Annotated in this window: 48 protein-coding genes and 1 pseudogene (1 of these 49 cut by a window edge); 47 read left to right on the top strand and 2 right to left on the bottom strand. The window is 61.8% G+C overall.

The window, feature by feature from the left end; genetic code table 11:
• Positions 1 to 394: 394 nt before the first annotated feature.
• The 6 genes and pseudogenes from QMZ30_RS25850 to QMZ30_RS25950 form a co-directional block, all read left to right on the top strand.
• Positions 395 to 646 (top strand): annotated as a pseudogene (locus tag QMZ30_RS25850) (DUF905 family protein); the annotation flags it as partial.
• 372 nt (positions 647 to 1,018) lie between these two features.
• A complete protein-coding gene (locus QMZ30_RS22565) occupies positions 1,019 to 1,168 on the top strand; it encodes a succinate dehydrogenase flavoprotein subunit (protein ID WP_283228981.1) in 150 nt (49 codons plus the stop codon).
• A complete protein-coding gene (locus tag QMZ30_RS22560) occupies positions 1,165 to 1,737 on the top strand; it encodes a hypothetical protein (protein ID WP_283228980.1) in 573 nt (190 codons plus the stop codon). Before QMZ30_RS22565 ends, QMZ30_RS22560 begins: the two co-directional genes overlap by 4 nt.
• A gap of 87 nt (positions 1,738 to 1,824) precedes the next feature.
• Complete coding sequence (locus QMZ30_RS22555) at positions 1,825 to 2,181, top strand: hypothetical protein (protein ID WP_283228979.1); 357 nt, start codon at positions 1,825 to 1,827, stop codon at positions 2,179 to 2,181.
• A gap of 2 nt (positions 2,182 to 2,183) precedes the next feature.
• Positions 2,184 to 2,594 carry a hypothetical protein gene (locus QMZ30_RS22550; protein WP_283225704.1) on the top strand — a complete coding sequence of 137 codons (411 nt, stop codon included), beginning with the start codon at positions 2,184 to 2,186 and terminating at the stop codon, positions 2,592 to 2,594.
• Between the two features lie 109 nt (positions 2,595 to 2,703).
• On the top strand, positions 2,704 to 3,051 hold the full coding sequence (locus QMZ30_RS25950) for a DUF5983 family protein (protein ID WP_502921494.1): 348 nt from the start codon (positions 2,704 to 2,706) through the stop codon (positions 3,049 to 3,051).
• Between the two features lie 40 nt (positions 3,052 to 3,091).
• On the opposite strand, the gene QMZ30_RS22545 is transcribed toward QMZ30_RS25950, so the two are convergent.
• Positions 3,092 to 3,415 (bottom strand): hypothetical protein, encoded by a 324-nt coding sequence (locus QMZ30_RS22545; protein WP_283225703.1) that lies wholly within the window; start codon positions 3,413 to 3,415, stop codon positions 3,092 to 3,094.
• Between the two features lie 243 nt (positions 3,416 to 3,658).
• Here QMZ30_RS22545 and mobA point away from each other — a divergent pair, with 243 nt between their 5' ends.
• The 37 genes from mobA (at position 3,659) to QMZ30_RS22360 (ending at position 37,778) form a co-directional block, all read left to right on the top strand.
• A complete protein-coding gene (gene mobA, locus QMZ30_RS22540) occupies positions 3,659 to 4,000 on the top strand; it encodes a plasmid mobilization protein MobA (protein ID WP_283225702.1) in 342 nt (113 codons plus the stop codon).
• Positions 4,000 to 5,961 carry a TraI/MobA(P) family conjugative relaxase gene (gene traI / locus QMZ30_RS22535; protein ID WP_283228978.1) on the top strand — a complete coding sequence of 654 codons (1,962 nt, stop codon included), beginning with the start codon at positions 4,000 to 4,002 and terminating at the stop codon, positions 5,959 to 5,961. Before mobA ends, traI begins: the two co-directional genes overlap by 1 nt.
• 110 nt (positions 5,962 to 6,071) lie before the next feature.
• Positions 6,072 to 6,608, top strand: a complete 537-nt coding sequence (locus tag QMZ30_RS22530; RefSeq protein ID WP_283225700.1) for a helix-turn-helix transcriptional regulator — start codon at positions 6,072 to 6,074, stop codon at positions 6,606 to 6,608.
• 245 nt (positions 6,609 to 6,853) lie between these two features.
• Complete coding sequence (locus QMZ30_RS22525; RefSeq protein ID WP_024082722.1) at positions 6,854 to 7,060, top strand: TraY domain-containing protein; 207 nt, start codon at positions 6,854 to 6,856, stop codon at positions 7,058 to 7,060.
• A 737-nt stretch (positions 7,061 to 7,797) separates the two neighbouring features.
• Positions 7,798 to 8,181 carry an HNH endonuclease gene (locus QMZ30_RS22520; protein ID WP_283225699.1) on the top strand — a complete coding sequence of 128 codons (384 nt, stop codon included), beginning with the start codon at positions 7,798 to 7,800 and terminating at the stop codon, positions 8,179 to 8,181.
• A gap of 40 nt (positions 8,182 to 8,221) precedes the next feature.
• Positions 8,222 to 8,842, top strand: a complete 621-nt coding sequence (locus QMZ30_RS22515) for a hypothetical protein (protein WP_283225698.1) — start codon at positions 8,222 to 8,224, stop codon at positions 8,840 to 8,842.
• Between the two features lie 333 nt (positions 8,843 to 9,175).
• Positions 9,176 to 10,234 carry a TcpQ domain-containing protein gene (locus QMZ30_RS22510; protein WP_282996919.1) on the top strand — a complete coding sequence of 353 codons (1,059 nt, stop codon included), beginning with the start codon at positions 9,176 to 9,178 and terminating at the stop codon, positions 10,232 to 10,234.
• Positions 10,234 to 10,689 carry a hypothetical protein gene (locus tag QMZ30_RS22505; protein ID WP_282996918.1) on the top strand — a complete coding sequence of 152 codons (456 nt, stop codon included), beginning with the start codon at positions 10,234 to 10,236 and terminating at the stop codon, positions 10,687 to 10,689. Before QMZ30_RS22510 ends, QMZ30_RS22505 begins: the two co-directional genes overlap by 1 nt.
• A 124-nt stretch (positions 10,690 to 10,813) precedes the next feature.
• On the top strand, positions 10,814 to 12,523 hold the full coding sequence (pilN, locus tag QMZ30_RS22500) for a PilN family type IVB pilus formation outer membrane protein (protein ID WP_282996917.1): 1,710 nt from the start codon (positions 10,814 to 10,816) through the stop codon (positions 12,521 to 12,523).
• 5 nt (positions 12,524 to 12,528) lie between these two features.
• Positions 12,529 to 13,884, top strand: a complete 1,356-nt coding sequence (gene pilO2, locus QMZ30_RS22495) for a type 4b pilus protein PilO2 (RefSeq protein WP_282996916.1) — start codon at positions 12,529 to 12,531, stop codon at positions 13,882 to 13,884.
• On the top strand, positions 13,871 to 14,296 hold the full coding sequence (gene pilP, locus QMZ30_RS22490; RefSeq protein ID WP_283225696.1) for a type IV pilus biogenesis protein PilP: 426 nt from the start codon (positions 13,871 to 13,873) through the stop codon (positions 14,294 to 14,296). Before pilO2 ends, pilP begins: the two co-directional genes overlap by 14 nt.
• 10 nt (positions 14,297 to 14,306) lie before the next feature.
• Positions 14,307 to 15,827: a GspE/PulE family protein gene (locus QMZ30_RS22485; protein WP_283225695.1), complete on the top strand. Its 1,521-nt coding sequence runs from the start codon at positions 14,307 to 14,309 to the stop codon at positions 15,825 to 15,827.
• Positions 15,824 to 16,891 (top strand): type II secretion system F family protein, encoded by a 1,068-nt coding sequence (locus tag QMZ30_RS22480; RefSeq protein ID WP_283216913.1) that lies wholly within the window; start codon positions 15,824 to 15,826, stop codon positions 16,889 to 16,891. The genes QMZ30_RS22485 and QMZ30_RS22480 overlap by 4 nt, the downstream gene beginning before the upstream one ends.
• A 101-nt stretch (positions 16,892 to 16,992) precedes the next feature.
• A complete protein-coding gene (locus QMZ30_RS22475) occupies positions 16,993 to 17,496 on the top strand; it encodes a type 4 pilus major pilin (protein WP_282997040.1) in 504 nt (167 codons plus the stop codon).
• Positions 17,497 to 17,538: 42 nt separating this feature from the next.
• Complete coding sequence (locus QMZ30_RS22470) at positions 17,539 to 18,477, top strand: ATPase, T2SS/T4P/T4SS family (protein WP_282997041.1); 939 nt, start codon at positions 17,539 to 17,541, stop codon at positions 18,475 to 18,477.
• Between the two features lie 12 nt (positions 18,478 to 18,489).
• Positions 18,490 to 19,719: a shufflon system plasmid conjugative transfer pilus tip adhesin PilV gene (gene pilV, locus QMZ30_RS22465; RefSeq protein WP_283228983.1), complete on the top strand. Its 1,230-nt coding sequence runs from the start codon at positions 18,490 to 18,492 to the stop codon at positions 19,717 to 19,719.
• Positions 19,720 to 20,331: 612 nt separating this feature from the next.
• Complete coding sequence (locus QMZ30_RS22460) at positions 20,332 to 21,453, top strand: site-specific integrase (protein WP_282996719.1); 1,122 nt, start codon at positions 20,332 to 20,334, stop codon at positions 21,451 to 21,453.
• Between the two features lie 110 nt (positions 21,454 to 21,563).
• Positions 21,564 to 21,992: a type IV pilus biogenesis protein PilM gene (pilM, locus tag QMZ30_RS22455; protein WP_282996718.1), complete on the top strand. Its 429-nt coding sequence runs from the start codon at positions 21,564 to 21,566 to the stop codon at positions 21,990 to 21,992.
• A 4-nt stretch (positions 21,993 to 21,996) separates the two neighbouring features.
• Positions 21,997 to 22,608 carry a prepilin peptidase gene (locus QMZ30_RS22450; RefSeq protein WP_282996717.1) on the top strand — a complete coding sequence of 204 codons (612 nt, stop codon included), beginning with the start codon at positions 21,997 to 21,999 and terminating at the stop codon, positions 22,606 to 22,608.
• On the top strand, positions 22,593 to 23,066 hold the full coding sequence (locus tag QMZ30_RS22445; RefSeq protein WP_282996716.1) for a lytic transglycosylase domain-containing protein: 474 nt from the start codon (positions 22,593 to 22,595) through the stop codon (positions 23,064 to 23,066). Before QMZ30_RS22450 ends, QMZ30_RS22445 begins: the two co-directional genes overlap by 16 nt.
• Positions 23,067 to 23,069: 3 nt before the next feature.
• Positions 23,070 to 23,501 carry a hypothetical protein gene (locus QMZ30_RS22440; RefSeq protein ID WP_282996715.1) on the top strand — a complete coding sequence of 144 codons (432 nt, stop codon included), beginning with the start codon at positions 23,070 to 23,072 and terminating at the stop codon, positions 23,499 to 23,501.
• Positions 23,502 to 23,559: 58 nt separating this feature from the next.
• Positions 23,560 to 24,030, top strand: coding sequence for a lytic transglycosylase domain-containing protein (locus QMZ30_RS22435; RefSeq protein WP_282996714.1), 471 nt, complete (start codon positions 23,560 to 23,562; stop codon positions 24,028 to 24,030).
• A gap of 50 nt (positions 24,031 to 24,080) precedes the next feature.
• On the top strand, positions 24,081 to 24,557 hold the full coding sequence (locus QMZ30_RS22430) for a DotD/TraH family lipoprotein (protein ID WP_282996713.1): 477 nt from the start codon (positions 24,081 to 24,083) through the stop codon (positions 24,555 to 24,557).
• Positions 24,554 to 25,378, top strand: a complete 825-nt coding sequence (locus QMZ30_RS22425; protein WP_282996712.1) for a type IV secretory system conjugative DNA transfer family protein — start codon at positions 24,554 to 24,556, stop codon at positions 25,376 to 25,378. Before QMZ30_RS22430 ends, QMZ30_RS22425 begins: the two co-directional genes overlap by 4 nt.
• Positions 25,378 to 26,544 carry a plasmid transfer ATPase TraJ gene (gene traJ / locus QMZ30_RS22420; RefSeq protein ID WP_282996711.1) on the top strand — a complete coding sequence of 389 codons (1,167 nt, stop codon included), beginning with the start codon at positions 25,378 to 25,380 and terminating at the stop codon, positions 26,542 to 26,544. The genes QMZ30_RS22425 and traJ overlap by 1 nt, the downstream gene beginning before the upstream one ends.
• Complete coding sequence (locus QMZ30_RS22415) at positions 26,541 to 26,831, top strand: conjugal transfer protein (RefSeq protein WP_282996710.1); 291 nt, start codon at positions 26,541 to 26,543, stop codon at positions 26,829 to 26,831. Before traJ ends, QMZ30_RS22415 begins: the two co-directional genes overlap by 4 nt.
• A gap of 29 nt (positions 26,832 to 26,860) precedes the next feature.
• Positions 26,861 to 31,387 carry an LPD7 domain-containing protein gene (locus tag QMZ30_RS22410; protein WP_283228977.1) on the top strand — a complete coding sequence of 1,509 codons (4,527 nt, stop codon included), beginning with the start codon at positions 26,861 to 26,863 and terminating at the stop codon, positions 31,385 to 31,387.
• A 22-nt stretch (positions 31,388 to 31,409) separates the two neighbouring features.
• Positions 31,410 to 31,760 (top strand): conjugal transfer protein, encoded by a 351-nt coding sequence (locus QMZ30_RS22405; protein ID WP_283225748.1) that lies wholly within the window; start codon positions 31,410 to 31,412, stop codon positions 31,758 to 31,760.
• Positions 31,761 to 31,770: 10 nt separating this feature from the next.
• Positions 31,771 to 32,463: a DotI/IcmL/TraM family protein gene (locus QMZ30_RS22400; protein ID WP_283225747.1), complete on the top strand. Its 693-nt coding sequence runs from the start codon at positions 31,771 to 31,773 to the stop codon at positions 32,461 to 32,463.
• A 4-nt stretch (positions 32,464 to 32,467) separates the two neighbouring features.
• Positions 32,468 to 33,472 (top strand): DotH/IcmK family type IV secretion protein, encoded by a 1,005-nt coding sequence (locus QMZ30_RS22395; protein ID WP_283228976.1) that lies wholly within the window; start codon positions 32,468 to 32,470, stop codon positions 33,470 to 33,472.
• Between the two features lie 2 nt (positions 33,473 to 33,474).
• Positions 33,475 to 34,782: a conjugal transfer protein TraO gene (gene traO, locus QMZ30_RS22390; RefSeq protein WP_283225745.1), complete on the top strand. Its 1,308-nt coding sequence runs from the start codon at positions 33,475 to 33,477 to the stop codon at positions 34,780 to 34,782.
• The gene (traP, locus tag QMZ30_RS22385) at positions 34,775 to 35,548 is read left to right on the top strand and encodes a conjugal transfer protein TraP (protein WP_283225744.1); all 774 of its coding nucleotides are present in this window, start codon (positions 34,775 to 34,777) and stop codon (positions 35,546 to 35,548) included. The genes traO and traP overlap by 8 nt, the downstream gene beginning before the upstream one ends.
• A 9-nt stretch (positions 35,549 to 35,557) precedes the next feature.
• Positions 35,558 to 36,097 carry a conjugal transfer protein TraQ gene (gene traQ, locus QMZ30_RS22380; protein WP_283225743.1) on the top strand — a complete coding sequence of 180 codons (540 nt, stop codon included), beginning with the start codon at positions 35,558 to 35,560 and terminating at the stop codon, positions 36,095 to 36,097.
• A gap of 81 nt (positions 36,098 to 36,178) precedes the next feature.
• The gene (locus QMZ30_RS22375) at positions 36,179 to 36,562 is read left to right on the top strand and encodes a DUF6750 family protein (protein ID WP_283228975.1); all 384 of its coding nucleotides are present in this window, start codon (positions 36,179 to 36,181) and stop codon (positions 36,560 to 36,562) included.
• Positions 36,563 to 36,627: 65 nt separating this feature from the next.
• The gene (locus tag QMZ30_RS22370) at positions 36,628 to 36,969 is read left to right on the top strand and encodes a hypothetical protein (RefSeq protein ID WP_283225742.1); all 342 of its coding nucleotides are present in this window, start codon (positions 36,628 to 36,630) and stop codon (positions 36,967 to 36,969) included.
• Between the two features lie 61 nt (positions 36,970 to 37,030).
• Complete coding sequence (locus tag QMZ30_RS22365) at positions 37,031 to 37,402, top strand: hypothetical protein (protein ID WP_283225741.1); 372 nt, start codon at positions 37,031 to 37,033, stop codon at positions 37,400 to 37,402.
• Positions 37,403 to 37,412: 10 nt separating this feature from the next.
• Positions 37,413 to 37,778 (top strand): hypothetical protein, encoded by a 366-nt coding sequence (locus QMZ30_RS22360; RefSeq protein WP_283225740.1) that lies wholly within the window; start codon positions 37,413 to 37,415, stop codon positions 37,776 to 37,778.
• Here QMZ30_RS22360 and QMZ30_RS22355 read toward each other — a convergent pair.
• Positions 37,773 to 38,309, bottom strand: a complete 537-nt coding sequence (locus QMZ30_RS22355; protein ID WP_283225739.1) for a hypothetical protein — start codon at positions 38,307 to 38,309, stop codon at positions 37,773 to 37,775. The genes QMZ30_RS22360 and QMZ30_RS22355 overlap by 6 nt on opposite strands.
• 286 nt (positions 38,310 to 38,595) lie before the next feature.
• Here QMZ30_RS22355 and QMZ30_RS22350 point away from each other — a divergent pair, with 286 nt between their 5' ends.
• The 4 genes in view from QMZ30_RS22350 to QMZ30_RS22335 are tightly spaced (at most 18 nt apart) and all read left to right on the top strand, a layout consistent with a single transcriptional unit that may run on beyond the window.
• Entirely contained in the window at positions 38,596 to 39,216 is a 621-nt protein-coding gene (locus QMZ30_RS22350) for a conjugal transfer protein (RefSeq protein ID WP_283228974.1), read from the top strand.
• Complete coding sequence (locus tag QMZ30_RS22345) at positions 39,188 to 42,238, top strand: ATP-binding protein (protein ID WP_283228973.1); 3,051 nt, start codon at positions 39,188 to 39,190, stop codon at positions 42,236 to 42,238. The genes QMZ30_RS22350 and QMZ30_RS22345 overlap by 29 nt, the downstream gene beginning before the upstream one ends.
• Before the next feature lie 18 nt (positions 42,239 to 42,256).
• Entirely contained in the window at positions 42,257 to 43,480 is a 1,224-nt protein-coding gene (traW, locus tag QMZ30_RS22340; protein ID WP_283225736.1) for a conjugal transfer protein TraW, read from the top strand.
• A 17-nt stretch (positions 43,481 to 43,497) separates the two neighbouring features.
• Positions 43,498 to 43,603, top strand: partial view of a prepilin peptidase-dependent protein gene (locus QMZ30_RS22335; RefSeq protein ID WP_283225735.1) — the 5' end (the start) only. The gene runs 656 nt beyond the window's last position; 106 of the gene's 762 nt are visible here — the first part of the coding sequence; the start codon lies at positions 43,498 to 43,500; its stop codon lies off the right edge, out of view.

The following is a 43,603-nucleotide window of genomic DNA, read 5'->3' as shown; positions in this document are numbered from 1 at the left end:
GGGTCTGATGGCTGAGGTCAACGGCTGCTGCCGGCTTCGCCGACGCTTTCACCGTCCCGGCAAAACCCCCGCCGGGCTTTTAAGGCCAGCCCGCGTAGCGGTCTGAAACTTCCCTTCTGACGCTCCTCTGCATTCCGGCCAGCCCTTGCGCGGAGGGCTGGTCGTAGCACCGCCGGTTCAGGCAGAAAGGGGTGAAGTGCACGCCGCCAAAAACTTTTCGCCAGGGGCCGCAAAAACTTTTTGTCGTCGCCCCTTTATGCCCTCACTTCGTCGTTGCTCCTTTGCCCTTTGCCGCGAAAGGCCAGACCGGAAAGAAGAAACCCGCGTCAGAGAAGGGCTTTTCAGGCACCGCGCGGCGGTCAGCCGGATCATTAATTTCAGACAGGAGCACATCATGACTTCAACCCAGACGGGCACCACCACCGAAATGCGCTGCGTAGCGGCGCTGGGCGACGGCGCATTTTCGCGCGAGCAGGCCACTCACGTCACGGCCGCTTTCAGCAATGTTTTCATTGAGGACGATCAGGGCAGCCACTTTCGCCTGGTCGTGCGCGAGCCGTCAGGCGCGCTTATCTGGCGCTCGTTTGATTTTGAACATGATGCGGGCTACTGGCTGCGCAGGTACATCAACAGCCAGGGCGTGCGCCAGTCCCTGCGTGGCCAGCTGACGGCGCTGACCGACCTGAATGACGTCGCGATCACGCTCACCCAGCGCCGGGAGTTTATGGCCCATATCCTGAACAACCTGGCCGGGGCCGTGGCGCAGCGGGTGCCGGAAAATCAGGTGATGCTTCCGGCTGACGAGTCAGAAGTGTGGAAAGAAGCAGGGCGCATCGCGCTGGCGCACTTCGGGCTTCAGGGGGAAAAAGCATTCCTGAAGGCGAGCCAGTGGCTGACCGCTGAGCTGGAGCAGGGCAGTAACGTACAGGCGTAAAAAAAGCAGGGTAGCCCCTGCTTCTCTCACGGCGGCCAGTCCCACCTGGCTGCCTTATCAAAACCAAATCCTCAGGAGAGTTTTATGATTTTTGACCCGCAAATCGTCGCACACGCACTGCGTTTTGTAAATGCTCTGCGCAATGGCCAGCTGGCGCACGTGCCCGCTATGCCCTTTGCCCTGTGGCAGCAGTTTATGACCACCGTCAACAACCTGATGGAGGCGCAGCCATGAGCATCGCAACGCCCCTGAATTTACCTTTCGCGCTGGCACCCGTGACGCAGAACGACATCATCCGCGTGCTGGGCGAATACACATTTATCCGCCTGGATAACGGCGACGAAGCGTTTTATCACCACGGCAACTGGATCACCGGCGCGGACGCGAGCTGCGGTGAGCCTTCCGTATTAGGGCTGGCGCAGAGCATGGCGCGCGCGGGGTGCAAGTCCCTGCGCTCCGTCGAACTGCCTGTCCCGGATGATAAGGAGTGGAGCTGGGACGACGTGGTGACGCAGCTGGTACGCGCGTCATTTACGCGTCAGGTGCGCGGCGAACTGACCGTAACAGTAACTGAAAATACCCGACACGGTCGCGGCGTTCACGTGTGCTCCGATCCGCTGCTGAGCGGGATAGACAATAACCTCTGGTTTCCGCTGAACGAGGAGGAAGACTGGCACGCAGGCATCGAGCGCGTGCTGACCATGAACGGCGTGGCGGAGAACGTGGTGCGGCTGGAGCCACTGCGTGAGGGTTCCGAATACACCGATTTAAAGGTGATTTATAACCGGAAAATCTGCGCCTGATGCGCAGAGGGGCCGGAGAGAAACCGGCCTCATGACGTTGTTTTTCCGTCCCGTTTTGAGCGTCACAGCATTACAGAGGTCTTCACAATGAAATCCGAATCCATCAACTCACTGACCGCTTCACCTTCATACGAAACGTTCACCATCCTTGACTTACAGGCGCTGTCACAGCGGGCAGAAGCTTCTGAAGAGGTGAACGACAACGCCCGCCGGGTCAGCCTGGCGGCATCCGCCCTGCTAAATTTCGCGGAGCAGACGGGGATCGAAGACAGCAACGAACCCGCAGAAACGGCCGTCACCGATCTTCTGACGGACATTATGCACTTGTGCGCGCACATCTGGCCGGTTGATGGTGCCATCACATTTGTGAGCGTGCTCAATACCGCACGGATGCACTTCGCTGCGGAATCCGATGAACATGCACAGTGGGACGAAATGAAATGAATATGACCATCACAGATATTACGGAAGGCATGAACAGTTCGCACGAAGGCTATGCGGATCTGGTTGCAGACTCTGTTTCCTTCAGCCTCGGCCGCCCGCTGACAAATGAGGAATACACGCAAATCTACAACATCACAGAACGCGCAATTTATGATGCGGTTCAGAAGCTGGAAAACAGCGAAAGTGTGGATGACAAACCGCTCACGCAAGAGCAGTTCAACGACCTTGCTGACTACATCTGTCGCTGGGGCGTATTCACCGGACCGGGAGGCATTCAGGGGCATGAGTTTCAGGCACTGACCGTCATTGATGAGCCAACCGAGGAACCGGAAGGGCGTAAAATTTACGTCGGTGTTCGCTACCCGTTAGCGGTGTATGACTTTGACATTGGCTTCACGGTTCTGCGCTCCTGAAAAGAAAAATAACATTCCGTGAGCGGGCAATAAATCGAGCCTGTTCACGGAACCAAGCGAAATCAAAATCACACAATATCGGGAGCCGTCATTAAGACGGTCTGCACAAATGACTTCATTAAATGCTGTTCAAAGTAAGCCAAATGAACCGGAAATCTGTCGCTGCGCGGTTATCAGTAATGCGCACATGATGCAGAGTGATTCTGAGATTCTGGACTCACTGTCACCCAGGGTGAGCGGTGAAGAGGGTGCCTGTCACTGGATACATCCCACGCGATACGGTTTTCTGATCCGCCTTTCAGCAAGTTCGGACGCGATTGGGATACTCAGGGGGGCAGGGCTGTCGGATGACTTCTGTCACGTTGTCACCTTTCTGTCTGAAAAGCGAAAGGCTTCGATGATTCACTTTGACGCTGATGCTGACCTACTTGATGGATTTAGCGTCCACAACTGGTAAAAAAAATCCGGCAGGCGCGAATCAAACCCGCCGGACATTTTCATGATGCAGGCTGGTTGCCCTGCGGCATGGTTTTCTGCTGTACTGCTTCCGCCTTACGCGGAGCACGCTTTTTCTTACCACTTCCCTCGTTTACCACAGCGGAAATTGCCTTTTCACTGAAACGGAATTCCATGGCATCCAGCGCCGACTTGATATCCGAAACCGTGTAACCCTTCTCTTTCGCCAGCACCAGAATGGTGTCCTTAAGATTTTCCAGCGCTGCCTCTCTCGTGATGCGCTGCGGCGTCAAATCCGGGAGATTTTCCAGATTCCTTCGCGCCTCATCCAGCTGCTCCTGTGTGAAAACATTACGTACCGCCATCTCATATCTCCCTTCGCAATGGTAAAGACCCGATTTTGCTGGATTTTTACCACCATTTCCACCCCCATCACCTCACATGACGCTGGTTTACTTCTGAGCAGCTAAGTGGCAAAATACGCACAGTAAATTAAAAGACGGGACAGGAAATGTTTTGTGACCACCGCCAGCACGCTGGCAGTGATTCCCAAAACGACCTGCTCAGGGCTCCGCCCCGAGACCCGGGTAATGTGCCAAGGTTGAGTTATGTCGAAAAGCGAAAAGCGTCAGAGGGAAAAACTGGTCAAGTGCCGCTGCACAGAGGCGGAGTACGAGGCCATCAACAAGAAAGCCGTCGCCGCCGGACTGACGACTTCTGAGTACCTGCGCCGTACGGCACTGAATCGCCGCATTACCGTGCGCACCGACATTCGCATGATGAACGAGCTGCTGCGTCTGGGTGGCCTGCAGAAACACCTGTACACCCAGATGCAGGCAAACATGACCACCGAACTGAGCCACCAGTTTTCCGAGGTGCTGACCAGCATCAAGCACGCCATTAACGCGCTGGACATGACGCCAGTACCGGTCGAGGACATGAAAGACTGATGAACGTGATCATCCCGCCAAAGCGTCGCGATAAGAAGACCAGCTTTAAGAAGCTGGTCAGCTACGTGAGCACGCGCGAGGAAAAGAAACCGGTTGAAGCCGTCACGCACGAAGCGGGACATACTGCCGGTAATGAGCACGTCGCCACGCCGGGATTTGGTCAGCTGGTTGATTACGTCGGACGTAAGCGCGCCGCACCTGTAACAGAAATCGTCAGCATTTCACCCGAGGGCATTCAGCGCGTGCTCTCCGGTGAAGTGCTGTGTGAAACCAATTGCTTCTCACTGGATACCGCCGCGTCAGAAATGAACCTGACGGCCTCGGAAAACCGCCACTGCAAAGATGCGGTGTATCACTTTATTCTGTCCTGGCAGGACGATGAAGACCCGTCACCCGATGCTGTATTCCGCTCCGTGCGCTACAGCCTCAAGCAGCTGGGTATGGAAGAACATCAGTACGTGGCCGCCATCCACCGCGATACGGATAATATCCACTGTCACGTGTCGGCTAACCGCGTTCACCCGACCACGTTCCGAGCGCAGAACATGTGGAACGACGCCGACGAGCTGCAGAAGTGCTGCCGCGTGCTGGAGCGCGAGTTCGGCTTTAAAGTCGATAACGGCAGCTGGCATATGGATGCGTATGGTGATCTTCACCGTACCCGTCGTGATATGCCTTCTGCTCCGCGCGGCGCAGCTAAGCGTGAAATCTTCTCTGATAAAGAAAGCCTGCATGGCTATGCGGTTCGCGAAACCCGCCAGATGCTGAATGACTTTGCAGAACAGGATTGTCTGGACTGGCCGCTGGTCCACAACGTGCTGTACACGCGCGGACTTGGCCTGCGCGAGCAGCAGGGTGGGCTCGCTGTCTACGATCTTCTGAACCCGGAAGGCGTCAGCGTGAAAGCGTCTGACGTACATCCTGCTATCAGCCATGCGTCCATGGTTAAGCGCTGGGGTAATTATCAAGCGGCACCTCCTGCATCCGATCCTGACAATCATGAAGCCGGGATACTGGTCGTTGATAAATTCTATATGCCGCAGCTCCACGTTCGCGATCAGGAGGCACGTCGTGAACGCAGAGAAGCCCGTGCTATTGCGCGCGATATCCTGCGTGCTCGCTATGACGCGTATCGCAGTGGCTGGGAAAAACCAGACCTGCGCGCAGGTGAGCGGTTCCGGCAGATTGCCTCGCACTGCGTGGTGGCCAAAGCCCACGTCCGCGAAAGCGTGAGGGATCCGCTGATGCGCAAGCTGATGTACCGCGTGGCTGAATTTGAAAAGATGAAGGCCATGGCCGAACTGCGCCTGCAGCTGCGTGAGGAGCGTCAGGCTCTCAAAGAGACCGGGGAAGGTCGTCCGCTGAGCTGGAAGTCATGGGTAGAACGTGAAGCGGTGAAAGGTGATGCGGCTGCACTCAGTCAGATGCGTGGCTGGGCTTACCGTGAGAAACGTGCTGCCCGTCAGCAGAGAAATGCGTGGCCGGAACCTAACGCCGTTATTCATTATGGCCCGGGTGATGATGTGCCAACGTTTAAATCGAGCGAACATGAGACGCGACTGCTGCGTGACGGAACGGTCAGCTACCTGCGCGACGGTAAACCCGCCGTCACCGACTTTGGTGACAGAGTTGAAGTCTACCCTGCACCTGACAGCAAATCGGATCGTTTCAATAATGACCTTGCGGCTGAGCTGACTGCCTGGCGCAGTGGAGACAATACGATTCTGAGCGGCGAACAAAAGGCCGTTAACCGCGTCCTGTACTCGGGCGTGGTGAGAAACATCAATAAAGATAACGGGCGTGTATTTAAGGTGAGCGATCCTAAGCTGATGGCCAGCGTACATGCGACGGAAGAAAGTCTGCGCAATCGTGATGTTCAGCCGGAACTGAAACAGGCTGAACCTCACCACCGGTACGATGAAAATGTGCGTCCTGTTTACAGAGATTTACCACGACCATGAGGAGATTAACAGAAGAGACATAAGCCAAACGTGAGTATTTAGTCGCTGATTGCACAGGGTTCGAGGCCTGTACAACCAGCTAACCATAACAACCTATCAGGGAGGCTGCCATGGCTGCCGTGGATCCTATTGTATATGCACAATTGTGCAAGCTTTTTCCAGAGCTAACTCTGTTACAAGTCACCGATACTTGTTTGTATTCTGCCGGCGCGACATATAAAGAGACCGGTGAGCTACGAGGGGTGTCTGCTGAAACCATAAAAAAATCGCTTGAAGCTGCACGTAAGCGTTTAGAAATAAGCAATCTACAATCACTAAGGTTGATTTTCCTAAGCAGGGTTTTTTTGAGTTTTAAGTTATCCCTTCCTCATCTCGCAAAAGACAACTCCAGGCTATCTAATGCCCATCTCTCCGAGGTAGATAATTTCATTTCTCTTCTACCTGAGCTTTCACTGAAACAGGCTAAGTGTGTCTATCAATTTGCTAAAGGCATTCCAGCTGATATAGCTGCTGAAAGACTCGACTCGACTCCTGATGAAATAATGAAAATGATGGAAACTGTTCTCAGCCGACTGCAGATTTGCTCCTTGAATGCCCTTAGAGTATTTATCTTCAGCAAGCTCCTTATTAATTTGGCTTTAGAGTAGTTTCATTCATTCGTACCAAAAATATTAGAGTTAATTACGAATTTTTTTCAATCAGTAGCACCCCTCACAAGGGGTGCTTACCTAAAAAACTTATATTTATATTGTTGATATATATGAGTTTTACATTTTTTTTATTTTCACTCCCGATGTCTACTACCTGTCACAGGTAGTTTCCATTCCAGGACAAATCCTATTTAATGGCGGTCACTTACTTAATGCTTACATAACGCATACACGGAGTTGACATGGCAGCCCCCAAAAACCACAAAGGCATCGCAATCATGCTGTACATGTCTACGGAACTTAACGAGAAGCTTTCCGCTTCGGCCAAGAAATCCGGCCGAGCGAAAGTGACAGAAGCGCTGTTTCGTCTTGAAGACCATCTTAATTTGTTCGAATCGATTGCCACACCAGGGCAACGTTTTCCTGCCGGAACCGGCAGCAAAGACTAATAGATAATCTGAGCCGGCACATTAATTGTCGGCACTCATTTCTGATGAATTATGCGCATCCGCGCAGGGCTTCTTTTTGCCCGAAAACCGCCTCCGCTCTTTAACAATGTGCCCGAAACCCTGATCTCAAGGTCCTCTCTTGCCGGCATGCAGCGTTGGTGCGCGGAAGACGTCCGGAGGCTATGTCATGGCCAGAATCACATCAGGGGAACCCACAGAATTATGGGGCAGGTTATAAACGACTGAGGCAGGCATTTCAGGTCGCTTATTTCACTGACGGGCACAACTCAAAGTCGGAATGTCGGGTAGTACGTCCATATCCCAACGAATCAGTTCGATACACCTTTTCTGGATTCACCTGCGGGATTCGCGGTGCCGGTTTCCGGAAATTCAGTTTCCGGAGTGTATTAGCGTTGCGCACACGCGCAGCAGCGAACGGGTTGTTAACCAGTTTCATATTTATTCTCCCTGCGAATCAGTTCGACGTAGCCACTGCAGGCCCCGGGGCGATCCGTCGGGCCCCCTGCAACTGGTGATGATTAGCCCTTCAGTCAACTGAAGGCGCGAACGGGTTTCCCTGCCGTAATACGCCACATACGCAAAGATGACGCAGAGCAGTCTGTGCGGGCTCACTCCTTCGGGAGTGGGTCAGCCCGGTGCGGTTCTGGCCGAGCTGATATTACATAACAGGCATCTGTGAGATGCGGGACGTATTCAGAGGACAATCAGGGGATAACATGAACCTTACAAAACGAAAACGGGAAGCGCTGCGTGAGCAGTTCAGAGGGCGCTGCGCCTTCTGTGGCAGCAAGTTGCCTGCCCGCGAGTGGCATGCAGAATTTATTGGCGAGGACTATGTGCAGGGTGGCATTGCGCCAGTGTGCAAGGAATGCCGCGCCGCCAAGGGCAATGCCTCGCCGGAAGCGTTTCGTGCGCTGCTGGCCGAACAGGTGGAGCGAGCACGGCGTCACAGCGCTAATTTTCGCACAGCGGAACGGTTCGGACTCTGCCGCGTCAAAGCCGAACCCGTAGTGTTCTGGTTTGAGCACTGCGCGTCATCTCCTGCCGTTTCATCCGCTCCGACTCTGATCACATCGCAGAACACCGCATCCGCCGCCTGACGGCGGGTTTTATTCTCCCGACTTTGCATGGATACCCATTATGAACCGTTCCTTTCTGGGGCGCGCCGCGCTGACGCTTGCTCTGATAACGGGCGTGGCCGGCTCAGCCCTGTCTTCCGATGCCGGTGGTGACTTCGGCGCCGCCTATGAACAGGTACTCGGCCGTTATGAAATCACCGCGCTGATATACAAGCCCACGCATCCTGACGCCATGAGCACCATTATCAGCGACATGCACTTAACGCCCCGGGGGGATGGTGAAGGTGGGAGCGCTCAGTACGTTCTGGATGCCACAGGGAAAGCGGATGTCATGAACGTTCTGCAGAAATATGGTGAGGTTCGACAACAGCTGCGAGCACGAGGGCCTCTGGGCGAAGACGACAGAGCGGGAGCGTTTTCTGCGTCGCCCGGGAAACAGTTCAGCGCCAGTCTTAAGGTTCGTTTTATTCCTTCCATCAGGCAACTTCCACCCGCGCTGATCGTTGATTACTCGATTAAAGCCGGCCTTGAGCGCCCTCTGCTCGGTGGTGGGGTAGCCGATGAGCGTGGCCTGCTGCGTTATGCCAGCGGGGGGAGTGTGCTCCTGCCTGACAAAGGCGCTCTTATGACCGTCAATGAGACGACGAACGGATTCCTTATCTGGATTATCAGCGCTAACTGACCCTGAGCGCGTCCCCGTCGGGCATCTTTAATCCGAACTGTCTCAACGCAAAGCGCACTCACCCTGACCGATCAGTGCGCTTTTCGTTGTGGCGGACCTGCGGCCAGCGCACGCGGTCAGACTGACATCGTCTTATTACTCATTAATGCGATGCGACAAGTCTAAGTCATGCCGCTCTGGCGTCTGTCAGTCTGGCCAGAGCACCGCGAAGCACCCGGCGCCACGACACCCCTTCTGACCGGCAGGTTCGCCTGCCTTCCCGCACGGTTTTTGCCGGTCCGGCTCCGGCCGCCGCAGAGACGGTGCAGCCCTGAGTTATCCGGAGTTCTCTCTATGTCATTTACCGAACGGGCAGGGCTGATACCGGTCCTGCTGCTGACCGGCTGCGCGCAGCCAGCGGTTTACACCGGGCCGCCTTCCGGGAGCGTGATCGACAGCATGCTCTCGCGCAGCGCGGCCGACATCAGCGCCATGCAGTACCGGGTGCATCAGGCCGGGCCCTCGGCGCAGCGTCCGGTTGCGCCCGCCGCTAAACCCGTCCAACCCCTTACGGCGGGCACCACCGGCGCTTCCGCGCTGACGGTGAAGCCCGCGTCTTCCCCTCCGGCCTCCGCGCCGGGCGCCGGACCGACCGATGGCTTTATCCGGCAGGACGGTGCGGCCCCCACGCTGCGCGCAGCCCTGCGCAAAATTGTGCCGCCCGGGCAGACCGTGGTGTTTGATAAGGCGGTCTCCGCCGACGCGCCGGAGCTGTGGCGCTGGACGGGCAACGATCGCTGGCAGTACGTCGCCGACAAGATGCTTTCGGCGCGCGGTCTCAAAGCCACCCTGAACGATAAGACCCACACTGTCACCGTGGCGCCTGCGCAGCATGCTCAGGCATTGCAGGGGGCAGGGAAGCCTGCCGTGCCTCTGCTACCGGCTGCGTCCTCTGTGAAAACGACGTCCGCCGGCAGCGTTAAAAGCGAGGCGCCGGGTTCCACCGGACGTAACCCGTTCGGCGGGAACCATGCGGCTGCGGGAAGCGGGGCGCCGGTCATCCCGGTTAAGACGGTGAAGGCTCCTCCGCCGCTGCGCATCTGGAAAATTGAGCGGGGCACCACCCTGCGACAGGGCTATGAGCAGTGGGTGTCACAGGAAATCTGTGGGTCGGATAAGCCGAAGTGGACGGTCCGCTGGGACACGGGGACGAACTACCCCATCGATTACACCCTGACTTTCCATGCCGCAAACTTTGAGGATGCGACGGCGCAGCTGTTTACCCTCTGGCATTCCGCACAGGTTCCTCTGTTTGTCAGCGGCTACCGCCAGCAGTGTCTGGTTGTTATCAGCGACGCGCCACCGGGAACGGCTTCAGCGGCCTCAAACCCGATGGATAAGGAGACGCGCTGATGCTCAGGAAGACACCTCAATTCCCCCTGAGCGCGGAGGCATTCACCTCACGCAGGGCGTTTATCCGGCTCATCATGACGCTGCTTGCCGACACCGGTGAGCAAAGCAATGACGATCGGCTGACGCGCGCGCTGCGCCTGTTCTTCTCAAAGCATGGCGCTTACTGCGGCGGATATCTGCTTTCCGAGCTCAGCAGAGTGACGTGGCTCTGGGAAATGGATAGGGCTGACGCAAAGGATGAAGAGACCGGTGAGCTTTTTGTGGAAATCGACGTCAGGGATAACGACCTTATCGACCTCACGGTTATCCTCAGCCTGCCGGATGCGTGCGTGACCTACCATCCGGTTATCTTTGACGATCGTTTTACCGGCCGTGAGCGTGCGGTCTACCTCAACGTTCAGCCGCTTTCCACCTTCAGAGGCACGCGGTCTGCTATCGCTGCCGCTTCATGTTAAAGGCCCGGCGCCTTTAGTACGGCAAAGCGTCACGTCGTGACGTGCCTTTTCTGCACCTAACCCATCAGGGTCTCCTGCTGCCGCCTGGCGCCGATCCTGACCGTCATCTGCAACAGGAATAACCATGTTTAGAAAATCCACGATCGGCGTGCTGATTTGCAGCACGCTGCTGCAGGGCTGCGCCCTGGAGCGCATTAACGATGTCCACCGTTCGGCCGGAAATACCGCTGATGACGCCTCTGCTCTCATCCGGCAGGCCGCTGAAAACCGTCCGGTGGTGCAGTTTCAGAACAGCCAGTACGTCAGCCCCGTGCCGCTGCCGGTCGCGAAGTACAACGCGCCCCGCGAGGTGGTGAACTGCAACATGCCTTACCGGGCCATTAAACCCCAGGATATCTGGCAGTTCAGCCAGGACATCGCAACGGTCTGCCACATCCGCACGCGCGTCACGCCGGATGCAGCGGCCGTGCTGGGCGGAGGCGGGGGACAGACCGGCTCGCCGACACAGCGTCTGACCAGCGTGCCGTCGCCCGCGCTTCCGACCGCCGGCGACATGCGTCCGCTGGACTCGTTCGGCCCGGGCACCACGGCCAGCGCAGCGGCACTGGCGGGCGGCACCTCGCGCACATTTTCAGGCGTGACCTACACAGGCAACCTCGGTGGCCTGCTGGATATCGTGACCGCCCGCCTCGGTATTTCCTGGAAATTCGAAGACGGCATGGTGACGTTTTTCTATCTGCAGACGGCGCGCTTCGATATCGAGCCGTCAGATGCGAAATACACGCTCACCGGCTCCGTGATGAGCGGCGTGTCGAACAGCAGCAGCTCGGACAGCGGCTCGGGTTCCGGCAGCTCCGGCTCCAGCTCCAGCGGCGGCGTGTCGGGCGAAAGCGGTACCAGCCTGAAGTCAGACGTCTCCATGGCCAATAACCTCTACGACGACCTGAAATCCACGGCAGAAAGCATGCTGACACCGGGCGTGGGGCGTCTGGACATGAACAAAACGACCGGGACCGTTGTCGTCACCGACGTGCCGGAGGTGGTCCGCCGTATCGGCGACTATCTGACCTCCGAAAACAAGGCGCTGAGCCGGCAGGTCAACCTGAAGGTGGTGATTTACACCGTGAATACCGAAACGAGTGATGCGATCGGCATTGACTGGAACGTCATCTATAAAACGCTGGCGGGCAAGTACGGCATTAACCTGGCGGGGCCGTCCGGGACCGTGGCCGATGCGGGCTCGCTGAGCTTCTCCGTGCTGGATACGGCGACCGGCGCGGCGCGTCAGTTCGCGGGTTCTTCGTTCCTGTTTGACGCACTGTCCAAGCAGGCGCGGGTGGCGGACGTGCGCACAATCCCGCTGATGACCACCAACATGGCCTCCGCCTCGGTGGTGGTGGGACGTCAGATAGCCTACCTCAAGAGCGTGGCCACGACGGTGTATTCATCGGGCAGCACTACGCTGCCATCGCAGACGCTCACCCCGGGCTCCGTGACGACCGGGACCAACATCACGATCTTCCCGAAAATTCTCGACGGTGGCGACCGCATGATGCTGAACATGTTCCTGAACATCTCCAGCCTCATCCAGCTGCGTGAAATCAGCTCTGACACTGAGAAGCTGGAGGCGCCTGAAGTGGACTCCCGCTCCGTTCCGCAGCGCGTCTGGCTGAAACCCGGCCAGACCGTGGTTATCAGCGGGCTGGAGCAGAACGTGGCCACATCAAACCGTCAGGGGCAACTTTCGCCGGACAATCAGGTTACCGGCGGGCAGCGCTCCGGGGACAAGACCCGTCAGTCCTTCGTCATTACCGTCACGCCTTACATCCGGTGAATGCCATGAAGAGAAACAGGAAACGTCCGGCGCCCGCGCCGGATTCCGGTGATATCCGCGTGCTGACCATCAATCAAAGGCGGTTCGTGATAGGGCTGACCTGGCAGACCATCCGCGCCCAGCGCAATCCCATGAAGGAGATACGCCGCGTCGGGAAAGAGCAGGGGCTGGACCTCGTGGCCGTCAGGCGCAGCGACAGCATTCAGGCCGGGTTCGCACCGAGAACGCGGCTTCGCCTGCGTGGCACCTACTCGCTGACGGTGGCGCTGGCTTCGCTGCTGGAAGGCTGCTGTATTGCCGTGGTGCCGCTGGGTGAAAGCCCGGAAGGCATTACTCAGTACACGCTGGTCGGTAAAACCGAACGCGGCGGGATCCACGTCTGGTCCGACAAGGTCTATGCGGCGGACCAGCTGCGCCAGAAGCTTATTGACCTGCGCGACGAGCTGCGGGGCAGTAAGGGCAATCTGGAGGTGCCGGTTTACGGCGACCCGGAGGTTGATGGCGTCACCGCGCCGCTCGACCTGGATACCGTGCTGGCGTCAAAAAACCTCAGCAAAGAGTTCCGCCTGCGGCCGCTGACGTGGGGCATGACGCGGGGGCAGCTGATGGCGGCCGCAGCGGTGACCGCGCTGGCGCTGGCCGGGCTGGCTTTCTGGCTGCACGTGGAGGGCGAACGTGAAGCCGCCGCCCGCGTCGCGCTGCAGCGTGAGATGGCCCGGCAGGCAGAGCTCAATAAGCAGGCGCGCTACAAGGCGGCGCTGGACAGCTTCCGTCACCCGTGGACGGAGCAGCCTTCGGTGGGCTCCTTTGTCGGACAGTGTCAGCAGGTGCTGGACCGCGTGCCGCTCTCAATAGCGGGCTGGATGACCGTGACGGTGGTCTGCTCACAGGGTGACGTCAGCGTGCAGTCCATCCGGCGAACCAACTCAGCGGCCACCACGGCTGACTACGTTGCCGCGGTGAAGAAGCTGTTCGGCGTCGCGCCTGTGTTCAGCTTTGCCGACAGCAGCCAGACGTCATTCACGCTGCCGCAGACGCAGAAGCCGGAAGGGGATGACCCGATGGTGCCGGCTGATGAGAGGCTGATGCAGTTCATCTCCCGGTTCCAGTCGCTGAACATCGATCTGGCCGTGTCGGCGGTGCCGATTAAAGACGTAAAGCAGAACAGCGAAGGGGAAGACCTGCCTCTGCAGCAATGGCAGGAGTACCAGTTCTCTGCTGAAACCGACGTCCCGCCGCGCGACATCTTTGCCGGCGCCGGCTTCACCGGCATCCGCCTATCGCAGGTCACGGTGGGCATCAACACCTCCGACGGTTCAATCCGTTACAAAATCTCAGGATCGCTCTATGGAAAACGTTAAGTATGCAGCGCTGATGCTGCTGGTCTGCGGTCTGGCGCACGCGGAAGCGGACGTCAGAACGGTAGGCGATATTGACCGTCTCCAGAGCGGCCGCGTGTTTTACGACGCGCAGGCCGCCTACAACAAGGCAAAAATGGCGGCGGGGCAGGCTGACACCGTTGCCGTGCCGGTCACCGCCCCCGCGGTGCCCGGCGGCCCTCCGGGCACGCCGGCAGCAACCGCACCGGCCAGCACGCTGCCTGTGCTTGAAAAGGTCGCGGGGTCGGTGGCCACGCTCAGCTTCCGGGACGGCAGCAGCACGCAGGTGCGTCCGGGCGACAGCGTGAACGGCGGCTATACCGTGGTGTCCGTCTCAATGCGCGGCGTGGTGATTAAACGCCAGCCTGACGGTCACGTCTTCACCCTTAACTGAGGCCGACGTCATGATGAACCTGAGTGAAAAAACGCACACCCTGCTGCCGCTGGCCCCGCCTCCCGGCGCCCGCGCGTATTCCGCTACGCTGCGGGACAGCCTGCGGCTTATCCGCGACGATCAGAACCAGTATCACTGCCTGTATGTGCTGAGCGAGCTGGGCGGCAATACGGAGTTTTATGAGCTGAAAGAGCAGCTGCGCAGTCAGGGCCTTGAAACGGGTGTGACCTGGTGTGACCGCGAGGAGCTGGAAAAAATAACCCAGCAGTTCAGCGACGGCGGCCGCGACAGCGTGGAGGGAACCAGCGACTTTCAGAACCTGAACCTCACCCTGGTCGCCGAAGCCACGAAAATGCGCGGATCCGATATCCACATCCGCATTGAGCACAAGTTTACCCGCGTGCTCTATCGCATTGACGGCAACCTGCGCAGGATACGGACCGAGTCCGCGGAGTGGGGCACCCGCCTGGTGAATGCCCTGTACAACTCCATGTGCGAGGAGCACAGCAAAACCACGCTGAGCTTTACCGAGTCCTGTGACGCCCGCGTGCGCGAAGAGTTCGTGAACGGCTACGGGCTCAGCACTATCCGCTTTGCCAGCCGTCCCGGCGGGCAGGGGCGTCTGGCCGTTGCGCTGCGCCTCGTCAGCCGCCGCAAGCAGAGCCTGCACTTTGAGCAGCTGGGGCTGACGCCGGCAGAAGAGACCACGCTGCGCCGGCTGCTGAACGGATCCGGCGGCACCTTCTTCAGCGGGCCCACCGGACATGGTAAGTCGACGGTCTGTCAGGTTTCCGCAGAGTTTCTGGCCCGTGAAGACCCGGGTGAAAACATCATGTCGGTGGAAGACCCCATCGAATCGCCGATTGAGGGCGTCTTTCAGACGCCGCTGGGCATGCAGACCTTTGCCGAAGCCATCAGAAACCTGCTGCGTATGGACCCGGACCGTATCTACAACGGTGAGGTGCGTGACGCGGGTACGGCCAATGGCGTCATTGAGGCCATTCAGACCGGTGCCCCTGTACTGACAACCATTCACACCAACTCTCCGGCAGATATCCCGCAGCGCCTGCGACGCTTTGGGGTAGACGAGGACCTGCTGTTTGACCCGACCATCGTGTCCGGGCTGGTTGGTCTCCGGCTGGTTCCGCTGCTCTGCAGCCACTGCAAAATCCCCTGGCACAAAGGGCGCGAGAGCGTCAGCCCGGTGATGGTGGACATGGTGGAGACGCACGCGGATATCTCTGGCGTGTATCTGCGCAATCCGGGCGGCTGCAGCCACTGCGGCGAGTCAGGGATCCACGGGCGCACCGGGATATTTGAGGTCACTGAGACAGATAACCGCTACATGCGCCTTTACAGCGAGCGGGGCAAAATGGCCGCTTACCTGGACTGGATTAACCGAGGGGGCATCACGCTCTGTCAGAACCTGCTGCGGCTGATTAACAGCGGCGTAGCGGACCCGGTGTGGACACATCGACGCATCATCAACCTCGACCGGGACACCCGGCTGAAGGCGGGGGAAGACCTGTGAACCGATTCACGCGCGCGCTCTATCAGGCCACGTTCAGTGCGCAGGACCGCATTGAAATCTATGATGACTTCCGTCAGTACCTGCTGGACGGACGCTCTGCGAAGGAAACCTATCAGAAGCTCATCGATAACTACAGCCGGCGCGGGAAAAATCCCGGCGACGCCGTGGCGCAGATACTGACCGAATGCGCCGAGAACCTTGGCGGCGGGTTTGGGCTCGGCGACTCGCTGCGCGAGTGGATACCGGACCAGGAGCTCAGCATTATTGAGTCGTGCGATCTGGCCGGCAGCCCGGAAGACGGTTTTCTGAATGCCATCAGTATCGCAAAGGGGACCGGGCGTCTGAGCAGCGCGGTGAAAACCACGGTCGGGATGACCACCTACCTGACGCTGCTGAGCGTGAGCGTCATCGTGCTGTTCTGCATGATGCTGGTACCGGTCATTCTGCAGGCGGTTCCGCTCAGCCAGTGGAACAGCATGCAGACGGCGGTTTACTACTTTTACCTGCTGATCAGGGACTGGTGGTGGGCGCTGTTGCTCGCGACCGGGGGCTTCGTGACGGCCGTTGTCTGGTCGCTGCCGCGCCTGACCGGGCGGCTGCGCTTTTTTCTGGATCGCTTTCCGCCCTGGTCCGTTTACCAGCGCATCCACGGCGCGGCTTTTATCATGAACGTCAACGCCATGGACGCGGCGGGCATCCCGATGGAGCGTGCCATAGCCAGCATGAAAGACTCAACCCGTTCAGCCTGGCTTTATGAGCGGCTTGACGCGCTGGAGCACGCCATCTCTGCGGGCGAGGAGAACCTCGGCCAGGCGCTGGATGCTACCGAATACGGCTTTCCCGGTGAACGGGCCATCATCAAGCTGCAGAGCCTGTTTGAAACCAAAAACAGTGAAGGGTCGCTTAAGCGCTTTGCAGACACCTGGCTTGAAAGCACCGTCAGCAGCGTTGAGCGCACCGGTGACCGCATGCGTATCGTCAGCCTGCTGCTGTGCGGAGTGATGGTGGCCGCGCTGATGCTCATCATGTTCGGCCTCATCCAGAAAGCCTTTTTCTTCAACTGAGCGGACCGCCGGTCCGCTTCTCTGTCCCGTTAACTTTCCGAAACTGTCGTGCGGCCTTTGCCGCGCGGCGTCCATCCGTATGTCTCCTTAAAGGTGATGAAATGAAGACGTTAAAAAAGGGTATTGCGAACATTACTGACTCCATCAGTTCGCTTGGCATCATGATTGTGGTTATCGGCCTGGTGGTGGCCGCCGGGGCGCTGGCCTATTTCTACGTAAACAGCACGAGCGAGGTCACGCTCGTGACCACCGTCATGAACGAAACGCGCAACCTCCGATCATCCAGCGGTTACGGCACCGATGATTACGTGCCGGCGCTGGTGAAAGGCGGGAGCATTTCAAAAAGCTACACCATCACCAACAACCTGATTTACAACAAATCGGGTGGCCAGCTGACCGTTAAAGGCAACGGGGTGGGCTTCATCGTGACCGACGCGGGCCTGCCGCAGCGTGACTGCGTGAAGGTTGCGCGCAGCATCGGCACCGCTGACCTCTCCTCCACCAAAATCAATAACACGACGTTCACCGCCGAAGTCACCGCGGCCAATGCCGCGGCTGCCTGCGTGGACGGTGATAACACGCTGACCTTTACCACCAAGTCTTAACGACCTGCCGCCGCTCTGCGGCGGCTCTTATCCGGAACGACTATGACCGCCACAGTGCTCAGTGAGAGCGATTTTATCGATCTCTACCTCGGTGAAGACTACGCCGAAATTAAAGGACTGGTTGGCGCCTCCCGCTTACTGATACCCGTACCGGATGCGCTGATCGCCGATGCGCAGGCGCTGCGCACGCTCTGTGAGCAACGACATCAGGAAACGGGGCGCAATGAGTTCTCCTGCTTTTATGACGGACGCCTTTATCGTGTCACGCTTTCACGCGATCTGATGGGACGGACCAGTATGGTCCTGCGACAGACCCCGGCCAGCCTGTTCGACTTTATGGATATTCCGCTCAGTACGCCGCTGCGCAAATCCGTGGAACATCCGGGCGCGACGGGGCTGGTGCTGATTGCCGGTGAAATGGGCGCGGGTAAAACCACGACCGCGGCAGCCACCCTGAGCCACCGGATAGCAGTGACCGGGCACCTTGGCGTCTCCATTGAGGATCCCGCCGAAACCCTGCTGCAGGGGCGTCACGGTGACGGGCGCTGTATCCAGCTGGAGGTGGGTGAAAACGAAGGCTATGCCAGCGCGACGCGCAAGGCCTACCGCATGGGCGCGTCAGCGTTTCTGCTCGGCGAAATCCGCGACGGCGCCACGGCGCACGAAGTGCTTAAAGCCTCACTCAGCATGTTTGTGGTGTCGACCATCCACGGTGCGACGCTGAAGGAAGCGCTGGAGCGTTACGTGATGTTCTGTGAAGAAGTCAGCCCGAATGCGCGGGCGAACGTGGCCAGTACCCTGTACGTTCTGGCGCACCAGAAGATGCGCCTGAACCCTGCCAGCAACAGGCGTCAGGTGGACATCAGCGGCTTTAACCTGCGGCATGCAAGTTCCGCCGCCACCATCCGGTCCAAGATTGCCGCCGGCCAGTTCAACTTTGACGATCAGTTTGATTCCATTTCCTATGACTTTAAGGACTAAACCGTGAACAAGATGAAGCGGGGCATTGCGCAGATTACGGATGCGACGGTGGCATACGGGGTAGTGGCCGCCATTGTGGTGACGCTGCTGATACCGCTTGCCCTGTGGGCAGCGGAAGAGTACCGGATGAACGTGGCGGCAGGACAGGCCATGACGGTACAGAAGGCGGTGAATCGATACATTGCCGATCAGCAGGCCACCATCGCCGCCGGCAGCAGCGCCTCAGCGGGCTATACGCTGACGGTGCCGATGCTCATCACGGCGGGTTATCTGCCTGACGGATACGCCCCTACCAATGCCTACACGGCAACCTATCGCACGCTGATTTTTCAGCCGGCGACGAATAAATTCCATACCATGACGTTCCTCACCGGTGGCTCAGCGCTGTCTCTGAGCGACGCCCGCAAGCTGGCAAATCATATTGGCGCAGAAGGCGGCTACATTGAGAACGGCGTGGCCAAAGGGGCGATGGGGAGCTGGCAGGAAAACCTGTCCGCGTTTGGCGGTTATAACCCGGGCGACGGCAGCGTAGTGATTGCCGGCTTCTACTCCAACGGCGCGCTGGTTAACGACTATCTGTACCGTCACAGCGTGGCAGGGCATCCCGAGCTCAATACCATGGGCACCACGCTGAACATGGGCAGCAACGACATCAGCAGCGCCAAAACCATCGGTACTCAGACGCTGAACGCCTCTGCTGACGTGAATACCGCGCGCCTGACCGCGACGCAGAGCATTCAGTCGAACGGGACCATCAATGCGAACGGGAACATAACTTCCAGCAACAGTATCGCAGCGTCAGGGAACGTCACAGCTAATGGGAGCATGACGGCGAATGGCAATATTACGGCTGGTAATGACGTGACGGCGAATGGCACGCTGCGGGCCAGTCACGATGCGATTATCGGCGGCATTATCAAGCTGCAGCAGGTTAACACTGCCGGCACATCCTGCGATACCTGGGGCTCTGTAAGCCGCGACAGCGCAGGCGCCATACTTTCCTGCCAATCCGGTGTGTGGAAGCAAACGTCCTCATCGCCTACAACGCAAATCAGATCGGCGGCAGCCGCCAAAACAGTTTCCGTTGACTGCGCTTCAGACGAGGTGCTCGTGGGCGGCGGTGCCGGGTGTAACTCCGGCTCTGATGAGCGCCTGAAATGGAGCCAGCCAACCGGCAATGGATGGGCTGCAGCATGCCCAAATACAACCGTTACTGCCTATGCTATCTGTGCGCATAGATAGTCACTGGTATGTATATACGGTGAAAGCACCCGGTGAGCATCCCTGGCTTGGCAGGGGATTTGAAACGATCGAATAACTGGTATAGGCAGGCACCTGAAATGAAATCGTTCCTGATTTAGCCCAGGCCGGGTTGTTGTCAGACGCAGACGCTGCGCCTACTCCTCCTGCAGAAGCACTGAGCGCCCAGGTGTTCGTGCAGCCCTGCCCATCACCAAGGTCTTTGTACACAACTGAATTGCCGCCAACTGCATACACGGTGACGGTGGCATTACCTGAGTTATATCCGTTGTACTGAGAAGTGAAGCTGCCGACCCATGCATAACGCCCGTTGTTTTTCGGACCGTTCCACACACCGGATTGGCAGGCTAATTAGCAGCGCAGAAAACGGGCACCTGCCAGTTTTGTGTGTAACCGCCACTACAGGCCTGTCCAAGGGTATTCCATGATGACCAATCGCCATCATGATTCACTCTGCCGACTTCCAATGGCCAGTTACCACCACAACTATTAGCACACACTCTTGTCGAGCCGCCCTCGGCCTTTTTCCACACACCGGATTGGCAGTGATGTCAGGATGAATTGTGGTATCGTCCCCCCCTTTTGGGGGGGTATATGGCAGTCAGACAACGCATAAGAAAAATGGCCTTATCAAAGGCGCTCGATAAATACTGTCGCGTTGTGTCCGTGCACAAGCGGGGACACCTGCAGGAGTTTTATCGCATCAATGTGCTGAAACGCTCAGCGCTGGCCGAAAAGAACATGGATGAAATCACTTCCGTCGACATTGCCACCTACCGGGACGGGAGGCTGGCAACGATCAGCGACAGGACAGGCCGCACGGTTAGCGCCAATACGGTACGGCTGGAGATGGCGCTGCTCTCGGCGCTGTATAATCTGGCGCGTATCGAGTGGGGCACCTGCACGCATAATCCGGTTGAGCACGTTCGCAAGCCGCAGGCCTCCTCCGGGCGTACGCGCCGGCTGACCTCTGTTGAGGAGCGCCGGATCCGGCGTGCGTTACGGACCCGCAATGCCGAACTGTCGGTGATTTTCACGCTCGCGCTAGAAACGGCCATGCGTCAGGGGGAGATTCTGGCATTGCGCTGGGAGCACGTGGATCTGAACCTGGGCATCGCTCACCTGCCGATGACGAAAAACGGCACCGCCCGCGACGTTCCGCTGTCGTATAAGGCCCGTCAGGCGCTACGCGAATGTACGGGCGCGCTTTCCGGTCCGGTTTTCAGCTACACCTCTAACGGTTTCAAAAGCGCCTGGCGCAGCATACTTTCCGGGCTCGAAATCGAAGACCTGCACTTCCACGATCTGCGGCATGAAGCCGTCAGCCGGCTGTTTGAGCTGGGCACGCTGAACGTAATGGAAGTGGCTGCGATTTCCGGACATAAAAGCCTGAATATGCTGAAGCGGTACACTCACCTGCGCGCCACTCAACTGGTCAGCAAGCTTGACGTCAGACGGCGTCAGGCGCAGAAGTTTGCGGCGCTCTTCGTGCCTTATCCTGCAGAACTGTGTGAGGAGGGCGGCGCCGTTACGGTGAGTTTTGCTGACCTCGAACATCTGACCCTCCCGGCGCCCACGCGGGAAGAAGCACTCATTAATGCGGCTACGGATCTGCTCCGGATACAGGCCCGGGCAGCCTGCGCGGGCAAGCGTCTGCCTCCGCCCGGTGCGGTGCAGGCCAACGATACCCGGAGGGTCTTAATCAGACCGCTCTGACGCCCGGAACTATTTCACGCATTCTGCCTTGCGCGGGGCTTCGTCCTCCTGCGGGTTAACGCCTGTCCGCTCCCCCCGGTCAGGCTCCATCACCTCACCCCGGAACACATATGCGATCTTCCGTTTTCTTCGCAGCCATGCTGCTGGCGGTAGCCACTTCCTGCCTGATGTTCATCAACCTAACCGCCCGCGACAACGTGGACCGCGTGACGCAGGGCCAGCAGGCGGGCCAGTTTCTCCAGTACGTCTCTGCATTTAACGACCTCTGGACGAGCAGCACTCCAGCCGACGGGGATGCTGCCGCGCGGATAACCCTGCCCGACTGGCTGCCCCGCAGCAGCACGATTCAGCTGCGCATCAGCGGCGGTGCGGGGTATGTCTTTATGCCTGCCAGCCCGGGAGTTTATGCCCAGCTGATGACAGACACCGAAAACAGTTCGCACTTTGGCCTGAGCGATGCGGCCGGTATCAACACGCCGTCCGGACGGCTTGCCCGGCCTGACTTTATTCCGGCCGGCTATGTGGTTTACGTGAGGTAATGCAATGCTGATTATTCCCGCTGTACTGATTTTCTCATTGATGCTCGCCTTCAACCTGCCGGCGCTCTATGCCGGTGCCCGCATTGCTGCCGAAGCCTCTGCGGCGGAAACGCAGGTTTATCCTGACGTGGCGCCCATCCGGCCGCTGCTGGCGATCGTGATGCTCTGCGGTGGCGTGTTCCCCGCCTGGCTGATGACGCACAACCCGGCCTTTGTCCTGTTCGTACTGCTGCTGGCCAGCGCCGCCTATATCGACTGCGTGACACAGTGGGTGCCCGACCTGATCATTTTCCTGCTCTCCTGGCTGGCGCTGTCCACGCTGCTGCCGGGCGGCTCTGATGCCATCCCCGCCCTGACGGGTGCCGCCGTCATGCTGCTGCCGGCGCTGCTGCTGAATCTCATCACCTGGATGCGGTCACAGCCGCCGGCACTGGCCTCCGGTGACCTGTACGTGCTGCCGGCCATTGGCGCCTGGCTGACCCCGACCTGGTCGGGCGCGTGTCTGGCCATGAGCCTGGTGCTGACCGCGATAGCGGGCCGGTTCGTACGCGGCGTGCCGTTTATCACCGTGCTTTATCCGGTCTTCGTGGCGGTGTCGCTATGTGGCGCGCTGTGATGATTTGCCTGCTGCTGATCGTGGCAGGCGTGACGGATGCGGCGAAAGTGCCGCCGGAGGCCGCACGCTGCTTTCGTGAGGCGGGCGTACGTTTCAGCGTTGACTGGCGGCTGCTGCAGGCCATCGCCGAAGTTGAAAGCGGACTGAACCCCGGCGCCATCGGGCTCAACAAAAAGAACGGCCGGGTGCTGAGCGAAGACCTCGGTATGATGCAAATCAACTCCTCCTGGCTGCCGGTGTTAAGCCCGATGGGCATAACCCGTGACGTGCTGCTCGGCAACGCCTGCCAGAACATTCACGTCGGCGCCTGGATACTGGCCAAAAACATCGCGCAGAACGGGGTGAACTGGACGTCAGTCGGGGCCTATAACGCCGGTTTTAAAAACGCGAACGAGCCGTTTCGCATGCGCTACGCCCGCAAGGTATATGCGCGCTATATCGAACTCACAGGAAACTGAATCATGCAGAAAGTAACGTTAAAGCGGGCGGGCATAGCAGCCAGCGTATTTTTTCTCGGCTGGTATTGCGCGGTGGGCTATCTGAGCTGGCAGTATGACGTTGACTTCTCACCCTGGCAGAAGGACGAGGCGTCCGTGCTACCCCTGACGCAGGCAATCTTCAGGCATCAATGTACCCGTGAGAACCAAACGTTAACTCGCGAAGCCGTCAAAGGCGATAAGGCTTTCGATGCTTTTAGCGCGGCGTGGTTCGGCTGCCTTTCCGACCGTTCTGACGCACTCATGCACAGTCTGTCGCTGGCCGTCACCGGATACAGTGACCTGAGCTGCAGGATGAAGGCCGAAAGTGAAGGGCGCCCTGATGATGCCTGCAAAAAGGCGCTCGATGAGCGGATACTGATGCACCGTGCGCTCAAAGAATTGCCTGCTGAATAACTACCCCTCCTGATGTCATAGCCACAGGCCCGGCTGCCCGGTGCCGGAGATTTCACCCATGCGAATCACCCACTTCTGGCGCACGCTGCTGTTGCTGGCGGCCGCGCTGTTTTTCTCCGCCACCGCACAGGCCTACTGCTTCCGCGAGGCCGGCGCCCGCTATCACGTGTCACCGCAGCTCCTGCGCGCCATCGCGCAGGTGGAAAGCGGCATGAACCCACACGCGGTCGGCTACAACCGCGACCGGCAGGGGCGCGTGACCAGCCGGGATTTCGGGCTGATGCAGATCAACTCCACGCACCTGGCAAAGCTCAAAGCCATGGGCGTTATCAGCGATGAACGCGACCTCCTGACGCAGCCCTGCCTTAACGTGCAGACGGGCGCCTGGATCCTCGCGCAGCACCTGCAGGTCTGCGGCCTGACCTGGCAGTGCCTCGGCAGCTACAACGCCGGATTTGCGGACGGCAATCAGGCCCGCCGCATGCTGTATGCGCGAAAAGTCTATTCCATCTGGCTGGCCAGCCGCTGAACGGCGCCGCCTGCTCACCCTTCTGAAGACCGGCAACCCCCGGAGACACCATGAATAAACACCTTATTACCGCGCTGCCGGTGCTGCTGCTGTGCGGCTGTCAGCTGCCCGCGCAACAGCACGCAGCCGCTCCGGCTGCGGCACAGACCACCCCGCCACCCCGGACAGCGCTGCAGATGACGCAGCTCTGGACCCAGGGCGACCTCGACGCCGGCACGCCGCTGCCGGTGGCGTCCGTCCGGGCCGACAGCGACCGCGTTACGTTCAGCTGGGACGGTGACGCGGTGGAGCTCCTGAGCCAGCTCGCCCGGGCGCGCGGGCAGTCCTTCAGCTACACGGGCGTGCGCCTGCCGCTGCCCGTGAACATCGACGTGCAGGGCGTTACCTATGCCAACGCGATGCGCATGATTGAGATGCAGACCGCCTGGCGCGCCACGGTCGTCACCTACCCGGGGCAGATGGTGCTGCAGTTCATGCCGTCTCTGCCAGCCGTTCAGACCCGCCACGCGAAGGGGAACCGCCGATGAAAGCCCGACTCACCGTCCTGCTGCTGCCCGCGCTGCTGGCGGGCTGCGCGGGATTTCACTTCACGAAGGCGGCCCCCGCGCCCGGGCCGGACGGCGCACCGCCGCCGGGTCCTGAGGCCTACCTGTCGCCGCGAGAGCGCGACACGTCTGACGTGTCCGATAACCGCCGCCAGATGCTGACCGAGGGCGGGCGCACCACCGGCTTTCGCGGCGGCAAGGCGCAGCGCGCGTGGGAGCTCCGGCGTGACCTGGAGGCGCGCGCGAAGCAGCTGGATGCCACCTATGACTTCCGCCCACTTATCAGCGCCCGCGGCTGGCTGCCGCCGGTCATCACCGAGGCCGTGGACGTGGCGCACGTCACCCCCGACCAGATACGCACCGCGAGCCACGTGTACGAAATCATCCAGCCCGAGCGCTTCGTGAGCAATCCGCCGACGTGGCGGGGCTGGCTGATGGCCGGACTCAGCACCGTGCCGCCGGACGAGCCGGTGGGCGGGCTGATACCGGAGAACGGCGTGCAGCGCGACATCTGGCAGGCGGCAGTAAATGAAGGCTGGGCGGAAGGGCGCCAGAGCGCCGACGAGACGCTGGAGGCCAACGTCAACCGCCTGACGCGCGACTACAACGGCATGCTGCAGTACGTGCTGCTGCGCCGTCAGAACCTCATTACCGCCCCGGTGGTCACCGAGCGTCAGCAGACGGTCACCGGCGACAGCAACAAGCTCACCACCGGCGACCGCGAGCGTCGCCTGGAGTCACGCGCCGGCTTTGTCACCGACAAGGCGAAGTGGAAGCCGGTCATCAATACGGAGAAGCGCTGATGTCAGCCTCAGGACTGGAACTTTACGACTTTGGCAGCGGGCTGAACGCCGACGCGCTGCGCGGCTTTATGGTGTGGTGCGCACGCAATAACGTGAGCGACATTCACCTGCAGGGCGACAACCACTTCGTAGTGGGCCGCTACGGCCGCCTGCTCAGGGCGAGCCCCTTCGCGGTGGCGGACGACACCCTGTCCAAGCTGATGGACGAGGTGTTTACCCCGGAGCTTCGCCCGAAGGTGCGCGGCGGGGTCGCCATTGACCGCGCAATGCAGCTCGACGGCGACATGACCGGCCGCTGGGGCCTGAACCGCGGCGAGCGCATCCGCTTTCGCGTCAACCTGCTGCAGGGGACGGCGGGGCGTCAGGACAGCACCATCGGCTGGACAATGCGCGTCATTCCGTCCGATATCCCGCCGCTGGAGAGCCTCGGCCTTGAGCCGGACCTGATGGCCAACCTCCTGCCGGCCAAAGGCATGGGGCTCTGGGGCGGCATTACCGGCTCAGGTAAAAGCACGTCGCTGGCGGCGACCTACCGCTACTGCCTGGACACGGACCCGGACCGCAAGGTCACCACCAAAGAGGACCCGATCGAGTTCATCCTGGGCCGGCCGGACGACGTGCTGCCGCCGCTGCAGTCGCAGGTCGGCAGGGACATTCCCGACTTCGCCAGCGGCATCCGCGCGGACCTCAGACGCGCGCCGTCAGTTATCGGGGTGGGGGAAATGCGCGACCGCGAGACCATTGATGTGGGCATCCGCGCCGGGCAGCTCGGTCACCTGACGCTGTCCACCACGCACATTGACTCGCCCGGGGAGGCGTTTCCGCGCCTCATCAACGAGTTTCCGCACGAGAGCCGCGACTCTCTGGCCTGGTCGCTGCTGGGCGTGCTGCAGTACGTGGTGGTGCAGACGCTGCTGCGCACCACTGACGGAAAGCGCGTGGCGGTGCGCGAGTACATCCTTTTTGACTACTACCTGCGCGAGAAGCTTGCCGGCATGCCGTGGTCGCAGTGGGGCGCGCACATCAACAACATTATCCGGCTGGAAAAGCGCCGCATCGTGGATCAGGCGTGGCAGCTGTACCGCACGGGCCGCATCGCCGAATCCGAGCTGGCGGTGGTGATGTCGCCGCCTCAGCGCCGCGAGTTTGAGGAGGGCCGTGCATGAGTGAGTTCAGAAAAGAGGATTACCCGCCGGGGTTCTGGCGGTGGGCGGGCAGCCCGCTGAGCTTTCTCGGCATCCCCGCCTGGCTGTTTCTGCTTTATCTCTTCTGGTTCCGCTTTCCCGCCATGAACACGATTTACGTCGTGACCGGCATCATCGCCGTGTTCCGCCTGCTGAAAGCCTTCGGTTGGGGCGTCACCGAGCTGCTGACGCGTTTTGCCCGCATTGCACGCGGCAAAAGCCTGAGCGGCCGTCCCTGGTGGTACCGGCGCTACACCGACGGTGAGTAGCCGTCTCTGACCCTGTAACAGGAGGCATCATGAGTACAGCTGACTACCCGGTATGGCTTGCGGTCCTGCCGGACCAGCGCGACGCCGCGCGCGCCGACGCCGGAAAGCACCCGGACGGGGGCAACGCCATCACGTGGGATAAAGAGGCGCAGCTCTGGTACGCGCGCCCGGGCGCCGACCTGAGCCGGCTGCAGAAGTGGCTGCCGGACCGCAGCATCCGCAGCAGCGGCGGCGGCGACCCGCAGTCGGAGTTTCTGGACGCGCTGACCAGCGGCGGTCTGGTGCTGGACGGCCTGCCGGTGATGGACGGACGGCGACACCGCGTGCCGGTGGCGGACGGGAAAAAAGGGAACAAAGACGGCGTCTATCGCGGTTTTCTCGACGGCGTGAAGCCCGGCGGCTGGTTCATCAACTACCACCGCGCCGAGAACGACAAGGACATCACGCGCTGGAGGGCCAGCAGCGGCGGAGCAGGAAAAGCTGACCCGCTGGCGCGCGTGCACATCCGCGCGGTGATGCGTCAGTCGCAGGATGACTTTGCCCGCGAGCAGGCCGCGCTTTACGCGCAGCAGACCGCAAAGGCAAAGGCGCTGTATGAGCGGCTGCCGGCGGCCGACCCGGCGCACGGCTATCTGGTGCGCAAGGGCATCACGGTGGCGGATGACGTGCGCCAGACGCGCAACGGCGCGCTGGTCGTGCCGTTCGGTGACGCAGACGGCGCGTTTCGCACGCTGCAGTACATTCCGCCCGACGGTGAGAAGTTCCTGTTTAAGGACGCCCCCAAGGCCGGGCACTTCCGCGTGGAGGGCGGTGAGCTGCGCAACGGCGAGCCCGTCCTGTACGCGGAGGGCTACGCCACCGCGCGCAGCCTGCACATGGTCACCGGCCGTCCGGTCGTGATGACCATCGACGCCGGCAACATGGAGACGGTGGCGAACGTACTGAAGGACCGCTACCCCGACAGCCCGCACCTGTTTATGGCCGACGTTGACCACACCAAAGACATCAATAAAGGCGTGCTGTCGGCAAACCGCGCCGCAGCGGCGACCGGCGGCGCCGTGCTGCTGCCGGACCTGACGGCCGCCGAAATCGAGCGCGGCTTTACCGACTTTAACGACCTGCACCTGTTCCGCGGCGCTGAGCGCCTGCGCGAAACGCTGCTTCCCGACATTGCTCAGGCTCTTGAGCAGCTCAACCATAAGGATGCCCCCATGGCCACACCTGACGACGCACAGCCAGCGCCGGACAATCTTTCCGCCGCGTCCCCGGACGCCGCAGCGGACTCCACTCCAGCCCGCCGCTCCGGTGCCGCCAGAGAGAAAACGGATGAAATTCTGAAGCTGCGCGATGAGGGGCTGAAGCCCGCGCAGATTGCGGAGCAGCTCGGCATCGGGCAGACCAGCGTTTACCGCATCCTGAAGGCGCAGCAGCCTGAAGCCGCGCCAGCCACACCGCCAGCGCCGGAACCGGTGCTCGCAATCCAGGACAGTCCGGCACCCGACGCGCCGCAGGCGGCTCCTGCTGATGCAGCTGACGTCACCGCAGTGCCAGAGCCGATCGTTCCGGCGCCTGCTGTGGCAGAGGCGCCCGTCGTTCCCGACCCGCAGCCGGCACCCGCAGCGCCAGCTGCTGCACCGGTCGCGGAGGCTGATAGCCTGCGCGCACCGCCGGCGATACAGGGCGAGCTGCGCGGAGCGCTGTCCTCGCTGATTCAGGGCAGCATTACCCCGGAGGCGTTTCAGGACACCACCGATCGCCTGCAGCGCGAACTTAACCGGGTGCGCGAGTCCGGCACCTACAACGACGCTTACGTCAGCGAAACACAGGCGGTGTTTGACCGTCTGACCGGCGACGGGCTGGCGGTGAGTGAGCGCCCGGGGATGTTCAGCCGCGCGCTGAGCGCCGCGGGCCTGAAGGACAGCGACACCACGCTGTCTCTGCGCAGCAGCGGGCAGGCAGATGTGCGAACCATCCCGGCGCAGATCCAGTCGCTTTACACCCGCCTGGCGGACGGCGAGCTGTCGCGTCCGCAGCTGGAAAGGGCGCTGCGCGAGGTGCGCAACGACCTGCGCCGCGCCGAGCTGTCCGGTGAGCAGTCGCCTGCAGACGTTCAGTCATCCTGGGCGGCGTTCGGGCGCCTTGACCTGGCCGCCGGCGAGACGGAAGGCCGGGCCGTGACTGCAGCCGTTGCCGCACTGGCTGCGTCCCGCGCCTCTGCTGCGGCACCTGCTGAAGCAGCTCCGGCGGTCGCTGACGTTCCGGCGCCTGCGGTACAGCCTGAGACGTCAGCCTCCCCTGTTATCTCTGAGCCAATGGCACCGGTTCAGGATGCGGCTAAGTCAGAAGCAGCACCGACCACTCCCGGTATCGCAGCGGAGGTCACGCCCGCACCTGAGCCGGCGGTACAGCCAGAAAAAGCAGTTTCTCCTGACGCCTCCTCTGTTATCCCTGAGCCGATGGCGCCCGTTCAGGAGGCAGCAACGCCACAGGCAGCACCGGCCATTCCGGTTACCGCAGCTGAGGTCACGACCGCTCCTGAACCGGCCTTGGCAGAGCCTGCTGCAGTCGCTGAGTCTGTACCGGCCCCGAACGTGCCTGACGTTCAGCCGTCTGAGGCACCACAGGCATCGCCTGCCGGTGCAGAACAGCCGGCTGCTGCCGCCTCCTCCGCCACAGCGGGCACCCCGGACTTCAGCGCGGGTTTTGCCGACATCAGTCAGCGCCTGCGTGCGCTGAAAGACGAAGCCGCCAGCCTGGACACGGACGTGCTGGCCATGCGTACGGGCGCACTCATTAATGAGCGGATCGCGCTGACGGAAATGTGGTCCCAGGGTAACGATACTGAAAATGCGCGCTGGCCTTCCGGAGAGAGCGAGGCGCTGGAGGCCGAACTTCGCGCAGAGCTGGAAAAACGTTCTGACGCGGCACCTTCACCGGCGGTCGCATCCTTTGGTGAGGAAAACGCCATTCTGGTCGGCGCGCCGCGCGTGGCATCGCAGGAAGAGGATATGCCCGCCACATCCGGGGCGACGTCTTCCCGCATCGATGCCGATAAGCTGCTGAGCCGCGTCACGCATGACAGGCACCCGGACGGCAAAAGCGTGGTGTACAAGCTGGACGGCGAGCCCGCGTTTATAGACCGCGGTAACCGCCTGGTCATGGCGGAGGGCGCCAGCGCGCACGAAGAGAAGGTGCTTGCCGCGCTGCTGACCGCCGCCAATCACTATCAGGGCCGCATCGAACTCACCGGCAGCGACGAGTTCAGGGCATTTGCGATCGGTGTCATCGTGGCCAACAAGCTGGACGTGAGTATGAAGAACGCCAGCCAGCAGGCCGACCTCGATGCAGCACGCCGGGCTGCGGGTCAGCCCGTCACGCCAGCCGCCCCCGCCGATGCGGTGCGCGGCGACCCGCAGGCTCCGCGCGCGACTGAGGTTCCCCCCGTAACGACGGCGGCGCGGGCCAGCGAGCCAGTACAGAACGTCGCACCCGTGACAGCGTCACCTCAGCGAACCTCTGCACCGGCCCCTGAACCCGCCGCGCCGAAGATTTCTCCGGCGGTGCACACCCCGGCAGAAAAAGCCCGGGAGCCGGTCACCGGTAAGGTCACCGCCTGCGGTCAGGCTCCCTTCCGCTTTGAAAAGGACGCCAGCGAGAGCACCTTTATTACGCTGCGTACGAAAGAAGGCTCTCAGACGTTCTGGGGTAAGGAGCTTGCCGGCCTGCTGCGTGAGACGCACCTGCAGCCCGGTCGCATGGTCACGCTGCAGTGGATGGGTGAGCAGCCGGTCACCGTCAATAAGCCGATGAAGGACGCGCAGGGCAACTTCAGCGGTCAGTATGAAAAGGTACAGACCCGCCGCAATCAGTGGTCGCTGGCCCCGGTCGGGGGCACCCGCGTGCAGACCGGCGCTGAGGACATGGTGCGGCTCTCGGCCGTTGACGTGAACCGCTACACGCAGATACAGCACGTGCTGGTGAGCCGCCTCAGGCTCGATATCGATGCGCCGCCGAAGCCGGCCGACGGGCTGTACTGGCTTAAGCCTGACGGGCAGGGCAGCAGCGTCCCGGGCGATCCGCTGTCGGCGCCGCGCCCGGAACATAACGACCGCGCCGGCACGGCGGTGATGTCGGCGTGGGGGGAAGACGGCCGGCCGGACCTCTATCTGGTGCAGGGTGACGGTCACTACCTGCAGGGCGTGGTGCGGCGGGACGGTGAGTATCAGCACGTGCTGGTCAGCCTGCCGGACAACAGGGAGTCGCCGCCGATGGTGATTAACCTGCTCACGCCGGAGGGCGCCCAGCCCATTGGCAGCGGCAACGGCATTAACAAGTCAAACGGCCAGCCCGTGCCGCGCGAGCACGTGGTGGTGCGGCTGACCGGCGACGATCAGCCGCGCATCGCGAAGCTGGACGCGCCCGCCGACCTGCCCGCCGCGCTGCACGCCCGCCTCGGCTACGACGAGCGCTACAAAGCGGAATCAGGCTGGGTAAAGGACCAGCCGGCAGCAGCACCACAGGCAGCACCGGTCACGCCGCCGCGGCCGGCCCAGTAATCGATTCATCCGGAGACTTCACATGACAAACAAAACAGCGACCGCCCTTGTGGCGGTCTTCTTCTGCTGCACTACTTTTGGCGCCGGCGCCGCGACCTGCCGCGCGGGCAGCGCGGCGCAGACCGGAAGCGAGGCGGGTTATAACGCCGCGAAGAAGGCCAGCGACGCATGGGCGGCCCGCGAAAGCCAGACGTCCGATCAGCTGCAGAACTGCCTGTCCGGCATCCGCAATATCTCCATCAGCCTGCCCAACCTGCCGAGCCTGCAGGACATCATGAATCAGGCGTCAGAGAAGGTCTGCGGGGCGCTGACGGACAAAATCAACAGCAACCTGCCCACCAGTATCGACCCGTGGCAGTCCTACGGCCTGTAAGGAACATCGTATGCAGAACCCCCAACCCGCCGTGCCGCCTGAGGAGGCGGCCGTGGTCCTGACCGACCCGAAGATTTACGAGCACGCGGTAAACGCCCAGAACGAGCGAACGCTGGGCGCCCGGTTTGCGCACCGCTGCCTGACCGTCGCCGTGTGGAGCCTCATCGGTAACGGAATTCAGGCGATTACCATCGGCGTGCTGATTTATGTGCTGCTCAACATGCCTTCGCACTACCTGGCCACCGAAAACGGCCGCATCACGCCGTTTTACCCGACGGACAAGCCGGTGTGGAGCGAGAGCGACGTGCGCCAGTTCGGTGCCGACACCATCAGCAAGGCCTTCACGCTGGACTTCGTGCATTACCGTGACCAGATGACGGCGGCGTCGCCTGACTTCTCGGAAGAGGGCTTCACCGGCTACAACCAGGCGCTGACCACCGGCTCCAACATCCTGTCGCTTGTAAAGGACAAGCGTATGAACCTCACCAACACCGTGGAGCCGGGCGTTATCACCCGACGCGGCGTGATTGGCGGGCGCTACACGTGGGAGTTCCAGTATCCGGTCACGATGCGCCTGCAGGGGCAGAACAGCAGCAGCCCGCCGCTGCGCTACATCTTCACGCTGCGCATTCAGCAGGCCGACGTGCGACTCAAGCCGCGCGGTCTTGAGGTCACCCAGACCATCACCAACAACGCAGGATAATCCTATGAGCAACTTTCGCACGCTGGCCCTCTGGCTGGCGCTGTGCGGCAGCGCGGGTGCCGCCACGTCAGCGGGGACCGCCCCGGCGGCCGGCACCGACGGCGGGTGGCGCTCCACCGCGTCCGCCAGCGGTGCTGCTGCAACCGGTCAGAAAGCATCAGGTCAGGCGGCGGGTACGCCTGCCGCAGCAGGTCCGCTGCCCGGACAGGCGCTGCCGCCGCCAACGTCGGTGTCGTACGACCAGGCGCAGGCGACCATCGCCCCGCTGACGCCGGATGAAATCCGACAGCTGCGCGCGCAGCAGACCGAGCAGAACCGGGCGCTGGCCACGCCGGGCATCACGGCGGTGCCGCGCATCACCGCGCAGACCGTGAGCCTGCAGCCGGGCGCGAGCCTGCCGCTGGTGCGCACCGCGGTGAACTGGCCCGCCACGGTGAGCTTTATCGACAGCACCGGCGCGCCCTGGAAAATCCTCGGGGACCCGGTGAGCGGCTCACCGGACATCGACGTGAAGTGGATACCGGGCATGTCCTTTATGGTCATCACGGCAAAGCGCGACTTCGTGAACACGCTGGTGACCGTGGGGCTGGAAGGCCTGCCGGTGCCGCTGCAGATAAGCGTGATGAGCGGCGAGGCCGACACGGTGAAGAAGACCTGGACGGTGGACGCTCGCCTTGACCTGCGCATTCCGCGCCGCGGTCCGGGGGCGGCACCCGACGCGCCGGGCCCCTCGCGCATCGGTCTGCACGACGACGTGCTGCAGGCGTTTCTGGACGGCGTGCCGCCGTCGGGCGCAAAGCGCCTGAAAACCACCGGCAGCGTGCCGGACACGGCGGTATGGCAGCAGGGTGATGACCTGTACATCCGCTCGCGCGCGGACATCCGCGACGAGTTCGATACCACGCTCTCCTCCGCCGACGGCACGCACCTCTGGAAGCTGCCGCTGACGCCGCGCGTGGCCTTTTCCGTTGACGGGCGCACCGAAGCCCTCAGCATTGCCCTGGAGTAATCATGAGCGATCAACAGAACACCGGCGGGCGCAACATCCGCCTGATGATGGGCCTGATTGCCGGCGGCATGGTGGCAGTGGTGGGGGGCGGCTACGCGCTGTGGAGCTGGCTGGCAACGCCGCCGCCCGCCGTCTCCCGCGTGGACCTGACCCGCGTTACGGGCACCACCCAGACCCGCGCGCAGGAGCAGCCGGCTTATCGCGAATTGCTGCGCGAAAACAACGCCCGCGGCGCGCAGACGGCGGCGGCCTCGAACCAGAGCTTTATCGCCAGCATTCCGCTGCAGCAGGACGTGACGACGGCGGCTGAACCGCCAAAGGCGGCTCCGGTGACGGTGACACAGCCTCTTCCCCGGCCACAGGGCAGCGGGCGCACGCCGGAGCAGGAAAAGGCCCTGACGGAGGCGCGTCAGAAGTCGCTGGCCGCGCTGCTGGCGAAGATGCAGGCGGAGCCCAAAGCGGGTGAGCTGCCTCCGGCGCAGCTGCTGGGCGGCAAAGACGGGGGCTGGACGGACTGGCGCGACTCGCTGCCCGGCAGTGCCGTGCAGCTTGCCGCCGCGCGCAGCCGCGACAACGTCCGGAACGCGCCGCCGGCGTCGGTGGTGGTGGAACCCTACTGGCGGGGGCCTGCCGAAATCTGCACCGGCGTGGATTCAGACAACGGCACCACGCCCGTGCTGGCCTGCATCAGAACCGGCAGGTATCAGGGGGCGGTGCTGAAGGCGCCCGAAGGGGCGAAGCTGTCCGGCGACGGCGTCGTCATTCACTTCACCACCATGACGCTGAACGGACAGGCCTACAAGGTGGACGCCTACGCGCTGGATGACAAAACCCTCGTGGCCAACATTGCCAGCGACGTCAATCATCACTACTTCCGCCGCATCGTGCTGCCTTCCATTTTCGGCGGCGCCGGCGAGGCGGGCCAGCTTTACGCGCAGTCCAACACGCAGCTGCTGAGCAACGGCTTTAACACCGTTACCGCCCGCCCCGGCCTGCCGGATCCCACGGTGGTCGGCGGCGTCATTGCTGGCGGCATAGCGCAGCGTGCGGGACAGGTGCTGACCAGCGATGCCGCCCGTCTGCCTGACCGGACCGTCTATGTCCACAACGGTGATGTGGTGGCGCTTCAGTTTATGAGCGGTGTCTATAGCACCGACGCGGAATCCGGGCAGGGGAGCACCCCATCTGCCCCGGTGGCCCCGTCGCCGGCGGCTCCGAGCAGCAACCCGACCCCGACCGCCGCCGACCTGCGTGCGGAAACACAGACGCGCATCCGCGCGGCCGAACAGAGAGGAACCCCACGTGAATGAATTCGATCCGCAGCCGGCGGTGAGCGCGGCCGATAACGCGCCGGTGCCCGCGCCGCCGGTACAGAAAAAAGAGAGCCTGCTGACGCGCAAGCTCTGGCTCGGGCAGTCGCTGCCGTGGCTCGCCGGCGGGGCGATCGTTATCCTGGCCGCCGGCTGGTTCCTGCTCGTGCCGTCCTCCTCCGCGCCGGACGCCGGACAGCTTGCCTTCGGGCAGGACCCGGGCTTTGGCAGCGTGCAGCCTGCGCCAGCCCCGGCAGCCGCCCCGGTCACGCCGGCTCCTGCGCCCGCCCCGCCGCAGACCGGCGGGCTCAGCGTACCGGCTGGCGCCCTGAACGATCCCGCATCCGGGGGCAGCGTGCCGGATGACGTGGTGAAGCTTATCCGCGAGGGCCACGAGTTTGAGGTGGCTAACCGTGAGGCAATCACCCGCCTGTCGGACACGGTGCGCGCGCAGAGCAGGGCGCTGACCACGCTGCAGCAGCGCCTTGACGGGGTGGAAAAAGAAAACACGCGGCTGGGTAACCTGGTCACCGTGCTGGCCGTAAGGCCGGACGCTTCGCCGGGTCATGCCGCGGCTGGCCAGAAGCACACGCGCTCCGCGCTGTCCGGGATGCGGCTGGAAAGCCTGCAGAACGGCATGGCGTGGGTCAGCTGGCAGGGCCGGACGTGGGCGGTGCAGGCGGGCGACAGCCTCGGCGGCGTCACGGTACGTGAGGTGAATACGGACGACCGCAGCGTCACAACCAGCGCCGGCGTGCTGCGCTAGGGAGGCGTCATGGGAGGATCGCTCGACGGCATCACCATGCTGTCCAACCTGGCCTCGGGGCTGCTGAGCGCGGGCATTAACCTCGCGCTCACGCTCGGCGTGCTCTTCGGCGTGGTGGGCTCCAGCGGCTTTCTCGCCCGCCAGTCCTGGCTTGCCCGCAAGGCACCAGGTCAGGCGGCGAGCGGCGGCGCTGTTATTTCCTGGGTGTTGCTGTGCTGCGGCCTGGCGGGGCTCGACCAGCTTATCGGCGCGGGCGCGCGTCAGGTGGGCTGGCAGGTCTCGTTTGACGCCATCAGCTACGTTGACCAGGGCACGTTCGGTCAGGGCGCGGTGGCGGCCAACGCCCTGCTGACCCTGCTGCGCATGATTGGCGTGTGGTTCGCGCTATCCGGCGTGCTGCTGTGGCGCAGGTCGAAAAAAGACGGCCACACCGGCCTGACCGCCGGGAACGACGTGAACACCGGCACCGCGAAATTTATCATTGGCGTGATGTTTATCTGTAACCCCTACCTGCTTGACGCCATTCAGAAAACACTCGGCCTGCACTGAAGCAGGCTGCGGAAATTCCGTCCTCACGGACGATTTAACCGGCCATCCGGCCACACTCATTTTTTAAAGGAAAACACCATGATGACTCGCCTTTACTGTGCGGCTTACGCACGCGTCCTGATGCTGTCTGAAGCTCTGCGCCGCCTGACGCTGCGCGTACTCTCCGCCTGGCTTGCGTTCATTTCACCGATGGCCATGGCCGACGGGGACTTCGCTGATATGGCGAACCGCGTTGCCGAGGGCGCCAAGGCCGGCACGACCAGCGTGCTGGGAATGGTGCAACTGGCTGGGGTGTGCGGCGTTATCGGCAGCATTTTTGCGGCCAAGGGGATGAAGAACAACCCGCAGATCAAACTCTGGATGGTCGCACTGGGGCTGGTCACCAGCCTGCTGCTGCTGGGCATACCGGAGATGATCAAGCGCGGCCAGACGCAGATGGGCATGACGCCGGTCAGCGTGGGTTAAGTCCGGATGCCGCCCCGCAGCGGGGCGGCTATGTTCCTCTTCTTTTTCCTTCCCGGAGTCTTTTCATGAAAAAACATTTTTGCACAGCGCTGGTCGCGCTGGCACTTTCTGCCGGCCTGTCCGGCGCCGCCTTTGCTGCCCAGCCTATCACTGACGTCATGGTCAGCCAGAAGCTGGACCAGGTGAACGCTTCCGTGCAGCTCATCAACAGCAGCATGCAGCAGATGCTCATTGCGCTGAACCAGAGCGCGCAGAACGGCACCTGCTGGCTGGACGGTAAAGCCTTCAGCCAGGGCGCCGTCGCCACGGTAGCGGGTCATGCGTCCGCCTGCGGTGTACAGCCCAAAACCGGCTGGCCACAGTGGCGACCCGCTTCGGAAGAGGTGCCGGGCATAACCGTTCAGTAATTTCCAGCTCTCACCGTTTTGCTCATCCGACAGCACCATCTATTACAGGAGGTAATGACTGATGCACTACCACGGTGGCTGTATCCATGCCACACCCGCGGAATTTCAGACGGCCGTTGTCCGGGCACTCACTGAGGTGCCCCCCGTATGTGAGGAGGAAAGCCTCATTCACGAATTCATTGCACGCTGGCCGGAATATACCGGTAGCTGGCTGCTGATGCATTGCGGTCTGCTCAGATGCCAATCGAAGGACAGCGAATATTCAAATGCATCGTTGATCATACAAATTGACAGGCATTCGTCCTGGATGTCGGTTGCCGTCAAAGGGCTGAAACAGACGCCTCTTCCTGGCTTTAACGACTGGTATATCCGTCGTCAGCAGTTCATCAGCTTCCATTTTCTGAAGAACGGCGCTGACGCAGACTCACGCTGAGGTTTGATGCATGAAACTAAATATGCTGTCGCCCGAAGAGATGATTTCAGTGGTCATCAGACATCTTTCCGGCACGACTCTCCTCAATGAATCACAACCTGAAGTGCAGCTCAGGCGTTTTCTGAGGGGGGATGATGGTACGCTGGCAGGGGGACTTTTGCACCTGCTTTCCATGGTGTCACAGAGTGCGAAAATGGCGGCACACAGTCGTGTCGGAGAGTGGCAACCCAGAATTGAATTTACGGGCTGTACGCGAAAAAAATATCTGCACCTTTTTGTTATTGACGTTTGGGTCTTGTCTGTCCCTCCAAGCCTTGAAGCGAAAAACAGTGCCGGTAAGCGCATCAGGCTCTCGTTACTTTCCGGGCGGTCATAATGCCGTCCAGTCAATCATTCTCCTGTGTTTTTCAAACAAAATGTGCTCATGCGGTGAGATGTGGCAGATGAGACTCTCGACGACATCAGACAGAGGGTGAACCTTATTCCCGTGATGATTCACCGGGAGTGTACAGTACGCCACCACCTGCTCAGAGACGATCAAATCATTCGCCGTCCGGCATGAATGGCACTTCATCAGGCACGACGCCAGATCAACTCCAGCGGCTTCATCGGGTGACATCCATGCTTCGTAAATCAGGTTGTCAACATCAGGGTGGCATTGAGAAAGAGGGAGGCTAATTTTGAAAATGTAAAACAACTCACTCTCATTATTGAGAAGTGAAACTTTGTTACCCCAGTGGACGGCATGGTCAACATGATCAGAAAGATATACCCATCCTGGCGATGTCTGCAGGCTCCATTTCACAGCAGGAGGTGCCTGCCTCAATATCAATCCTGACGCCAGAATTTTTTGTCCCCGACTTTGCGTTGTTGCATGAAAGAAGGTCATCGCCGGTTTTTTATTCATGAATCATCTCCCTGATTGCCATCATCACGAGTTATTTATTTAATATGTGTTAAGCACGCCCTGAGAATAAAACGGCTGTGCGGGTCAGCGCCTGACAGACACCGATGCCGGTCAATCAGTGAACCAGCCGTCAACCTGTCAAGTTCTGAGAGCTCATAACAATATCACAGGCAGTTTTCTTCTGACCGCCATCAGACTGACGCTGCATCATCGCTACCAACCTCTCTGATTTTTCCATCACTTCAGCTTTTTAATCTCCATCAGGCCCTGCCTGTAAGGACCCGCTATGTCTGCTTATTCATCACCTGCTCAGACGGGCGGGCTGCTGCCGCTCGTGCCGGACGTGAGCGGTGAAGACGTGCCCCCGAGGCCCGTTTCTGTCGAACCCGGGCCGCCCTGCCGCTGCTGCGGCACGCGCGCGCAGCGCCTGTGGCAGGGGCCGGATGCACAGCCGCTCTGCGCGCTGTGCTGGCTGACCATGAATCTCGACAGCCCCACCGCTGCGCACGGGCATTTCGCCTGGCTGCCGGACGCGCCGGCGGCGGACATCATCAACCTGCAGCGCCGGGCCCTTATCGGGCTGCGCAGCGACAGCAAAGCCGTGCGCAAAACGTCCCGCCGCATCTGGAACTGGCTGGCCCGCCACGCGCGCGAGGTGGAGGGCATGTGGGGCACCTCCCGCGCCAGCGAGTTTGCGGCGGCCTTTCGTCAGCTGCCGCCGGCGAAGCGCGCGGGTCTGCAGCAGCGGCTGGAAGGCTGCGTGCTTATCCTGCCTCATGACGTGTTCAGTGACCTGACCCTGCTGCTGCCGATGGGACGCACCGCCGCAAGCGCCGTGCACACCCCGGCCTGGAATACCTATACCCGGAGCGACCTGTATGCCAAACCGCCTCATCCGCTGGACTGAAGAAATTATTACCGCCGCGACGCGCTTTGCCGTGTCGCGCGACCTGCCCGACTACTGCGACCTGCACACCGTGGTGCGCCTGAGCGACGACGATCGCATCCGCCACCCGGAGCTGAAGGCCCCCTATATAAGTGTTACCCAGAACGGCGACTTTGTGACGGTATATGAAGTGGCCGGCAGCTACCGCGAGCCGGACGAAAATCTGCCGGCCACGCATGATGATTCCTGGCAGGGCCGGCTTGACCGCATGACGGAGTCGCTGACCGCACATTATCGCTTTGCCGGTCACAAACTCAGTACCGTGCACGAGTGCGATCCGGACGGGGGAGAGGCCGAAATCAGACGGCTGCTCAAACCGCAGTATCAGTCGCTGAAGCGCACGGGCCTGGAGCTGGATTATCTGCTGAACGAGCAGGTGACAAAGCTGTCGCCCTGGGTTAACGCCGAGCGCACCTGGCTTGTGTGCTACACCGGCCGCGGGGTGCTCGCCGGGCACGAGCTGCGCGATGAAAACGCGCGTATCAGCGAGCTGGTAAAGGGCAGCCCGACGGCCGTGTTTGGCCAGAACCCGCTGCTGACCGAGCTGCCCGGCCTGAAAATCCGCCATGACGCCTTTCTTTCTCAGGTGGAGCGCGCACTCGGCGACAGCGGCAAGGGCGTGCTGATGCGCCGCATGGACGTCCACGAGGCGGGCCGCGTGCTGCGCAGGCAGGTCGACCCGGGCACCGGCGAGCACTGGCAGCCGCTGCTGCCGGACGATCGCATCGTGGCCCGTGGCGTACGGCAGGGCGACGACACCACGCCGTTTCTGGCGCCCTGGCTGAACTTTCAGGTCATGGGGACGAACGTCCAGGACATCCAGAACAACCTGCTGAAAATCAGCGGCGTGTGGCACGGCACGATCGCCGTGAACCTCGGCCCGCAGAACCCGCAGAGCTTTGCGAAGCTGCGCGAGCTGATTCCCCGCAGCGTGCCGTTCCGCATCCGTCAGGACCTGATGCCCGGCGGCATGCGCCGCCTCAGCGGCAAGCACGGCGTGCTGAGCTTCAGCGAGTGGGTGCCCGGTCTGAGACCCATCTTTCAGTCGATTTCGATGCTGGCCGCGCGCGAGATGCACGAGCCGGTGTGCGTGATGACCATCACCGCGGCCACCTGGGGAGACTCGCCCGCGACGGTGACGCGCAACCTGACGCTGCTGCAGCAGGCGCTGACCTCCTGGGGCATCTGCGGCGTCACGCAGACCTTCGGCGACCCGGTGAAGGCGTGGGTGGCCACCCTCACCGGGTCCTCGGCGGCCAGCGGGCCGTGCCTGATGTATCCGCCGCTGTCGGAGGCGCTGAACCTGCTGCCGCTCTCGCGGCCCACGACGGCGTGGAACGAGGAGGGCGATGCCCTGTTTGTGGGGCCGGACGGCAAGCTGATGCCGGTGGCGCTGGCGGCCTCCAACCAGACCAAGAAAACCTCCATCGTCGCCGGCGAATCCGGCGGCGGTAAGTCGGTGTTTATCAACCGTCAGCCCATCATTCTGGCCATGTCCGCCCAGCGGCAGCTGCCCTTCTTTGCGGGGATTGAGAAAGGCTTCAGCGCAACCGGCATGACCTCGATACTGCGGGCGGGCCTGCCGCCCGAGCGTCAGGACGAGGTGCTGAGCATCATCCTGCGCAACGACGTGAAATACTGCCGCAACCTGTTCGATATCCAGCTGGGGCTCAGAAAACCGCTCAGCTACGAAGCTGAGTTTATGGAAAACGCGCTGGCAGCCCTGTGTATCGACCCCGGGACCGGCGAACCGCCTAACGGGCGCGACACCCCCGCGATTCTGCGCCGGCTTGTCAGCGATTCGTTTAAGGCTGCACGCGAGGATCCGCGCCGCTATGAGCCCGGGCTGGTGCCGCCGGTCGACGCTGCGCTGGAGGAGGCCGCCATCTGGGAGAAACATCCTGACTACCGCGACAACGCCACCTGGTATGAGGTGTGCGACCTGCTGCATGATGCCGGCAAAACCGAGGCCGCGCAGCGGGCGCAGTTTCAGGCCGTGCCGGAGCTTGCCGACATGTCGCCGCGCCTGCTCAGCGAGGATTACAAGAGCATGTACGGCACCATCGAGCGCGACGGCAGCAGTGAGGCCCTGATTAGCTATATCGCCCGCTGCCTGAGCGACGCCTGCGGTCAGTACCGTATGTTTGCCGGGCGCACGCGCTTTATGATCAGCCCCAGGGCGCGCGTGATTACGGTCGACATTCAGTACGTGGCCGGGGACAAGTCCAAGGCGGGCTACCTGCAGACCGGGATGATGTACCTGTTCGCCGGGCACATCGCGGGCGGTGACTTCGTGCTGCCGCAGTATCAGGACGAGCTCTTTCCCGCGCTGCACGAACGCTGGCACGCCCTGCATCGCGCCCGCGTGCAGCAGCTGGACGAGGAGGTCAAAACCAAACAGTACGACGAGCTGCACAACGCGAAGGGCGTCCCCTTTATCTTCCCGATGCTGGAGACCGCCGACCGCGAGCAGCGTAAGTTCGGCGTGCGCACCGTGCTGGCCTCGCAGTATTTCCGTGACATGCCCGAGGCGCTGCGCCAGTCGGCCAACTCCGTCTATATGGTCGGCGTGGATCCGGAAGACCGCCGGCTTCTTAAAGAGCGATTTAAGGTACCGGACGTCACGCTGGACCGCTTTGAGCGCATGGGCAGCGGGCCGTCGGCGGACGGCAGCGGCGTGCCGTTCCTCGGCATTTTCCGTATCAAAGGGGGCAGCACCATTGCCCACATCATGAAGAACACGGTCGGTCCGGAGGAGCTGTGGGGCCACAGCACCACGCCGGTGGACATGTCGCTGCGCCGCACGCTGGAGAAAGACGTCGGCGCCGCGACCACCCGCCGCATTCTCGGCCGCTTCTTCCCGAACGGCTCTGCCGAAAAAGTCATCGAGCACCGCCGGCGCACCGCCGGTGAGGAGCGCGGCGACAGCGTCATCCGCCAGCTTGCCACCGAGCTTATCGATAAACAGGGCTACGACCTCTGACCCTTCAGGAGTGCTGATATGCAACCATCCACACACTGGCGCCCTGCGGGGCGCCGGCTGCTTGCCGCCTGCGTGCTGGCGGCGCTTTCCCCCGGAGCCCTGGCCTATCCCGTCGAGGTGATGACCAGTATCCCGGTGCAGACGGTTATCCAGCCTGCGCTGGGCACCATGCAGGCCACGCTCGGCGAAATCCTCTCCGCCGAAACGGAAACCGGTACGGCCGTGGTGCAGAACGCCGACAAGGTCACCACGGCCGTCACGGAGGCCGCGCGCACCCAGCGCGAGGCGGAGAACTTCAACCGTCAGGCCGACCGGCTGGAGAAGGCGCGCGCGGCCTACACCGTGCCGGACAGCATCTGCAGCGAGTCGGCCTCCGGCACGGCCTCACAGGTGAGCCAGGCGACCCGGGCATCGGCGTCGAAGCTTGCCGGCGGCAGCGGCGTGTCGAGCGCGGCCGTACGCGAGACGCTGGCGAGCCTCCCGGTATCACCCCGTCAGGGCGGCTACCGCAGCGCGCTGATCCACGCGGCCTACTGCACCGCGGAGGAGGCAAAGCTCTACGGCGGCACGGGCCTGTGCCCGTCGGTCTCTCAGCTTCCGGGGGGCGACACCGAGGCGCGATCGCTGTACGACGGGGCGGGTCCCGCGGGCAAAGACCCGGAGCTGACCTTCACCCAGGCGCAGACGGACGCGGCCATGGCCTACGTGAACAACTCCGCGAAGCTCGACGCCGGGCGCACGCCCGGCAAGGGCGAGATTCAGACCGCCACCGGGCAGGAGTATCAGGGCCTGCTGACGCAGTACAAGGCGATGCAGAGCGCGGCGATGCAGCCCCAGCTGGACATGGTGGCGGCGAGCCAGCCGCAGGACGCCACGCAGGCGGCCCTCACCGAGGCCCGTCAGGCGCCGTCGGCGGAAAGCTACTTCCAGCAGACCGCGTCCGCGCAGGCAAAGCAGACCGGCACCATGAGCGAGCGCGAGTTTGAGGCGTTTGAGGTCGGGCGCCGCTACGCCAACACCGCGTGGGTCACCGACCTGCAGGCGATGGACGGCGACAACCTGGCGCGTGAAATGGCGCGTCAGCAGAGTCTGGCCAACTGGCTGGCGCTCGGCATCAAAAACGAGCTGCGTCAGGCCAACATCATCAGCGGTCAGCAGCTGGCGCTGGCGGCTAAAAATGAATATGCCCCTCAGCTGCAGGCGCTCTCTGCCCAGCTGAGTGCCGGCGTGAGCGCACAGTAACCCCCACGGAGACAACAATGATAACGAGCGGTACCTTCGCGCCGGACGCCGGCGCGCTTTCATCCCTGCTGGACGCGGGCGAGGGCCCGGTGCTGGTGCTGGACCCCTGCGGTGCGCTGTGGG

The organism is Pantoea sp. EA-12, assembly GCF_030053355.1.
Lineage (GTDB): Bacteria > Pseudomonadota > Gammaproteobacteria > Enterobacterales > Enterobacteriaceae > Pantoea > Pantoea vagans_C.
Note: the sequence above shows the minus strand (reverse complement) of the source record. Positions and strands in the feature narration are given on the sequence as shown.

Coding starts and splice junctions, on each gene's coding strand:
- QMZ30_RS22510 (WP_282996919.1), top strand. CDS start 9,176: ATGTCATTTACCGAACGGGCAGGGCTGATACCGGTCCTGCTGCTGACC.
- QMZ30_RS22400 (WP_283225747.1), top strand. CDS start 31,771: ATGCAGAACCCCCAACCCGCCGTGCCGCCTGAGGAGGCGGCCGTGGTC.
- QMZ30_RS22435 (WP_282996714.1), top strand. CDS start 23,560: ATGCGAATCACCCACTTCTGGCGCACGCTGCTGTTGCTGGCGGCCGCG.
- QMZ30_RS22370 (WP_283225742.1), top strand. CDS start 36,628: ATGAAAAAACATTTTTGCACAGCGCTGGTCGCGCTGGCACTTTCTGCC.
- QMZ30_RS22475 (WP_282997040.1), top strand. CDS start 16,993: ATGAAGACGTTAAAAAAGGGTATTGCGAACATTACTGACTCCATCAGT.
- QMZ30_RS25950 (WP_502921494.1), top strand. CDS start 2,704: ATGACTTCATTAAATGCTGTTCAAAGTAAGCCAAATGAACCGGAAATC.
- QMZ30_RS22375 (WP_283228975.1), top strand. CDS start 36,179: ATGACTCGCCTTTACTGTGCGGCTTACGCACGCGTCCTGATGCTGTCT.
- pilP (WP_283225696.1), top strand. CDS start 13,871: ATGGAAAACGTTAAGTATGCAGCGCTGATGCTGCTGGTCTGCGGTCTG.
- QMZ30_RS22470 (WP_282997041.1), top strand. CDS start 17,539: ATGACCGCCACAGTGCTCAGTGAGAGCGATTTTATCGATCTCTACCTC.
- pilM (WP_282996718.1), top strand. CDS start 21,564: ATGCGATCTTCCGTTTTCTTCGCAGCCATGCTGCTGGCGGTAGCCACT.
- QMZ30_RS22550 (WP_283225704.1), top strand. CDS start 2,184: ATGACCATCACAGATATTACGGAAGGCATGAACAGTTCGCACGAAGGC.
- QMZ30_RS22410 (WP_283228977.1), top strand. CDS start 26,861: ATGAGTACAGCTGACTACCCGGTATGGCTTGCGGTCCTGCCGGACCAG.
- QMZ30_RS22525 (WP_024082722.1), top strand. CDS start 6,854: ATGGCAGCCCCCAAAAACCACAAAGGCATCGCAATCATGCTGTACATG.
- QMZ30_RS22430 (WP_282996713.1), top strand. CDS start 24,081: ATGAATAAACACCTTATTACCGCGCTGCCGGTGCTGCTGCTGTGCGGC.
- traJ (WP_282996711.1), top strand. CDS start 25,378: ATGTCAGCCTCAGGACTGGAACTTTACGACTTTGGCAGCGGGCTGAAC.
- traW (WP_283225736.1), top strand. CDS start 42,257: ATGCAACCATCCACACACTGGCGCCCTGCGGGGCGCCGGCTGCTTGCC.
- QMZ30_RS22505 (WP_282996918.1), top strand. CDS start 10,234: ATGCTCAGGAAGACACCTCAATTCCCCCTGAGCGCGGAGGCATTCACC.
- traI (WP_283228978.1), top strand. CDS start 4,000: ATGAACGTGATCATCCCGCCAAAGCGTCGCGATAAGAAGACCAGCTTT.
- QMZ30_RS22530 (WP_283225700.1), top strand. CDS start 6,072: ATGGCTGCCGTGGATCCTATTGTATATGCACAATTGTGCAAGCTTTTT.
- QMZ30_RS22365 (WP_283225741.1), top strand. CDS start 37,031: ATGCACTACCACGGTGGCTGTATCCATGCCACACCCGCGGAATTTCAG.
- QMZ30_RS22545 (WP_283225703.1), bottom strand. CDS start 3,415: ATGGCGGTACGTAATGTTTTCACACAGGAGCAGCTGGATGAGGCGCGA.
- pilV (WP_283228983.1), top strand. CDS start 18,490: ATGAAGCGGGGCATTGCGCAGATTACGGATGCGACGGTGGCATACGGG.
- QMZ30_RS22355 (WP_283225739.1), bottom strand. CDS start 38,309: ATGAATAAAAAACCGGCGATGACCTTCTTTCATGCAACAACGCAAAGT.
- mobA (WP_283225702.1), top strand. CDS start 3,659: ATGTCGAAAAGCGAAAAGCGTCAGAGGGAAAAACTGGTCAAGTGCCGC.
- QMZ30_RS22345 (WP_283228973.1), top strand. CDS start 39,188: ATGCCAAACCGCCTCATCCGCTGGACTGAAGAAATTATTACCGCCGCG.
- pilN (WP_282996917.1), top strand. CDS start 10,814: ATGTTTAGAAAATCCACGATCGGCGTGCTGATTTGCAGCACGCTGCTG.
- QMZ30_RS22425 (WP_282996712.1), top strand. CDS start 24,554: ATGAAAGCCCGACTCACCGTCCTGCTGCTGCCCGCGCTGCTGGCGGGC.
- QMZ30_RS22485 (WP_283225695.1), top strand. CDS start 14,307: ATGATGAACCTGAGTGAAAAAACGCACACCCTGCTGCCGCTGGCCCCG.
- QMZ30_RS22565 (WP_283228981.1), top strand. CDS start 1,019: ATGATTTTTGACCCGCAAATCGTCGCACACGCACTGCGTTTTGTAAAT.
- QMZ30_RS22515 (WP_283225698.1), top strand. CDS start 8,222: ATGAACCGTTCCTTTCTGGGGCGCGCCGCGCTGACGCTTGCTCTGATA.
- QMZ30_RS22520 (WP_283225699.1), top strand. CDS start 7,798: ATGAACCTTACAAAACGAAAACGGGAAGCGCTGCGTGAGCAGTTCAGA.
- QMZ30_RS22445 (WP_282996716.1), top strand. CDS start 22,593: ATGTGGCGCGCTGTGATGATTTGCCTGCTGCTGATCGTGGCAGGCGTG.
- QMZ30_RS22360 (WP_283225740.1), top strand. CDS start 37,413: ATGAAACTAAATATGCTGTCGCCCGAAGAGATGATTTCAGTGGTCATC.
- traO (WP_283225745.1), top strand. CDS start 33,475: ATGAGCGATCAACAGAACACCGGCGGGCGCAACATCCGCCTGATGATG.
- pilO2 (WP_282996916.1), top strand. CDS start 12,529: ATGAAGAGAAACAGGAAACGTCCGGCGCCCGCGCCGGATTCCGGTGAT.
- QMZ30_RS22440 (WP_282996715.1), top strand. CDS start 23,070: ATGCAGAAAGTAACGTTAAAGCGGGCGGGCATAGCAGCCAGCGTATTT.
- QMZ30_RS22460 (WP_282996719.1), top strand. CDS start 20,332: ATGGCAGTCAGACAACGCATAAGAAAAATGGCCTTATCAAAGGCGCTC.
- QMZ30_RS22405 (WP_283225748.1), top strand. CDS start 31,410: ATGACAAACAAAACAGCGACCGCCCTTGTGGCGGTCTTCTTCTGCTGC.
- traQ (WP_283225743.1), top strand. CDS start 35,558: ATGGGAGGATCGCTCGACGGCATCACCATGCTGTCCAACCTGGCCTCG.
- QMZ30_RS22450 (WP_282996717.1), top strand. CDS start 21,997: ATGCTGATTATTCCCGCTGTACTGATTTTCTCATTGATGCTCGCCTTC.
- QMZ30_RS22555 (WP_283228979.1), top strand. CDS start 1,825: ATGAAATCCGAATCCATCAACTCACTGACCGCTTCACCTTCATACGAA.
- QMZ30_RS22415 (WP_282996710.1), top strand. CDS start 26,541: ATGAGTGAGTTCAGAAAAGAGGATTACCCGCCGGGGTTCTGGCGGTGG.
- QMZ30_RS22350 (WP_283228974.1), top strand. CDS start 38,596: ATGTCTGCTTATTCATCACCTGCTCAGACGGGCGGGCTGCTGCCGCTC.
- QMZ30_RS22395 (WP_283228976.1), top strand. CDS start 32,468: ATGAGCAACTTTCGCACGCTGGCCCTCTGGCTGGCGCTGTGCGGCAGC.
- QMZ30_RS22560 (WP_283228980.1), top strand. CDS start 1,165: ATGAGCATCGCAACGCCCCTGAATTTACCTTTCGCGCTGGCACCCGTG.